This is a genomic window from Citrobacter cronae (assembly GCF_016893685.1).
In the GTDB taxonomy this organism is placed as follows: Bacteria; Pseudomonadota; Gammaproteobacteria; order Enterobacterales; family Enterobacteriaceae; genus Citrobacter; species Citrobacter werkmanii.
On the sequence record NZ_CP069763.1, the window covers coordinates 3,804,835 to 3,859,231 of the forward strand.

Here is a 54,397-nt window from a genome sequence, read left to right on the forward strand (position 1 = left end):
CCGCGCTTGCGGGGCTTTACGTCAGGAACGCTTACGCGGCATCATGCGCAGCAGCGTATTATCCTTCCAGAAGTAGTGATGCATCAGGGCGGCTGCGGCATGCAAACCAATAACAAAATAGCCCAGGTTTGCCAGCGTCACGTGCCAGGACTTCAGCATCTCCACAAGATCAACGTTGGCTTTTGCCGCATATGGCATGACAAGGCCAAATGCAAGCCACGGATTGCCCCGGTTGTACATCATCACCAGACCAATAATCGGCAACGCAATAAACAACAGATAGATGACCAGATGCCCCAGATGCGCCATTCCGGTCATCATCGGTTTCGGTTTTGGCACAATCGGCGGCGCCGGATATTTCAGCCTGACCAGCAGACGCGCCACCATCAGCGTTAAAATCGTGATGCCACAGGATACGTGCACCATGTTGAACAAGGGACGATAGCTACGCGGGAAAAATCCGCGAAACTCCATGGCGCTGTAGGCCACAATGACCAACAAAAAAACCAGCCAGTGAATACCAATTTGCAGGCCAGAATACTTATTCCCCATAACACTTCCTGAATAAAAACAATAATGCGTCAACATAACGGGCTTTTGTTAAAAATTCATTAGTTTTTGTTCATCCATTATCAGTCAGTTACGTTTAAGCGCAAAAACAGCTATTGCCCCGGATGCCTGACTGGACTATGCCTGGTAGGGAAAATATGTCGTACCGCCCCATCCTGACAGGAGAAAACCATGAGTAAAATTGGCATTAACGGTTTTGGTCGTATCGGTCGTCTGGTATTGCGTCGACTACTGGAGGTCAAAAGCAGCGTGGAGGTCGTCGCCATTAATGACCTGACCTCGCCCAAAATTCTCGCCTATCTGTTAAAACACGACTCAAATTACGGTCCATTTCCCTGGAGTATCGACTTTACCGAAGACGCGCTGATTGTCGACGGTAAAAGAATCGCTGTTTATGCAGAAAAAGAGGCCAAAAATATTCCGTGGAAAGCCACTGGCGCAGAGATCATCATCGAATGCACCGGTTTTTACACCTCAACAGAAAAAGCCAACGCCCACCTGGACGCAGGCGCCCAAAAAGTCCTGATATCCGCCCCTGCCGGGGATATGAAAACCATTGTTTTTAACGTGAACGACGACACGATGGATGCGAACGATCGAATTATCTCTGTCGCATCGTGCACCACTAACTGCCTGGCGCCGATGGCGAAAGCCCTGCATGACAACTTCGGTATTCAACTGGGCACTATGACAACCATCCATGCCTACACGGGGACACAATCGCTGGTAGATGGCCCTCGCGGAAAAGATCTGCGCGCCTCGCGGGCGGCGGCGGAGAACATCATTCCCCATACCACCGGTGCGGCGAAAGCGATTGGCCTGGTGATTCCGGCATTGAGCGGAAAATTAAAAGGCCACGCCCAGCGCGTACCGGTGAAAACCGGATCCGTCACGGAACTGGTGTCGGTATTGAGTAAAAAGGTCACCGCTGAAGAGGTTAATAACGCGCTGAAAAAAGCCACGCTGAATAATGAGTCATTTGGCTATACCGACGAGGAGATTGTCTCGTCAGATGTGATTGGCTCACATTTCGGTTCGGTATTTGATGCGACACAAACTGAGATTACCGAAGTGGGCGATCTGCAACTGGTAAAAACCGTCGCCTGGTACGATAACGAGTACGGTTTTGTGACCCAACTTATTCGCACGCTGGATAAATTTATCAAGCTCTGACGTTGTGGCGGAGGTCGAATGCACGGGATAGCCGACAAAGTGTAAAAATTACGCCGGGTGACGTACAAACTCACCCGGCTAAAAGCTTAGGACTGCAGATAAACTACCTGCGTTTGCAGATATTCATTCAGGCCGTGTTTACCGTCTGCCCCACCAATCCCGGACTTGCGCCACCCCGCGTGGAAACCCTGCATTGCCTCGAAGTTTTCACGATTAATATAGGTTTCGCCAAACTTCAGCCCCTTAATCGCCTTCATCGCGGTGTTCAGATTTTGCGTGTAAATTGATGAAGTCAGCCCGTAGTCGCTGTCGTTGGCCATCGTCAGCGCCTCTTCCAGCGTATTAAACGTCACCACCGGCAGCACCGGACCAAAGGTCTCCTCGTGCATAATCGCCATCTCCTGACGCACATCCAACAGTAATGTCGGCGGATAGTAATAGCCTTTGCCTTCTACCGCCTTACCGCCCAGCACTACTCTGGCCCCCTCCTGCACCGCTCGCGCAACTTTCTGCTCCACTCGTTCCAGCGCAGCGGCGTTAATCAACGGTCCCATCGCAATGTCATTGCGCTCAGCCGGATTGCCGAACTGTACGGCTTTCATCGCTTCACCCAGACGATTAACGAACTGGTCATAAATACCTTTCTGGACGTACACGCGTTCGGCGCAGTTGCATACCTGCCCGGTATTGATCACCCGTGAGTCAACAATTGCCTTCACGGCCAGCTCAAGGTCAGCATCATCCATCACGATAGCTGGGGCTTTGCCCCCCAGTTCCAGGCAGACTTTAGTGATGTTTTTGGCCGCTGCAGCCATAATTTTCTCGCCCGCTCCGACGCTACCGGTCATGCTGACCATTGCGACTTTCGGGTTTCCGGCCAGTTCCTGGCCGACCGTTTCACCACGTCCCAGGACCAGATTAAATACCCCGCGAGGCAAGCCAATATCATCAACAATTTTGGCAAAAGCGATGGCGTTGTTGGGCGTAAACTCACTCGGTTTAATGACAATGGTATTGCCCGTCAGCAGCGCGGGGGCCAGTTTGCGAGCAATCAGGAAGAACGGAAAATTCCACGGCAGAATGCCCGTTGTCACACCCAGAGCGCGCTTAAACAGCAGGATATTCTCGCCCGGGCGATCGCTTTGCAGGATCTCGCCTTCATAACGGCGTGCCCACTCGGCCATGTAATCGATATAATCGGCGGTAAATGCGACTTCAACGTCGGCCAGTTGCTGTATTTTCCCGCCTTCAGCCACTATCAATGCGCTGATTTCGCTGGCGCGTTGACGGATACCCGCAGATATTTTGCGTAGCCAGTTCGCCCGTTCAATGGCAGGCAGCGCTTCCCATTCAGGCTGAGCGCGCTCGGCGGCGTCTATCGCTTTACGCGCATCTTCGGCACGTCCATCCGGAATACGTGAGATAACCTCTTCCGTGGCCGGATTGACGACATCAATCCAGGCGTCATCGTGCCAGGTCACAAACTGCCCATCGATATACATAGGATGTTGTACGGGTACTGACATGCGCTTCTCCTGTGATTGATTTGTTTTTAACAAGTAAAACTATTGTTAATTAATATCAATCATGCATGACGAATTATCACTACAGTGACTGTTCTGTGAGCGGCTTCATAAAAGCGTCTGGCAACGCGCTGATGAAAGGAAAAAACGGGCGGGATTTATGCCCGTTTGCAGCAAAACGCTTACAAACGGGCAGCGGGGATCACAGAGAGCGGCTCTCCAGTAAGTCTGACAACGCGGTATCGCTTTTCAGTTGCTGCCAGGCCGCCTCAACGTTACCAGGAATATCCACATGCACGATAAAATCGCGGCCACAGGGACCATAGCCATTAACATCGTCCCGCAGACGCGGCAACTCTCCGGTAATGAGCGAAAGATAGCGATCCACTGACCATAGCCCTTCGGCCGTCGGCGCAAAGTCCACGCCGTCGCGCTGTTGGACCAACTCCGGGACGAATCCCGGGAAACCCAACCAGCGCGGCGCATGCGGCTCATCGCGGGTTACGCGCTGAAAGGTGGCCATCGTTCGGCGTTGCATGGTCGGATCCTGTACCACAATGACGGTATGCATGCTTGCTGTCGCCTGGCTCAGTAACGCACAGCTAAATCGGGCATTCTCACCGCAGTTTGTTGACTGGTCTTCCACCCAAATCTTCTCCCCCGGAATGTGCCAGAACTGGTGAGCGATATCGGCAAGGATCGCCGCTTCCGCACGTCCGGTGGTTCGAATGATATTGTAGCGAGGATGTCGGGCAATCGCGTCATACAGAAAGCGCGTGGAATGGCCGATGCCCCCACTAATCAATAAGGGAACCTGTTGGTCTTTCGCGATCCGGCAGGCGGCATCGATGGTCGGGATCACCGCGTTCCCCGCCAGAATTACGCAATCTGACTGAACCGTGATGTCCCCCGTAAAATCGCTCTGCGCCAGCCATTGCCCTACAGTATTGATCGCCGCCAGCGTGGTCGCGGAGAGCGTCGGAAACTGACTCATATTCATGACTCCTGGTGTTTATTCTTTACCGGGTACAGAGGCCGGATGGCGGTTACGCCTTGTCCGGCCGGTGGTTCAGCGCGGCGTTATCCCGTGATCTGATCCATCGCCTGCAGAATACGTTTATCTGAAATAGGGTACGGCGTACCAAGCTGCTGGGCAAAGTAGCTGACGCGCAGCTCTTCTATCATCCAGCGGATCTCTTTGACGTCGTCATCTTCACGGCGCGCAGGCGGTAGTTTATTGAACCATTGCTGCCAGGCCTGCTGCACACTATCCACTTTCAGCATCTGTGCACGGTCACGGTGCGGATCGATGGCCAGTTTTTCCAGACGCTTTTCAATAGCCTGCAAATAACGCAACGTATCGCCCAGGCGTTTGAAACCATTACCAGTGACAAATCCGCGGTACACCAGCCCGCTCATTTGCGCTTTGATATCTGAAAGCCCTAACGCCATGGTCATATCCACACGCCCTTTCAGACGCTTATTGATATTAAACACCGCGGTCAGGATCTGTTCGACCTGCTTCGCGATATCCACCACCGTATCGTTCAGTTCAGCCCGCACCTTCTCATGCAACGCCGCAAAGCCCTCTTCCGTCCACACGGGACCACCATGGGCGTCGATCAACCGATCCACACCGCAGGAGATACAGTCGTCAATCAACTCCAGCACTTTGCCATACGGGTTAAAATACAGCCCCAGCTTGGCTTTGTTGGGCAACTTCTCGTGTAAGTATTTAATCGGCGAAGGAATATTTAACAGCAACAGGCGGCGTAAACCGCACCACATAGCCTGTTGCTGCTCCAGCGGATTATCAAACAATTTGATGGCGACGCTGTCACGCTCATCGACCAGCGCTGGCCACGCTTTTACCTTATAGTTACCGCGTTTTTGCTCGTAACTTTCCGGAAGCTGTCCGAAGCTCCAGATATGCAATCCGCTCTGTTCGATACCGTCATCCGCCACCGCGGACAGCGTTTCCTGAACTTTACCCTTCAAGGCATCTTTCAGATCCTGTAGCGAGCGTCCTTCCTGTAGCTTCTTGTTCTTGTCATCCACCACCCGGAAGGTGATTTTTAGGTGATCGGGTACCTGATCCCAATGCCAGTCATCGCGGTCAACGGTAACGCCGGTCATCCGGCGCAGTTCACGTTCCAGCGCGTCCAGCAGCGGCAGTTCCAGCGGCGTCACGCGGCCTAAAAATGCCTCAGCATAGTTCGGAGCAGGAACAAAGTTACGTCGTACCGGTTTCGGCAACGACTTAATCAGGGCGATCACCAGCTCGCGGCGCAGGCCAGGAATCTGCCATTCAAAACCGCTCTCTTCGATCTGATTAAGCAGAGGGAGCGGAATATGCACGGTCACACCGTCCGCATCGGCTCCCGGTTCGAACTGGTAGCTCAAACGCAGTTTGAGATTGCCCTGGTGCCAGAAGTTCGGATAATCCAGCTTACTGATTTTTTCCGCGCCCTCTTTGATAAGCATGCTCTTTTCAAAATTGAGCAGGTCCGGGGTCTCGCGGGAAACTTTCTTCCACCAGCTATCGAAGTGGCGAGCAGAAACCACATCATGGCTAATACGCTGGTCGTAAAACTCAAACAGCGTCTCATCATCGACCAGAATGTCGCGACGGCGCGATTTATGTTCTAACTCTTCCACCTCCGCCCGCAGCTTCAGGTTGTCACGGAAGAAAGCATGGCGCGTTTGCCAGTCCCCCTCCACCAGCGCATGACGAATGAACAGTTCACGTGACAGCGCCGGATCGATCTGGCTGTAGTTCACCTTACGGGCAGCAACAATCGGTAAGCCGTAGACGGTGACCTTTTCTGTCGCCATGACCGCGCCCTGCGCGCGTTCCCAGTGCGGTTCGCTGTATGAACGTTTGATCAGATGCTGCGCAACTGGCTCCACCCACTCGGGATCGATACGCGCGGCAATACGCCCCCACAGGCGGCTGGTTTCCACCAGCTCCGCCACCATCGCCCACTTCGGCGGTTTTTTGAACAAACCGGAACCCGGGAAGATTGAGAAACGGGCGTTACGCGCACCGGTAAATTCCTGCTTATCGGCATCTTTCATCCCAATATGGGACAGTAAACCGGTCAACAATGCGACGTGGATCTCCCGATATTCAGCGGGTTCGCTGTTGACCGGAATGCCCAACTCTTTTACCACCTGGCGCAGTTGTGTGTAGATATCCTGCCATTCACGTACGCGCAGATAATTAAGAAAGTCGACTTTACACTGACGGCGGAACTGGTTTGACGACAACGCTTTTTGCTGCTCGCCGAGGTAATTCCATAAGTTCACAAACGCCAGGAAATCAGACTCTTTGTCATGGAAGCGGCGATGCTTCTCGTCGGAAGCTTGCTGCTTGTCCATTGGACGCTCGCGCGGATCCTGAATGGACAGCGCCGAGGTGATGATCATCGCCTCACGCACACAGCCATGTTTTTGCGCTTCCAGCACCATACGCGCCAGACGCGGATCCACCGGAAGTTGCGACAGCTGGCGGCCCAACGGCGTTAATTTGTAAGCGGTTGCCTGTTCATCGGTGGTTATCGCACCCAGCTCTTCGAGCAGGCGCACCCCGTCCTGAATATTACGTTTATCCGGCGCTTCAACAAACGGGAACGCCGCGATATCCCCCAGCCCCAGCGCGGTCATCTGCAAAATAACGGATGCCAGGTTGGTACGCAGGATCTCCGGATCGGTAAACTCCGGACGCGACAGGAAGTCGTCCTCAGAATACAGACGAATACAGATCCCTTCCGAAACGCGACCGCAGCGGCCTTTACGCTGGTTGGCAGAGGCCTGCGACACCGGTTCAATCGGCAAACGCTGGACTTTAGTGCGATAGCTGTAGCGGCTGATACGCGCGGTGCCAGGATCAATGACATACTTGATGCCCGGTACGGTCAGCGAGGTTTCCGCCACGTTGGTGGCCAGCACAATACGACGACCGCTGTGCGACTGGAACACACGGTTCTGCTCGCTATTGGAGAGACGCGCATACAGTGGCAGCACTTCGGTGTGACGCAAATCCAGCTTATTCAGGGCATCAGCGGTATCGCGGATTTCGCGCTCGCCGCTCATGAAGATCAGTATGTCGCCCTGACTTTCACGGCCTAACTCATCTACGGCATCAAAAATTGCCTGCAACTGGTCACGCTCGATGTCATCTGCGTCTTCAACAATCGGGCGATAGCGAACTTCCACCGGATAGGTGCGACCAGAGACTTCGATAATCGGCGCATTGTTGAAATGCTTAGAAAAGCGTTCCGGGTCAATGGTCGCCGAAGTGATGATAATTTTTAGATCCGGACGACGCGGCAGGAGTTCTTTCAGGTAGCCAAGCAGAAAATCAATATTCAGGCTGCGTTCATGCGCTTCATCGATGATGATGGTGTCGTACTGCATTAGCAGCCGATCCTGCTGGATTTCCGCCAGCAGGATACCGTCCGTCATCAGCTTAACCATGGTGTTGTCACTAACATGATCGCTAAAACGAACCTTATAGCCGATACAGCCGCCCGGCTCGGTTTGCAGCTCTTCCGCAATACGATTCGCCACGGTACGCGCCGCCAGACGACGCGGCTGAGTATGGCCGATCAGCCCTTTCACCCCGCGCCCTAGCTCCATACAGATTTTCGGCAACTGGGTGGTTTTACCTGAACCGGTCTCACCAGCCACAATCACCACCTGATGGTCGCGAATGGCTTCCAGAATATCCTGTTTTTTCTGGCTGACAGGCAGGTTTTCCGGATAGCTGATGACCGGACGCGCCGCTTCACGCAGCACAACTTTACCGGCTGCCTGGTCGATCTCTTTTGCCATTTCCTGGTAAATGGCCTGTTGTGCATCAGGATTTTTAACCTTCTTCACGCCGTGCAAACGGCGGGTAAAACGCTGTCTGTCACGCAGCATCAGCGAGTCCAGCTGTTGCTGCAACATGTTGAAGGTTAATTTTGGTTGTTCTGTCATAGCGTTAAAAGGCAGCCTTCTGCCGGGTTAAATCTCTTTTAGATGATAGATATAGAGTACCACATCGGGGCTTTTCATGTGTTGTTCAATAATTTCGAACATAGGATTCGATATATTGCGCTATCACTGCGACAGGATTGTGAATAAAGTGTCAACAAGCAACGGGGCACTACCCCTTCAAACACATAAAAGGAAACACCCATGAGCAAGGTATTAGTTCTTAAATCCAGTATTCTGGCAGGGTACTCTCAGTCTGGTCAGTTGTCTGATTATTTTGTTGAACAGTGGCGTGAAAAGCACTCTGCTGATGAAATCACCGTCCGCGACCTCGCTGCAAACCCGGTTCCGGTACTGGATGGCGAACTGGTGGGTGCGCTGCGCCCAAGCGATGCGCCACTGACGCCGCGTCAGCAAGAAGCGCTGGCGCTGTCTGACGAATTGATCGCTGAACTGAAAGCGCATGATGTGATTGTTATCGCCGCGCCGATGTATAACTTCAACATTCCGACGCAGTTGAAAAACTACTTTGACCTGATTGCCCGTGCCGGCGTGACCTTCCGCTACACCGAGAAAGGTCCGGAAGGTCTGGTGACCGGTAAACGCGCAGTGGTGCTGACCAGCCGTGGTGGTATTCATAAAGATACGCCGACTGACCTGATCACACCGTATCTGAACGTGTTCCTGGGCTTTATCGGTATCACCGACGTGAACGTGGTCTTTGCTGAAGGTATCGCTTACGGCCCGGAAGTGGCATCTAAAGCCCAGTCCGATGCGAAAGCCGCTATCGACAGCGTGGTTGCTGCCTGATAATTCCCCCTCTCACCATCCGGTGGGAGGGATTCTCGGTACTTACTTCTTTGCCCGCACATGTACCTGCTTGCCGTGAATGCGATTAATATCACGCCAGATGGTGGCATACTCCCTGCACTTCGCCAGATTTTCTTCCCAGCAATGAAGTAAAAATTGTTCCGGCTCCGCAACATCCCGGCTTAACAGCTTGAATACCCAACGATTCCAGACATACCATTTGAGAAGCCACATGATTTCACTCCACGACGCGACCGGTGTTGAACTATATCAACATCCGTTTGATGCCGTGTGGCAACTATTGCGATGTCGATGAATAATCCGGAAGGATCCTCCACTTGTAATACCATTCCCCCAGTGGCGTTCAGAAATGATTATTCTTTCCTCAACCACTTACCATTAATACCTTGCACGTACTCCCCCGGTTTAGCGCGAGCGACTAACTTTTGTCCGGCCATTTTTGCCACTTCCTCTGGCGGAATATTATTGCTCTCAGCCAGTTGCTGATAACTGGCGCTTCGCGCCTTATTAATCTCACTCACCAGCGCCTGCGTTTCAGCATCGGTTTGTAATGCCACCAGATAACCATTAAGTGTTTCCCCCACTCGCCCCTGAGTTCTGGCTTCATTCAGGGTCAACGCCCATGCATTGCTGGTGATAAAACTCAGCGCCACCAGGATCGCTGCAAGCTGTTTTTTCATCATTACCTCAGAACAGATCGCTGCGCGATTTCAATAAGCTCTCGACGTCTTTATCAACTTTGATATGAATCTCATGTTCGATTTTGACGTTCATATTAATCGTGATCGGCTCTTTTGGCGCAGCCACTTCGATTCTTGGGGTACAACCTACCACCAGAGATGAAGCCAGCAACCCCAGCATGGCGGCTATCGTTTTCATTGTTGTTCCTCACATTCCTTGCCTTCCAGGCAATGGGTTTCCGGCAGCGTTGCGTTTTGCTCAAGCCATGCCTGTAAATTGTCGCCAAAACGCAAACTGCGCCATAGCGTAAAGACGTTTTCTTCGTGGGTGTAATTCAAATTAACCGTCCCCACTTTGCCATCTACCCGGCTATTGCCAGTAACGGTTGCCTGCATCGTTAAGACACCCAGGTTATCCAGGTTTATTTTCGTCCAGGAATGGGTTATTTCCATATAGCGCAGCCAGTTAATTGCCGCGCCAGCTGCCATATTATCTTTAACGACGGCATCCGCCGTGTCTTTATCAATACGCAGCGTCATCGGACCTGGGTTGGTTAACCAGCCGTCTTTGATGATCCACTTTTCGTTATCCAACCATAATGGCAACGCGCCGCTGACCGGACCCGACATAGCGAACTGCTTGGGGTTAACCGCGCTAATAAGCTCGCTGGAGGAGATATTCTGCACCCGTAATAAGGCCGGGTCGTGCTGTGGCATCCGCAGTTGCCGCATGATGACTTTGCCTCCCAGCAGTTCGGCGCTGACATCGCTCAGCAGTAACGGATTGCCTTCACTCCAGGGGTACGCTCCCTGTAGATCGGCAGTAATATTTTTCGCCGTCACCTGATTCACGATTTCCGCAATACGCAGTGAAACAGGACCACGCGTACCCAACTGCCATGCGCCTTCGCTAAACCGAAACGGTAAGATAAAATCGACGCCATTAATTTGGTTATCAGGCATCCAGGCGCTACCGCCTTTTAATACCCCATGACCGCCCGCTTCAAAGCCCTGTTCCGGCGCGGCCGAGAATGCGACCTGCGCATAGAGATCACCTTTACGCAGTTTCATTTTCCAGTCAGGCGGGAGCAGCGGCTGGAACACAGTGAGTGATTGTTTTGGCCACCAGGCCTGTCCGCGCAAACGGATCCCGTCCCAACGGCCATTTAGCTGTACGGGGCCAATCGCACCCGCGTGAAGCTGGCCCTTGAACTGGAAAATCGTCGGGTCGCTGCCTTCCACGCTGAACTTTAGCGTTGAGGGAGGTAAGACGCTTCCGCCGGTGAAGACGGTTTTTCCTGCGTCCAGTGACAGTGCGCCGCTAAACGTCGGTTTGGTCGCGTCCCGTACCCATACGATCGGTTCGTCCATTACCAGGCGTGGGTTTTCCACCGTCATGGTGCCGTATTGCAAGTGGTCAAATCCGGTGGAGAGATCAAAGAGCTTCAGCGTGTTGTCATGCCACTCCCCCTTACCCGCCACGTCCCAGCGGGCATGCATCGGCGTAAAGCTGCCTTCGCCCCAGTAGCGCCATTGCCAACGACCAGCATCAGGAAGAAAATCATTTGCCAGACCATCCAGGTGCAGTTCAAAGCCCCCCATCTGGTTTTCATGCGCACGCAAAATAGCCTGTAGACGACCATCCACACCGCGTTGTGTTACCTTTACGCCCGCCAGCGGCCAACGAATCTCGTCAATATCCAGCGAATCAATTACCCGCCCCCGCGAACGCAACAGCGCCCCTGGTTCAAACGCCAGTTGCGGATCGTTCAGGCTACCGGTGAGTTTGGCGGGTAATTTCGCGTAGAAGATCAGATCGCCCTGTTTCGCTTCGCCGATCAGCTGTAACGGCATCTCGTTGTTATCGATACCCAGCTTACCCGGCCCCAGCGTTAAAACAGCGTTTCCTTTGCCTGCATCGCCTTGCGTCAGAACGTTCAGCCGCCCGCTCACCACCGCGTTTTCCAGCCCGGCCTGCCAGTTTTCAACTTTCATGCCCAGCCGTCCGCTTAACGGGAATCCCTGATAAGGCCAGTTCCAACGACCATCGCTGATGGTCAACTGCTGGCGGGTTATTTCCCACGGAAGATCGAGCAGCGGATCGGCACTATCGCGCGCCATGACGATCAGTTGTCCGCTGTTTTCTTGCCACTCCAGTTCGGCGTCCACAAGCGTAGGCTCCTGCGGCAAGTTCAGCGTCGCAACGGCATGACCGCTCACCGGTAACCCATCAGGAACCAGCGGCATGGTAAATTCACCGACCAGTTTTACCGGCGGTTGCCCTTCAAATGCAGCGACATCCAGCTCATTTACCGTGAGATTTTGCCCGTGCAGCCGCCCCTGGAATTTAACCTTTTCCCCCTGGTAGCGCAGTTGCTGAGTAGAGGGCGTTAGCGAAAGCGACAGTTTCCCCTGCCATTCCTGCCAGGGAGAGAGAATAAGTTTGTCAATGTTAATCCAAGTATTGGGCAGCATCGATTGCCATTCAGCCAGCGTTTTGGGTGCTACCGGAGACGCTTCTGTCTGCGGTAATTTGGCCAGGCAAGCGGAATCCAGCTCAATTGTCCCGACATTGAGCAACCAGCGGCTGGGATGGTACAGGTCCGCCTGAGTAATGCGCGCCAGCGGGCAATCATCGACCAGATAGCGGAGTTCAGGGATATGCAGCCCATGCCGTGTCAGCCGTGGACTCTCATCCAGCGCGATACGTGTCCCCACAGGTAACCAGACGCCCACCAGGGTCGGGACCCACAGCCCAAGCGTCATCACCAGCGTCAGCGGCACGAGAATCAATAATAAGAGGAGTGCCAGAACGGCTTTATATTTACCCTTCATGGGTAGTTAATATCCTGAATTAGCAAAATTTAAGCCGGTTTAGGCCTGTATTGTGGCATGTTTAACTGCATATTCCCACATTAAGGACAGATAACAGCGCTATGTGGCACGCTGTTACACGTGCCGTCAGGAATGATTCCAACACAGTAGCGCGTGGATTCGGACTCAATGATGGTTCAGTTGTCCATCGCTATGTTTAGGTCCTATCCGACCAGCCTCTATCAGTATTTCTTCTATAAGTTCTTCAAGACACTCCTTGCCATGATGATCACAGACAAGATGCACCTGGCGGGAAATTTCTTCAGGTTTCATTCCATCGCATAAAGCCGCCTTAAGCATTAAGGTGGCCCATCGTTTTGCTTCAGAGTGAGTTAGCATAACTCCTCCCGATATCTGCTACCTGTATAAGCGTAGCTGTCTGGATGTGAATCACCTGGCTTTTTACCCACACTACCTGCTCAGCGAATGGAAAATATCCAGTTGTTGAAATCGCGTAACCTGCCCACACTAACAAAAGATACGCTTTAAACATTCATTACTTCTATGACTATCAATAACTTTTTAGATTTTGTAAAATAATTTTAATTGGATTAATGTGACGTCAAAATCACTGGAGAAAGTCTTATGAAACTCGCCATCTATAGTACAAAACAGTACGACAAAAAGTATCTGCAGCAGGTTAACGAGGCTTTTGGTTTTGAACTTGAATTTTTTGACTTTCTGTTGACGGAGAAAACAGCTAAAACAGCCCATGGTTGCGAAGCTGTATGCATCTTCGTCAACGACGATGGCAGCCGACCGGTTCTGGAAGAACTCAAAAAGCTGGGTGTGAAATATATCGCCCTGCGCTGCGCCGGGTTCAATAACGTCGATCTCGACGCGGCAAAAGAGCTGGGTCTGCAGGTGGTACGCGTCCCGGCCTATTCGCCTGAAGCCGTCGCTGAGCATGCGATTGGCATGATGATGACCCTGAACCGCCGTATTCATCGCGCGTATCAACGTACCCGTGATGCCAACTTCTCTCTTGAAGGGCTGACCGGCTTTACCATGTATGGCAAAACGGCCGGGGTGATTGGTACCGGTAAAATCGGTATTGCTGCGCTGCGGATCCTCAAAGGTTTTGGTATGCGCCTGCTGGCGTTCGATCCCTACCCAAGCGCCGCTGCTCTGGAATTAGGCGTGGAATATGTCGATCTTAAAACGCTGTTTGCTGAGTCCGACGTTATCTCCCTGCACTGTCCGTTAACGCCGGAAAATTATCATCTGCTCAATCAGGAAGCCTTTGAGCAAATGAAAAACGGTGTGATGATTATTAACACCAGTCGCGGAGCGCTGATCGATTCACAGGCGGCTATCGATGCCCTGAAAAACCAGAAAATTGGTTCTCTGGGTATGGATGTGTATGAAAACGAACGCGATCTGTTCTTTGAAGATAAATCCAATGATGTGATTCAGGATGATGTGTTCCGTCGCCTGTCAGCCTGCCATAACGTGCTGTTTACCGGGCATCAGGCGTTTCTGACCGCCGAAGCGTTGACCAGCATTTCTGAAACGACACTGCAAAATCTGGAACAAATCTCCAAAGGCGAAACCTGTCCAAACGCCCTCTTTTAATCCCTGTGCTCCCCTGATTTAAGGGGGGCATTTTCAGACAATTGCCGATGATAAAACAGTCAGTATCATTATCATATTGAATGTATTCCGGTCACGAAATTAGAGAATGTTAATGAAGAAAGTTGTCACGTTGATTGCCCTCAGCACGCTGATGGCTGGCTGTGTGAGCAGTGGAAACATTTCCGTCAATCGCGACCAGTTACAGCATCACCGTTTCGTTTTGCAGAGCGTGAATGGTAAAGCCGTTACCGTCGCTAACAACCCACCCGAATTGAGTTTTGGCGAAAACATGACGGTATCGGGAAAGATGTGTAATCAATTCCACGGTCAGGGCAAGTTGTCCGACGGCGAGTTGAAGGTGAAAGATATGGCGATGACCCGCATGATGTGCGCCGATCCACAGCTTAACGCGCTCGACGGTATCGTCAGCGAAATGTTTAAGCAAGGCGCACAGGTAGATTTGACTGCTGACCAGTTGACACTGGCGACAGCAGAACAAACGCTGACGTATAAACTTGCGGATTTAATGTAATGAACGCGCAGGCTCAATAGCTCCCACAGCTTCCGGCGGCAAGCGACTGCTCACTACAGCGTTTGCCGTTGGGTAGCGCGCACATCCCGATGGCTGAGCCATCCAGTTGACGGGCAACGGAGAGCGAACCACCAATCATGGCGCAATTTGCTTCTCCAGAACTGGACATTGCTGCCTTCATGCCCGGTGCGACATGTGCTGCCGTTGCCTGCTGAACAGGTTCACTGCTACACGCCGATAATAATAACGCGGCACACCCTACCCAAAACGCTGCGCGCATCTTACTCCCCTCTGAAGATTAACCAAACGACACAGCCATAAATAATAGGCAGCAGAGACACCGCCGTCGAGAGGCAAACCACGCATTTATGCGCGCTGTTTACATTTTCTGGCAATTTTTTGGCTGCTCCTTTGATCAAACCATACATTCTCTTTATTCCAGGGACACAAAAGCGAAAATGAGCCTGAATGGCTTTTGCTAAAATAGAAGGATAACAACAGGATTCGCCGCGCTTACGCGAGTCCCTCTTTTTGCGCAATGTAAGGGTGTCAGTATGATCACAATTGACGGTAATGGTGCGGTTGCTTCGGTCGCATTTCGTACCAGCGAGGTTATCGCCATCTACCCGATTACGCCCAGTTCGACGATGGCGGAACAGGCGGATGCCTGGGCCGGAAACGGGCTTAAAAACGTGTGGGGAGATATCCCTCGCGTCGTAGAAATGCAGTCGGAAGGCGGTGCGATTGCGACCGTTCACGGCGCGTTGCAGACCGGTGCGCTCTCTACGTCGTTTACCTCATCACAGGGTTTGCTGTTGATGATCCCAACGCTGTACAAACTGGCCGGTCAGTTGACCCCGTTTGTACTGCACGTTGCAGCGCGAACTATTGCCACGCACGCGTTATCGATCTTTGGCGATCATTCCGACGTGATGGCTGTACGCCAAACCGGATGCGCGATGCTGTGCGCCAGTAGCGTTCAGGAAGCGCAGGATTTTGCGCTAATTTCGCAAATGGCCACCCTGAAAAGCCGGGTTCCGTTTATTCATTTCTTTGATGGATTCCGTACATCACATGAAATCAATAAAATTGTGCCGCTGGCTGATAACACCATCCTCGGGCTGATGCCTCAGGCGGAGATCGATGCTCACCGCGCTCGGGCACTAAATCCAGAGCATCCGGTTATCCGCGGTACATCAGCGAATCCGGACACCTACTTCCAGTCACGCGAAGCGACAAACCCATGGTACAACGCGGTTTACGATCACGTAGAACAGGCGATGAACGACTTCGCCGCAGCCACGGGCCGCCAGTACCAGCCATTTGAATATTACGGTCATCCGCAGGCAGAACGCGTCATTATTTTAATGGGCTCGGCGATTGGCACCAGTGAAGAAGTTGTCGAAGAGCTGATGGCGCACGGCGAGAAAGTGGGTGTGCTGAAAGTCCGTCTGTTCCGCCCCTTCTCCGCCAAACATTTACTGCGCGCGCTGCCGGAAAGCGCGCGCAGCATCGCCGTTCTGGATCGCACCAAAGAACCCGGCGCGCAGGCAGAACCATTATATCTGGATGTCATGACCGCGCTGGCGGAAGCGTTTAACTGTGGCGAACGAGAAACCTTACCGCGTGTGATTGGCGGACGCTATGGTCTTTCGTCCAAAGAGTTTGGCCCCGACTGCGTCATGGCGGTCTTTAATGAGTTGAATAGCACGAAACCTAAACCACGCTTCACGGTCGGTATCTATGATGATGTCACCAACCTGTCATTGCCGTTGCCGGAAAACACCCTGCCCGGCACCGCTAAGCTCGAAGCGCTGTTTTACGGCCTGGGTAGCGATGGCAGCGTGTCAGCCACCAAAAACAATATCAAGATTATCGGTAACTCTACGCCATGGTATGCGCAGGGTTATTTCGTGTATGACTCGAAAAAAGCAGGCGGCCTGACCGTCTCCCACCTGCGCGTCAGTGAGCACCCCATTCGTTCTGCGTATCTGGTTTCACAAGCCGATTTTGTCGGCTGCCACCAGTTGCAATTTATCGATAAGTACCAGATGGCCGAACGCCTGAAACCTGGCGGTATATTCCTGCTTAATACCCCATACAGTGTGGATGAAGTCTGGGCGCGTCTGCCGCAGGAAGTTCAGGCGGTGCTGAATCAGAAGAAAGCCCGTTTCTACGTGATTAATGCGGCTAAAATCGCCCGTGAGTGTGGCCTGGCAGCGCGTATAAACACCGTGATGCAAATGGCGTTCTTCCACCTGACGCAAATTTTACCAGGTGACAGTGCGCTGGCAGAGTTGCAGGGGGCGATTGCGAAAAGCTACAGCAGTAAAGGCCAGGATCTGGTCGAACGTAACTGGCAGGCGCTGGCTCTGGCGCGTGAATCCGTCGCCGAAGTGGCCCTGCAGCCTGTTGATCCGCATAGCGCCAACCGCCCACCGGTGGTTTCTGATGCCGCACCAGATTTCGTGAAAACCGTCACCGCAGCAATGCTCGCCGGTCTGGGCGATGCGCTGCCCGTTTCCGCGCTGCCGCCGGACGGTACCTGGCCAATGGGGACTACGCGTTGGGAAAAACGCAATATCGCCGAAGAGATCCCAATCTGGAAAGAAGAGCTGTGTACGCAATGTAACCACTGCGTTGCCGCCTGCCCGCACTCGGCTATCCGCGCCAAGGTGGTTTCCCCAGAAGCGATGGAAAACGCCCCTGCCAGCCTGCATTCTCTGGATGTGAAATCACGCGACATGCGCGGCCAGAAATATGTCCTGCAGGTTGCGCCTGAAGATTGCACCGGTTGTAATCTGTGCGTCGAAGTGTGCCCGGCGAAAGATCGCCAAAATCCTGAGATCAAAGCCATCAATATGATGTCGCGCCTTGAGCATGTCGAAGAAGAAAAAGTTAACTATGACTTCTTCCTCGATCTGCCGGAGATTGATCGCACCAAACTGGAACGTATTGATATTCGCACCTCGCAGTTGATTACACCGCTATTTGAATATTCCGGCGCCTGCTCAGGCTGTGGTGAAACGCCGTATATCAAACTGCTTACGCAGTTGTACGGTGACCGCATGTTGATTGCGAATGCCACCGGGTGTTCATCAATTTATGGCGGTAACCTGCCCTCAACGCCATACACCACCGATGCCAATGGGCGTGGGCCAGCATGGGCAAACTCGCTGTTTGAAGATAACGCCGAGTTTGGTCTGGGCTTCCGTCTGACGGTCGATCAACACCGGGCGCGCGTTATGCGTCTGCTGGAGCAATTTGCCGATAACATCCCGGCTGAACTCAATGACGCTTTGCACGCAGAAGCCACGCCGGAGGTCCGTCGTGAGCAAGTCGCGGCCCTGCGCGAGCATCTGAAAGATGTCGAAGGCGCACAGCAGTTGTTAACCGATGCCGACGCGCTGGTTGAGAAATCCATCTGGCTGATTGGCGGCGATGGCTGGGCCTACGATATTGGCTTCGGCGGGCTGGATCACGTTCTTAGCCTGACCGAGAACGTCAATATTTTGGTGCTGGATACCCAGTGTTACTCCAACACGGGTGGGCAAGCGTCAAAAGCCACGCCTCTTGGGGCTGTCACTAAATTTGGGGAGCACGGCAAACGTAAGGCTCGTAAAGATCTTGGCGTCAGTATGATGATGTACGGGCATGTTTATGTCGCGCAGATTTCCCTGGGCGCCCAGTTGAACCAGACGGTGAAAGCTATCCAGGAAGCGGAATCCTATCCGGGGCCGTCGCTGATTATCGCGTATAGCCCTTGTGAGGAACATGGTTATGACCTCGCGTTGAGCCACGATCAGATGCGTCAGCTCACGGCAACCGGGTTCTGGCCGCTGTATCGCTTTGATCCGCGTCGTGCTGACGAAGGTAAACTGCCGCTGGCGCTGGATTCTCGCCCGCCGTCAGATGCTTTGGCTGAAACTTTACTTAACGAGCAACGCTTCCGCCGCTTAAATGCCCAACAGCCTGAAGTCGCTGAACAGCTGTGGAAAGACGCAACAGCCGATCTGCAAAAACGCTACGATTTCCTGGCGCAACTGGCAGGTAAAGCGGAAAAGAGCGGAACCGAGTAATACGTTTAGATCACTATTAAAGTGGAACGAAAAAAAAGCCCGAACAGTTGTTCGGGCTTGTCAATTTATTCGCTGGCTAATTAATATTGGCTATCAATACGACAACGAAAAAATAAAACGTGACAATAAAGGCATATAACACGCGCAGAATAGCTCAACAAAATTCACTTGTATAATTTTTATTTTATATATATTAAATCCATACATTCATAATAATTATCACTGTTTCTGTAGAATTATTTATTTAAGGTTTTACTTAAGACGTAACAATTCATATTTATCTGTTTACGGAACTTCTCCTTTAGCATGCTTTTACTCCCTACATGGGTAGTCACAGGTTAATAAAAAAACTAAAGGATTATTTCAATGAACAGAAAAGTACTGGCTCTCGTAATTCCTGCCCTGCTGGCTGCAGGCGCGGCTCACGCTGCTGAAGTTTATAATAAAGACGGCAACAAATTAGATCTCTATGGCAAAGTAGACGGCCTGCATTACTTCTCTGACGACGCGAACAGCGATGGCGATCAGACTTATATGCGTATGGGCTTCAAAGGCGAAACCCAGGTTAACGATATGATCACCGGCTATGGCCAGTGGGAATATCAGGTTCAGGCTAACACTACCGAAAACGATAAAGGTAACTCCTGGACTCGTCTGGCGTTCGCGGGTATTAAAGTTGGTGACTACGGCTCATTCGACTACGGTCGTAACTACGGCGTACTGTACGATGTAGAAGCCTGGACCGATATGCTGCCAGAATTCGGTGGTGACTCCTACACCAAAGCGGATAACTTCATGACCGGTCGTGCTAACGGCGTAGCGACCTACCGTAACACCGACTTCTTTGGTCTGGTTGACGGTCTGAACGTTGCACTGCAGTATCAGGGCGCGAACGAACAGACAAGTGATGAGCAGGAAGGCACCAATAACGGTGGCGACCGTAATGTGAAGAATTCCAACGGTGACGGTTTCGGTATCTCCTCTACCTACGATCTGGGTATGGGCGTAACCTTCGGTGCTGCCTATACCTCTTCTGACCGTACCAACGAGCAGGTGAACCATTCTACCGCTGGTGGCGATAAAGCTGACGCGTGGACTGCTGGCCTGAAATACGATGCGAATAACATCTACCTGGCAACCATGTACTCCGAAACCCGTAATATGACCCCGTACGGCGGCTCTGACGGTAGTGATTACACTATTGCCAACAAAACTCAGAACTTTGAAGTTACTGCGCAATACCAGTTCGATTTCGGTCTGCGTCCGGAAGTGTCTTTCCTGATGTCTAAAGGTAGCGATCTGGCTACTGTAAATGGTAACGATGATAAAGATCTGGTTAAATATGCTTCTGTAGGTGCGACTTACTTCTTCAACAAAAACTTCTCCACCTACGTTGATTACAAAATCAACCTGCTGGACGAAGACGACAGCTTCTACACTCGCAATGACATCTCTACCGATGACACTGTAGCTCTGGGTATGGTTTACCAGTTCTAATTTTGTCAGCCCGCCGGCAACGGCGGGTTTTCTTTCTGTTATCGCAATTCTGTTTTATCCAGATCAAAACATTATATCTGTTGCTTCAAAACACATCCCTGATAGATGATATATTGCATAAAGACCTGTAGTAGAGGATACCTGCAATGAATCATCACCCTGTAAAATCATCCCGTATTGCATCCGTCGGTTATGACGAATCCTCCTGCACGCTTGAAATTCGCTTTCATCAATTGTCTACGCTGCAATACCAGCATGTGCCTGCCCGTATTTTTCGTGATTTCCTGAGCGTAGTCTCTAAAGGTCGATTTTATGATGGGGTAATAAAAGGAAAATTCCCTGAAATCAAAATAAAGTGATGCCAAAATGTGATCTTTGTCATTGTACATAAAGTGCCATTACGCGGTAAGCTTTAGATGGATACTTAAACAGGAGGTTTTATGAACAGAACGATTCTTGTACCCATCGATATTTCAGACTCAGAATTAACTCAACGCGTTATTGCCCATGTTGAAGCAGAAGCAAAAATTGACGATGCGCAGGTCCATTTTTTGACCGTTATTCCGTCACTGCCCTATTACGCTTCCCTGGGACTGGCCTACTCGGCAGAGTTGCCGGCCATGGACGATCTGAAAGCCGAAGCGAAATCTCAACTGGAAGAGATTATCAAGAAGTTCAATATCCCAACGGACAGAGTGCACGTTCATGTCGCGGAAGGTGCGCCGAAAGATAAAATTCTGGAGATGGCTAAAAAATTACCGGCTGATATGGTCGTTATCGCTTCTCACCGACCTGACATCACCACTTACCTGCTGGGTTCTAACGCCGCGGCCGTGGTGCGTCATGCTGAGTGTTCAGTTCTGGTTGTCCGCTAAGCTGTCTGGCCCGCACATCGTGGCGGGCTTTTTGTTTTCCCCTTCATACCCTTCGATTCCTGTCCTAAATGTGCTGACATTTTTCCCGCTTATCCGTACCATACACGCCACGGTTTTTATATCAGACTTCTTTTGCCGGACTATCCGGCGTGATGCATACTCTTCTGATGCCACACTATGAATTGAGCCTCTATTAAATGTCGCAAAATCAAGATATTAGCAAGAAAGAACAATACAACCTGAACAAATTGCAAAAACGTCTGCGTCGCAACGTGGGCGAAGCGATTGCCGACTTCAATATGATCGAAGACGGCGATCGCATTATGGTGTGCCTTTCCGGAGGGAAAGACAGCTACACCATGCTGGAGATCCTGCGTAATTTGCAGCAAAGCGCCCCGATCAGTTTTTCCTTAGTTGCGGTTAACCTCGATCAGAAACAACCCGGCTTCCCCGAGCATATTCTGCCGGAGTATCTACAACAGTTGGGTGTTGAGTATAAAATCGTCGAAGAAAACACCTACGGGATCGTCAAAGATAAAATTCCTGAAGGCAAAACGACCTGCTCGCTCTGCTCTCGCCTGCGTCGCGGCATTCTGTACCGCACGGCAACCGAGTTAGGCGCCACCAAGATTGCGCTCGGCCACCATCGTGATGACATCCTGCAAACGCTGTTTTTAAACATGTTCTACGGCGGGAAAATGAAAGGTATGCCGCCGAAGCTGATGAGCGATGACGGTAAGCACATCGTGATCCGTCCACTGGCCTACTGCCGTGAGAAAGATATTGAACGTTTCTCCGAAGCGAAAGGTTTCCCGATTATTCCGTGTAACCTGTGCGGCTCCCAGCCTAATCTGCAACGTCAGGTCATCGCTGATATGCTGCGCGACTGGGACAAACGCTATCCGGGCCGCATTGAAACCATGTTCAGCGCAATGCAGAACGTTGTGCCTTCTCATTTGAGTGATATCAATCTGTTCGATTTTAAAGGCATTAAACACGGTTCAGAGGTGGTGGACGGTGGTGATTTAGCGTTTGACCGCGAAGAGATCCCGCTGCAACCCGCGGGCTGGCAGCCAGAAGAGGATGATACCCAACTGGATGCGCTGCGCCTGAACGTGGTGGAAGTGAAGTAACTTATCATGCCGGATAAACGGAGCGCCATCAGGCGCTCCGACGCGCATTTATTTCAATAAACGAACGCGGCAGGTCTTGCCTTTAATCTTACCGTTTTGCAATTGTTTCCATGCCTTATGCGCCACAGTCTGGCGAACAGCGACGTAAACATGCGCCGGATGGACGGCGATTTTGCCGATATCAGCGCCAGCCAGACCAATATCACCGGTCAGAGCGCCCAGAACATCGCCGGGACGCATTTTAGCCTTTTTACCGCCATCAATGCATAACGTGGCCATCTCAGCGTCCAGCGGCAGAATTGAACCATTGCCCGGCGCAGGCAACCAGTTCAGTTTTAGCTGCAGCATTTCAGCCAGGATATTGGCACGTTGCGCTTCTTCCGGCGCGCAGAAGCTAATCGCCAGACCGCTGTTGCCAGCGCGAGCGGTACGGCCAATACGATGGACATGAACTTCCGGATCCCACGCCAGTTCGAAATTAACCACCAGTTCCAGCGACTTGATATCCAGGCCACGCGCGGCCACATCGGTAGCGACCAGTACACGTGCGCTACCGTTGGCAAAACGTACCAGCGTCTGATCGCGATCGCGCTGTTCAAGATCGCCATGCAATGAGAGTGCGCTTTGCCCCGCCGCATTCAGTGCATCGCATACGGCCTGACAATCTTTTTTGGTATTACAAAAAACCACACAGGATGCAGGCTGGTGCTGGCTGAGCAATTTTTGCAGCAACGGAATTTTGCCGTGGCTGGACGTTTCAAAAAACTGCTGTTCAATGGCTGGCAGCGCATCAACCGTATCAATTTCGATCGTTAGCGGATCTTTTTGTACCCGGCCGCTGATGGCGGCAATCGCCTCCGGCCAGGTCGCAGAAAAAAGCAAGGTCTGACGTGATGCAGGCGCAAAGCGGATCACCTCATCAATCGCGTCGCTAAAACCCATATCCAGCATACGGTCGGCTTCATCCATCACCAGCGTATTCAGGGCATCCAGAGAAACGGTGCCTTTTTGCAGGTGGTCAAGTAAACGCCCCGGCGTGGCGACAATAATATGTGGCGCATGTTGCAGGAAGTCACGCTGTGCGCCAAAGGGCTGGCCGCCGCACAGGGTTAAGATCTTGGTATTGGGCAGAAAGCGCGCTAAACGACGCAGTTCCCCTGCCACCTGGTCGGCAAGTTCACGCGTTGGGCACAACACGAGAGACTGCGTCTGAAACAGCGCGGCATCAATATGCTGCAACAACCCCAGACCAAAAGCAGCCGTTTTGCCACTGCCGGTTTTAGCCTGCACGCGAACATCCCTCCCCGCCAGGATTGCCGGTAACGCAGCAGCCTGAACAGGCGTCATTTCAAGGTAACCCAGCTCGTTGAGGTTCTCGAGTTGGGCGGCAGGTAAAACATTCAGGGTTGAAAAAGCGGTCACAATTTAATCTCGCGGTAAAAACTCACATTCAGCAGGCGCGTATCCTCGCAGATCTGCGCCCGCGATGCGACAATTTAATCGGCTCCTCATCCGGTGGCGGATCCGGCATCGGCTGCGGACGAGGTAGCGGATCGGGAACAGGAACCGGGTCGGTGGGTAGCGAATCAGCGTTTGGTACTTGCCACTGTAGCATTGCAATCAGACAGGTCATATAGCCCTCCAGTCATCAGGTTGACTCTTTTAGGGTAGACGCTGATTTCCTGCAGGCAAAAAAAAGCCGACTAATCTAAGTCGGCGTCGTACGAATCAATTGTGCTATGCAGTAATTCAAAAAAGGAAGTAAGACAATATGGAGCGCAACGCCCATCGCTTGACGTTGCATTCACCTGCGAGTGAGATATTGCCCCGAATAGGTAGATGGTTTATTGACTTCGCTCAAAAACCTGGCCGTTTTCATGCGCAAAAGCCACTAAAAAATGTTGTTGTTACAACCATTTACTACGATGCAACCATAAAGTAACACCACCAATCAGGACCACTAACAGAATACAGAAAAATGAGAAACCAAACTGCCAGCCGCCGCCGGGGATACCACCGAGGTTAACGCCAAACAGTCCGGTTAAAAATGTACTGGGTAGGAAAACCATCGCCATCAAGGACATTGTATAAGTTCGGCGCGCCAGAGACTCCTGCATAACCTGCGCAATTTCGTCCGCCATGATACCGGTCCGGGCGATACAGGCGTCTATCTCATCCAGCCCTCTTCCCAGCCTGTCGGCGATATCCTGCATCCGTCGCCGATGATCGTCGGTCATCCAGGCTAAACGCTCACTCGCCAGGCGCGCATAGACATCGCGCTGAGGTGCCATATAGCGGCGCATCACAATCAGTTGCTTGCGCAGTAATGCCAGGAACCCGCGCGGGGGGATTTGCTGATCGAGCAGGTTATCTTCCAGGTCTATAATCTTGTCGTGCAGTTGCTCGATAAACTCGCTGGCATGATCGGTTAACGCATCGCAGACATCCACCAGCCAGCTACCGCAGTCAGCCGGCCCTGTACCTTCCTGGAGATCGCTGACCACATCATCCAGTGCCAGTACTTTGCGCTGGCGCGTTGAGACAATCAGACGTTCATCCATATACAAGCGCATAGCGACCAGTTGGTCAGGTCGCTCGTCGGTGCTGCCATTAATACAACGCAGCGTGATCAACGTACCTTCCCCGACTCTGCTTACACGTGGGCGCGTACTTTCACCTGCCAGCGCATCACGCACATTATTAGGAAGCAGAGGCGTGGTCGCCAGCCATTGCGCACTTTCAGAATGGGTATAATTAAGATGCAGCCAGCAGGGATGCTGAGCGTCGATAACATCGTTATTTTCCAGCGTTTTCACCCCACCACGGCCATCCAGCAGCCAGGCAAACACGGCATCCGGCACATTAACATCCGTTCCCTTAATGGCTTCCACAGCGCCTCCACAAACATTCAGCTTTTTTCGATAGTCTAGCCGTCAGAATAGGTTAAGCAATATCTCATTGTCCCATTGCGCTGAAATGATTCATAAAAGTATCTGATAACAGAAAAAGCGCCGACGAATGCGACGCTTGTGGTGAGAGATCCTGTTATGCTCGCTGGCGTATTGCAGGCTCAAGATTTTTACTTAAGCGAAATTGATGGGTTCGGGACTGGAGATCAATCACCTGGTTTTTCAGGATGCCCGAGGAATCAGAAAGCTCATCCACCATGGCGGCATTACTTTGGGTTACGTTCTCCAGTTCGGCCAGAGCATGAGTGATCCTGATAATCCCTTTCTCCTGCTCCTGGGTAGTCGTTAATATCTCGCCCATCAACTGGTTTAATTGTCCGGCGCCCCCGACGATATCCTGCATATTTTTTTCTGCTTCGCGTACGATAGCCGCGCCTTGCTGAACATTTTGATGGGTTTGGGCAATCAGCTGTTTAATATTTTTAGCTGCATCTGCGCTGCGGTGCGCCAGCTTCCTTACTTCACCAGCCACCACGGAAAACCCTTTTCCATGCTCCCCGGCCCTCGCCGCTTCCACCGCTGCATTCAATGCCAGAATATTTGTCTGGAATGCGATACCATCTATCAGCGTAATAATTTCGGTCATCTGCTCCGCGCATTCGGTGATTGAACGCATATTTGCCGCCACCTGCACCATTAATTCGCCTCCCTGTCGGGCGCACTGCGTAGCAATTGTCGCCTGGGCGCTGGCTATTTGCGTGCTATCAGCATTATTTCGCGTATTCACCGCGATCTCATCCATGTTGGCAGCCGTCTGCATTAATGCTCCGGATTGCTGTTCTGTTTTCACTAAAAGCTCAGCGCTGCGTTCTGCAAGCTGTTCTGAGAGCGCCATCGCCGTTTGTGAGGATATCCTGATCTCATTCACAAGTGTTGAAATATTACTTGATAAGCTATTGATGCCTGGTATAAGTCTACCCGCGCAGTTATTACCAAATTCTGGAATGCTGATCGCCAGATTTCCGGACGTAACCTCTTCAATACTTCTTTTAACCGTATTAATCGGCATCACCAGATATTTGGTCATATACCACCACAGACATAATAGAGAAATAAAGCTTACCAAATTGCTGCCAATAATAACATCAATACCGGCTGCAAGTATTATCTCCACCACATTAAGAGCCACTGCTGTTATTACCAGAAATAAAACAATAAAAGTCCTGACGCTAATATTATTTAACATTTTAGCCCTGTTTACCAAGAAAATGAGGTGAATATTATTTTTTATAGCACCTGCCATGCAAATTGCCATTACCCTGATACGAAAGGCGAATATTCAATAAGAGTCAGCAGCCCTTTCACTTAAATCACAGAATGATGCTGATTATTTGCCTTAATCTGGTGGTTTGTTCTACCAAAAATGATTGCCAGGCTTGTTATCAGATTATTGTGATGGTGAGCACGCAGAGAATACAAAATGTACAGAATTATAATTAGCATGAATACTTATATAAGCATTACCGCATTAATATCAATATTTTCATGTTCTAACTAATACGCATTGTAAAAGCATGAGTACAGCAAGGTGGCGATCTCTGGCCGACGTTGATCTACCTTCTGGCGGGTATCTGGTGGCGCGACAGTGTGTATGGGGATCACCATTTTTGTTGATGATTCCAGAGCCATTCATTCAAATATATTGATGATTAAATCACGTCCAGCACTGACATTAAAAATTGAAAGTCTATTTGCCAAAGATTTTAGCGATAACAGTAAAAATACCAAAATAGTGTCTACTATTATTGGCATAGCCTGTAGCATGAATGGATAACAACATCAGACAAAAGCCAGTTGTACCCCCTTGTCTCACCGACAATGAATAACATTATGAGACGGTAATATAAAAACATTCGCCATTAAATGGGCAACACAGCAGATAAGATAACGGGATTATCGATGAGTATAACCGCGCTGCACTCACTGGACTTATTAACTCTTCCGGTGTGGATTGTTTCACCACATACCGAAGAACTTGTGTTCGCTAATACCGTTGCACGGGAGCTAATGCAGGATTCCTGTTTTGCTACACTGCGAAAAGGCATATTCTCGACATATGCCCAAAATGATTTAACCATGTATCTCAGTGACTTGAAAAATCATCACCCTATTGTGGAAATTCTCACGGTTTATCGCAACGGTGAAGAAATCGCGATGGCCAGCCGCCTGTCCATTAAGTCGCTCCCGGATATGGGGGACATCATTATTTTCGAAGGCATTGAAACACCGACCGCGCAGGGATTGAAAGCCAGTCGTTCTGCGAACTATCAGCGAAACAAGCAGGGATTTTACGCGCGCTTCTTCCAGACCAATGCGGCGCCGATGTTACTTATCGATCCGTCCCGCGATGGTTTGATCGTCGATGCGAATCTCAGCGCACTGAATTTTTATGGTTACAGCCATGATGTGATGTGCCAGAAACATACATGGGAAATCAACATGTTGGGCCGTCATATCCTACCGGTGATGCATGAAATCGCCCATCTGCCCGGCGGTCATAAGCCATTGCATTTTGTCCATAAGCTTGCAGATGGCTCCTTACGTCACGTGCAAACTTATGCCGGACCGATCGAAATCTACAGCAATAAGCTCATGCTGTGCATTATTCATGACATTACCGAACAAAAAAGGCTGGAGCAGGAACTCGAACAAGCGGCCCTGCGTGACGCCCTGACCGGATTACTGAACCGCCGACATTTTTATCAGGTAACCGAACCACAACAGACGCACGCAATGTCATTGACGCAGGACTACAGCCTGCTATTAATCGACACCGATCGCTTTAAAAGCATTAACGATCTCTTCGGTCATTTAAGAGGTGACGATGTGCTTTGCGCTCTGGCGCGAACGCTGGAGTCCTGCGCGAGAAAGGACGACCTGATTTTTCGCTGGGGAGGTGAAGAGTTTGTACTCCTTCTGCCGCGAACCTCACTGGAGGTTGCCCTTAATCTCGCAGAAGTAATACGCGCGGCGGTGGCCAAGGTGACGCTTCCTGGCCTTCCCCGCTTTACCGTCAGCATTGGCGTTGCGCGGCACGAAACGAATGAAAGCATCGATGAGCTATTCAAACGCGTTGACGACGCGCTGTACAAAGCCAAAAACGAAGGGCGGAACCGGGTGCTGGCCGCCTGATGTTTATGTCGGTCAGCGACTGCGCTTAGCGTGACGCTCCCAGTTCTCCTGTTTTGCCTGCGCGGTTTTACGTAATGCCACATAGCATGCTCCGCTGCCGCCGTGATGCGGCAGTGCGGCGCAGTAGGCTTGTACATCTTCAAATTCCGTCAGCCAACGCGCTACATAGCTGCGAACAATGTTGGCATGAGAATTATCGTCGCGCCCCTTGCCGTGTATCACCAACACGTTACGCAATCCTTCTTGCTGCGCCTGCAGAATAAAACTGAAGAGCATCTGACGACAGGTTTCAACGGGCTGACGGACGAGATTGAGACTCGCCTGCTGCGGATATTTACCGGTTCGTAGTTTGTCAGTCACACCGTGCTGCAAACCTTCGCGGCGAAACTCCAATGGTACGCTCAACGGGACAATATCGAGAAAACCCGTTGAGAGAAAATTATCCAATTGCAGCGTATCAATACGAGCCGGAGCGCGGAGATTGCGCGTGGGCTGCCAGTGCACCTCGGTGCGGTTTTTCAGCGGTTGAACATCCCCCATCGCGTCAAGAAACAACGATGCGTCATCAAGGTTCATGTTTCATCCTCCAGCGTATTGCGACGGCTCTTATCATAACCGTGCACTATTATACCGACAACGGTTTACGATTATTTCCAATAATTCACCAGGTTCACGCAGTGGAAGCGATCTACTTCCAACAAACGGATATCCATTTTAGAGGTATAGCTGCGACGATAACTGGCGTGATAATGTGTCATCTTGCCTGTAATGTTGCAATGAGAGAAACGGATGCTGAACTTACTGGAAGACACCATCGCCACGCCGCTGGGCCCGCTGTGGATCATTTGCGATGAGCAATTTCGTCTGCGCGCGGTCGAATGGGATCAACACAGCGATCGTATGGTGCAGTTGCTGGACATTCATTACCGCACTGAAGGTTATCAGCGTATCGCTGCCAAAAACCCCGGTGGATTAAGTGATAAGCTGGCTGAATATTTTGCCGGAAACCTTAGTATTATTGACACGCTGGAAACCGCCACCGCGGGTACCCCCTTCCAGCGTGAAGTCTGGCAAGCGTTACGTACCATTCCCTGTGGACAAGTCATGCATTATGGTCAACTGGCCGAACAACTGGGACGCCCTGGCGCTGCCAGAGCCGTCGGAGCGGCGAATGGGTCAAACCCGGTAAGTATTGTCGTGCCTTGTCATCGCGTCATTGGGCGTAACGGTACTATGACTGGATATGCCGGCGGTGTGCAGCGAAAAGAGTGGCTATTGCGTCATGAAGGCTATTTACTACTCTAGAATCCAGGCAATTAATGCCTTATTCATCACACTTCCACATAATACAGCCTTAAATAAAGTACGGTTAATCAGGTAGATACAAACATTCAACCCAGTTATGCCTGAATTATTCTCTATTGGGAGTAGCTCAGGCTTACGTGCTCACCAAAAAGATGTTAAAATTGACAAATATCAATTACGGCTTGAGCAGACCTATGATCCCGGAAAAGCGAATTATACGGCGCATTCAGTCTGGCGGTTGTGCTATCCATTGCCAGGATTGCAGCATCAGCCAGCTTTGCATCCCGTTCACACTTAACGAGCATGAGCTTGACCAGCTCGATAACATCATCGAGCGCAAAAAGCCTATCCAAAAGGGGCAGACGCTCTTTAAAGCAGGTGATGAACTTAAATCACTCTATGCTATCCGCTCCGGAACGATTAAAAGCTATACCATTACCGAGCAAGGCGATGAGCAAATCACCGGTTTCCATCTGGCAGGTGACCTGGTAGGTTTTGACGCGATTGGCAGCGGCCATCACCCGAGCTTTGCCCAGGCTCTGGAAACCTCAATGGTATGTGAGATTCCTTTCGAAACTCTGGATGACCTGTCCGGCAAAATGCCGAATCTGCGTCAACAGATGATGCGTCTGATGAGTGGCGAAATCAAAGGCGACCAGGACATGATCCTGCTGTTGTCGAAGAAAAACGCTGAAGAGCGCCTGGCGGCCTTTATTTACAATTTGTCCCGCCGCTTCGCCCAGCGTGGATTCTCGCCTCGTGAATTCCGTCTGACCATGACTCGTGGCGACATCGGTAACTACCTCGGTCTGACGGTTGAAACTATTAGCCGCCTGCTGGGGCGTTTCCAGAAAAGCGGTATGCTGGCGGTAAAAGGCAAATACATCACTATTGAGAATAGCGATGCGCTGGCAGTTCTTGCTGGCCACACGCGTAACGTTGCGTAATCGTTCTGCAAGTATCTCTGTTATCCTTCTGTCAAATCACTAAATTTTCCCGATTTATTGATCTGGCAGGAGGTTCTCCCCTGTTTCAATCCACATTATTGGGTTACTCTTTTAATTACAAACTGCGATGACAGTTGTAAGGAGACCCTGTATGGCTATGTATAAAAATATGCTGGTCGTCATCGACCCTAACCAGGACGATCAACCAGCATTACGGCGAGCTGTTTATTTGCATCAACGGATTGGTGGCAAAATTAAAGCCTTTTTGCCGATCTATGACTTTTCCTATGAGATGACTACCCTGCTGTCGCCCGATGAGCGTACAGCAATGCGTCAGGGTGTCATCAGCCAGCGAACAGCGTGGATTCGTGAACAAGCGAAATACTACATCGAAGCAGGGATCCCTATTGAGATCAAAGTGGTCTGGCACAACCGTCCCTTTGAAGCCATCATCCAGGAAGTCATTAGCGCCAGGCATGACCTGGTGCTAAAAATGGCGCACCAACACGACCGTCTGGAAGCCGTGATTTTCACTCCGACCGACTGGCATTTATTGCGTAAATGTCCAAGCCCGGTGTGGATGGTTAAAGACCAGCCGTGGCCTGAAGGCGGTAAAGCGCTGGTTGCGGTGAACCTCGCCAGTGAAGAGGCCTATCACAACGCGCTTAATGAAAAACTGGTCAAAGAAACGCTGCAACTGGCGGAACAGGTTAACCATACCGAAGTGCATCTGGTTGGCGCCTACCCTGTTACCCCCATAAACATTGCGATTGAGCTCCCTGAATTTGATCCCAGCGTATATAACGATGCAATCCGTGGACAGCATCTGCTGGCAATGAAGGCATTACGCCAGAAATTCAGTATCGATGAGAAAGTAACGCACGTTGAAAAAGGATTGCCTGAAGAGGTTATTCCTGATTTAGCCGAACACTTACAGGCGGGCATCGTGGTCCTGGGTACCGTCGGACGTACCGGTATCTCTGCTGCATTCCTCGGTAATACTGCTGAGCAGGTTATCGATCATCTACGCTGTGACCTGCTGGTTATCAAGCCGGATCAGTATCAGACGCCAGTTGAACTGGATGACGACGAAGACGACTAACCACACCATACAATGCCGGATGGATATTCATCCGGCATGACAAACACTTAGTGTTTCTCGTCGCCACCAAGGAAATAGATGCCCAGCGGGATGGCCAGCAGAATGGTAAACACCATGCTGTAGACACAAATCATTGCAGATTGAATGGCATACATTGAGGCGGTCCAGTCGGATAGCGGAATGTCATACTGTTCAATAACGCCGCCGATCGTCGCTCGCGTGACTACCGACGCTGCGATAATAAACACTCCAAGCAGGCACAACAAAAACTTTCGTCCCTTCGCTGTCTTCAGCTTAGCCATGATCATAGTACTGTCCTTTTGCAGATGAAAATCTTGTTACTTTGCGCTAACAATACCATGACATCAGCTTACTGTCTGCTACATAACGCCCCTTCATCAGTGACGCCTGCGTGATTGCGCTGAAAATAGCGCTGATTGCATTATTTCTCTCGCCCTTTGATTAATGATCTGAGCGCCAAAACTGCGTAAAATATCCGATGAGCGGGATGTCAGATGATATTTAGCAACCACGGAGCTGCCTGGAAGGATCATGATCGCTGAACTGTTTATGAATAATGCGTTTAATTTGACGGTAATTCTCAGTTGCTTTACCGCACTGGTGCTGATGAGCGTTTGGTTTCACCGTGGTGAAAGACGTTGCAAAGGGTTCATATTTCATGCGGCACAATTTTTCGTCTATGCCATTATCATTGGAACCTTCGGCAGTATTGCCAATAACGTGATCGAGAGTTACGACCTGAAATTTATCTCTCCCAGCGTAGTCGATTTTATCTGCACCTCGTTAATTGCGCTGATTCTGACAATCAAACTTTTTCTGGTGATTAATCAGTTTGAAAAGACGCAGATTAATAAAGGCAGAGATATTACCAGCGCGAGGATCCTGTCGCGGATCATTAAGATTACCATCGTGGTCGCCATCATTTTGCTGTATGGCGAACATTTCGGCATGAGCTTATCGGGTCTGCTAACCTTTGGCGGCATCGGTGGTATCGCTGTAGGTATGGCAGGTAAAGACATTCTGAGCAATTTTTTCTCCGGCATTATGCTCTATTTCGACAGACCGTTTAGCATCGGTGACTGGATCCGTTCCCCGGACCGTAATATTGAAGGCACAGTGACAGAAATTGGCTGGCGAATGACCAAAATAAACACCTTCGATCATCGCCCCTTGTACGTCCCAAACTCGATTTTCTCCTCAATCAGCGTAGAAAATCCAGGGCGTATGACCAACAGAAGAATCAAAACGGTGATCGGATTGCGATATGAAGATGCCGATAAAATTGGGGCAGTTGTCGAGGCGGTCAGACAAATGCTGCAAAATCATCCGGGGATAGACCAGAAACAAACTCTACTGGTCTATTTCAATGAATTTGCTGATTCATCGTTAAATATCATGGTGTACTGCTTCACGAAAACTACCGTATGGCAGGAATGGCTTGCGGTACAACAGGACGTTTATTTGAAAATTATTTCGATAGTCCAGACAAACGGCGCCGACTTCGCCTTCCCCAGCCAGACGCTGTATATGGATAATCCTGAAGTATCGCCATCGACACACTAGCAAACGTAAAGACGCGGAAATCCGCGTCTTTTTTAGCGTTATTTCAGCGAGGCAATATCAATCACAAAGCGGTATTTCACATCGCTTTTCAACATCCGCTGCCAGGCGCTATTAATATCCTGAATATTAATCACTTCGACATCGGCTGTAATACCGTGCTGGCCGCAAAAATCTAACATTTCCTGCGTTTCTGCAATCCCGCCGATAACCGAACCCGCGACGGATTTCCGCCCGAGAATCAGTGGAACCGTATTCAGGAAAGGATCCAATGCGCCCAGATAGCCAACCAGCACCAGCGTACCGCTTAGCGCCAACGTTGGGATATAGGGATTCAGGTCGTGGACATACGGGACAGTATCAATAATCAGATCAAACTGATTACCGGCGGCCTTCATCTGCTCAGGGTCAGTGGAAAGCACAACGTGACTGGCACCCAGACGTCTGGCATCTGCTTCTTTATCTGGCGAACGCGTGAACAGCGTAACTTCAGCCCCCAATGCGTTAGCGAGTTTGATGGCCATATGCCCGAGGCCGCCCAACCCAACAACCGCGACTTTACTGCCCTCTCCAACCTGCCAGTGACGCAGCGGCGACCATGTGGTGATCCCGGCACAAAGCAGCGGCGCCGCGCCGCGTAAATCTATCCCTTCCGGGACCTTCACAACAAACTTTTCGGTAACGACAATCTTGTCGGAATAGCCCCCGAAGGTAGGCAGGCCATCATGACGATCGATATCGTTATACGTGAGCGTGTTACCCTCTTCGCAATATTGCTCTAGCCCCTGTTCGCAGGCGCTACAGTGCTGGCATGAGTCAACCATGCAGCCAACCCCGGCGAGATCGCCTACGGCAAATTTGGTCACCGACTTCCCGACATGCACCACACGGCCAATGATTTCGTGTCCCGGCACCATCGGATACTTAGCCCCGCCCCAGTCATTATAGGCATTGTGGATATCTGAGTGACAAACACCGCTGTATAAGATATCAATCACCACGTCATCTTCGCGCGGATCGCGACGAACAAAGCTGTGTGGAACCAGATCTTCTTTCACCGCCAGAGCGGCATAACCCTTCACGTTCATGACCATTAAGATTTCCTCAGGGATTAGGTATTACCTTAAACGCGACATTCATCAACAACCGCGCGGGCATTAGTTGCTATCTCACTACCACAATGCTGTTCGAGTATTGCAATAAATTCAATGAGTTGGTCAGTGGTAATGCCGATATTCAGACAGATAGCAAAATGGCTCTTCAGTTGACTGTCCACACCGCCTAATACCGCTAACGCAGAAATCGTCGCCAGCTCCCGCATCTTCCAGTTGAGGACATCACGCTGAAAAATATCGCCAAATAAATGTGCCTTTAGCCAGACATCAATAGCAGGCGCAAAATCGAACAGCGGCCCACTGACCGGATGTCCGACGAGCTGGGTCTGGGTGCAACTCCCCGCCAGGAAACTGTCCCAGCCCTCCGTCGGCGGCGTGGCCGGATTTCCCTCTGGGTCGGTAATTCCTCTTTCTCTACGGTTTTTAACCACGGACATTAAACAAGCAAGTCCGTTCAGGCTGCGGGGGAAACCGCAGTAAGCATAGAGCTGTTGCAGAATTTCCTTCGCTTCATTGAGGGTGAGTCCCGCATCCAGCCCGGCATTTAATGCTGCATCCAGTTTTTCACTCTGACCTGTAGCGGTGAACGCGGCAATAGGTATGATTGCCTGCTGTCTGGCATCCAGTTGATGTTGCATGTTTGATTCTCCAAAATAACGCCAGCGTACTGCCGGTGGGTACTGAAACAGTAAAATTATAGAGACCCAACGCACCGATGATTAGAGGGTTAAATAAGAACGAACCTATGAACAATATTCATCAATAATCAGCCACCGATGCCATTTATCAGCAGGGAAATGTGTACAACTTTAGGCGACAATCTCAATGAAATTACCATCAGGATCTCGTATTACTGCTTCGTAATAGCCATCACCGGTAGTTCGTGGAGCAGAAATTAAAATCCCCTGTTCCTGCGCGCGTTTCGCGATGGCATCAACTTTTGCCGCGCAGCCGACAGAGAGTGCAAGGTGCACCCATCCGCAGGTGTTATTGTCTGGCTGCCATCTTGTCAGGCCCGGTTTGGTCATTATTTCAATCGCTATCTCATCACCAATACGAACAAAATAAGATTCAAATCCAGGGTTGGTTTTACTGCAGTATTTTTCGTTAATCTTGCCGTCAAAGAACGTGACCCAGAAACGCGCTTGCTGCTCGAGATCCTGTGTCCATAAAGCCATATGCGCAATCTTCATCGCGAACCTCTTCTCGTTATATTCCGAACAGTATGTTCTCAAGAATGTTGACATCGTTAATCATAATGCACGATCATGCGTGATACTGCTCGATATTTTTATTCAACTGGAGTGTTTATGCTCGATTATGCTGCTTTCCCGGAACAGCGCCAGGCGCTTATCTATCAGATCTTGCAGGAAAACGGCAGAGTCATTTGTTCCGAGCTCGCCAGTCGGTTAGGCGTTTCTGAACATACGATCCGCCGCGACCTGCATGAGCTGAGTAAAGATGGCGTGTGTAAAAAGGTTTATGGTGGCGCGGTCATTACCCTTCCTGAATCCGAAGACATCGCCGTACGCAAGAGCATTAATATGGCGAAAAAAAGCAGTATCGCGCAGAGGTGCGCCCGGTTGGTCAAATCCGGAAGCTGCATTTTTATCGACACGGGCAGCACAAATTTAGCGATGGCTGAAGCTCTGCCCGCCGAACTGGCATTAACCGTAGTGACCAACTCACCAGAGATTGCCGCCGTTTTGCTGGAAAAACCGCTGTTTGAGGTCATCATGTTGGGCGGCGCGGTGCAGAGCTCCTCGGGAGGATGTGTGGGGTCCACCGCTACCGCACAAGTGCAGAACATCTTATTCGATCAGGGTTTTATTGGCGGCTGCGCGATGTCGCCAGAATCCGGCTTAACCGGATTTGATTATGCGGATTGCGAGTTCAAAAAGGCGGTAATCAAACAGTGCAATGAAACTATCGTCGCACTGACGGCGGAAAAGATCCCGGCCGTCGCCCGTTATGTCGTCACCGAAAGCAGCAATATTGATGTGATTGTCGTGGAGGAAAATATCAGCAAAGAGTATGCCACGGCTTTCCAGGCGCATGACATTCGTATTTATACCGTATAGCAGCAGCGAATTTGTTGCGACGTTACTCAACGAAAGCTCACGACGCTAAACGTCGCCCCGGCCGTCAGCGTAGCGATCGCAGACAAACGATCCAGACGAATTTTTTGTTGGTTGTTATGGCATTCCACCAGCAGAAATTCTTCTTTATCTCTGGTGGTGCAGGTGGTCAACGCTCTGGCATCCATACACGTGCCATCGGTTAGCTCAATACGCAACCAATAATGGTACAGGCAGGCGACCTCCAGATAATCATGAAGATCGCAATCTATCGGATGGTATTTTCCCGTCGCATTCATAACGTCCCTTCCTTACAGCTCCGTATGTTCGGGAAATTGCTGATGCCACTTCCCGAACGCACCGGGTTATTTCAGCGCTTCAATGGGGGCGCCAAAATTGATATGCAGCACATTGCCGTCAATCACCAGCGCCGGAACGGACTTCACGCCAGCCAGTTCGGCTTCCGCAACCCGGCCAGGTTGTTCTCCCAGATGAATAACATCGATTGCAACATCAGAGGACAGATGCTGAAGCAGCGCCTGTTCTGCGGAAACGCAAACCGGGCAACCGGCATGATAAAAACGGGCTTTCGTCATGATGGATCTCCTTTTAAATTATAGTATCGACTCGATACTATAATTTATGCTACGCCACTTTTATGCTTTGTCAATATAGTTTTTAATCGATACTATATGTCGAGGAGGAAGTTGTTATGCACGATATGTCACTTTTCGATGTCCTGGACAGGCTTTCCAGCCTGACACGGATGTGGTTTCGCCAACATCCATTACTGGCGGATCTGCAGCCGGTACAACTCAGCGCGTTAATGTATCTGGCCCGTTGCAACCGTTATTCCAATACGCCGCTTGGCGTAACGGACTACCTCGGTCTCACCAAAGGCACCGTATCGCAATCGCTGAAGCTCCTGGAAAGCAAAGGACTGATTGTTCGCAAGCAGGATGCCCGCGATAAACGCAGCGTACATTTAAAGTTAACTGAATCAGCCGGTACGTTACTGGATGCCCTGCTCCCGCCGACGTTTTTAGTGGCAGGTGAAACGGCGATGGGTGAACGCGCGACGGTACTTAAAGAGCTACTATTTGAACTGTTACGTGGGATCCAGCGGACTAACAATGTGCCTGGCTTTGGTCTTTGCCATAGCTGTCGATTCCACCAAAAAACGGGTGGACAGGGATTTTGTAATCTGACGAAAGAGGTGTTAAGTGAAGAGGATTCGTTGCTGATTTGCCGGGAACACCAGCCCCCGGAAACCTAAAATGGCTGGCGGAAAATCACACCAGCCATTTTAACGCAGGCAAAAAAGTTGTCCGTTTTACGAGCTCGCGACGTTTTCAACACGGTCAGTCGTGGATTTTAACGCCAAGGCAGCCGCGAACGAATTCAGGATTAAAATGCTTCACCGCCTCACCCACATAGCCTAGATCCAGCGCGCTGATTTGCGCCATTTCACTATCCGTGAGTGAGAAATCCCAGATGGCAAAATTCTCTGCAATACGCTCCTGCCGGGTGGATTTAGGAATCACCGTCACGCCGCGCTGCACGTTCCAGCGCAGAACAACCTGAGCAACGGTTTTTTTGTGGGTATCCGCAATCCCCTGAAGCATTTCATCTTCATATGGTTTATGCCTCCCACCGCCTAACGGCGCCCAAGCTTCAGGCTGAACGTTGTAGCGCTTCATCGTTTCAATGGCTACAGGTTGCGCAAAGTAAGGATGCAATTCGACCTGGTTCACCATCGGCTGAATTCTGACGGTTTCACAGAAGTTAGCTAACACATGCGCATAGAAGTTGGAGACGCCAATGGCCTTCAGTTTACCGGCTTCATAAGCCTCTTCCAGAGCGCGCCAGGCGCTGAAATAATCGCCCATGGCCTGATGCAATAAATAAAGATCAAAATATTCCAGGCCCGATTTTTTCAGCGACGCCTCAATACCGGCTTTAGCCATATCGTAGTTGGCCATATCCTGGACCCACAGCTTAGAAGTGATAAATAACTCCTCGCGGGTACACAAACCTTCGGCGATGGCTTCACGAACGGCCCCACCCACGGCATCTTCATTGCTGTATACGGCTGCGGTATCGATGAGGCGGTAACCGGTGCGAATAGCGCTTAAAACCGACTGCTTACACTCTTCCTTATCGGTGACCTTAAAAACGCCAAAACCAACCATCGGCATTCTGCAGTTGTTACTTAGTACTGAGTATTCCACGGCCAAGCCCCTGTCATGTTAAAACACTATTTTAGGCCAGAAACCCCGCCGTGATTACCCAGTCATCTCTGATTTGGCCTATGCATGGCATTCATTAATACAGATGAGGTTGTTCTGTTAAAGATGAGGATAAGAAAGGATAAAGGCTGCGATATCAGCCTTTATGAACGCATCAGGACAGGACTGCTCTACGGAACCAACATGGCATATGAACCTAATTCATGGTTCCGGACATAGCCCCTTCTGGTCGACACTATAAACTCTGAGTAATGTTGTAGTCTGCATAACAGACTACAACATTCAGATGAGATCAAACTAATGATGCCACCTTAATGGTGGCACCTGATCTGTAATACGTAACCATTAGCCATCGTCTGTATCCGTTTAAAGGATCCAGATGATGGTTTACTGATTAAATCTTTCTTTAATGTGATTATCGCTTTTAACAAAAAAGTAGCACATCCCCATTACAACAAATATGAAACCGGAGCCGACGACCCAGTAACCGGGACCAAAGGCCTGGGGGTTCAGTATCATGTATATCAGGGATCCAATAGAGCAAAGCAAGACGCCTGTGCGTAAAACCCATTGGATAAGTTTTGTCTGTTCATCCTTCAGTAAATGCTGGGCAAACAACATAACAACCATAATAGCCGGAAATAATATCAAACTGACATCAAGATGCAGCATGCGGAATGCAAAACCATACTCCCCTAGTGGCACAGGGTTAGCTGAGTTATAAAGATCGGCTCGATACTCTTCCAGGAACCCCATACCTGCTACGGTAATCACTATGCTACACCATGTAAGGAAGATCCCCATAAGAGTGTACTTGCTGGATTTGTTTAGTTTGACGCCATTTTTCCCTTTTCCGAAAAGTATTGCGCCAATCAGAAGTAAACCGCCACATAAAATAAAGGTACCGATTGTAAAATCACCTAAATCAATACCAGCCACACTATGGCCTCTGGGTTCAAAGAATCCTTTTTCTGTAAATATATGAGGGATCTGTAAATGAGAACCACCGAAACCTGATACCACTAAAATAATAACAACAGCAACCAGCCCAAAAATAACCAGCCATTCACCAGTTGCTTTTATCTTTGCAGCATATCCGGATAAATATCTCCCGTATCTCCAGGTCACTGCCGACAGTATAAGACCAATGACAGCCACTACCATCATGTCAGAGTGAGAGCGTAGTAAATTGTCCTGCCATTCCGGTAGGGTATAACCAATCTTACCAGCATACCAACCTAATATTCCCAGCCAATCGCCAAAATCAAGAATGAACCCGGCTAAATCGCCAATCAGTGCGGCAATGACAGCTGTGCAGGATGCGGCTATAACCAGATAATATGTTCGTGATGACTTTAATTCTTTATTTTTTGACAGAATAAGTCCTGATAACATTGTTATCAGTATCACATCAAGCGATAAAAAAGAAAGAATTTGGTACCACAATGCAAGCTTGCTGTATTCCATAGAACGATTGATCGCACCACCACTTACACCAATTAAAATTGTGGCTATTGTGCAATAGAAAATAATTTTTTTGAATTTTCCGTCAAGACCATAAATCTGACTAACCAGTAGAGCAGTCAGACCAGCAAGACCTACAGACAAGCCATGAAAATACATTATTCTTGAGTAATCTACGGGAGTTACTCTGTCCACAAAAATAGAAAAAGGATTTGAAATAAAAACACTGCATACTGCATAAATGACCAGAATGATGAGTAGCCATTTGATTACCTGTGGCCAGCTATGTTTCCCCAGACCTGGTTCAGGTTCATAGTCCGTTGGTTTTATCATGTATGTTATCTCTGTTATGGCTTTTGCTGAGATTTTTGAATACGTGCCAGTGAGTCAAACTGACAGAGCAGTAAGACCAGTGGCTGCGTTTTCTTCTTCTTCAAATTGCCTTATTAGTCCAAATATCTTTGTATAAAGTACCTTGATCCTGGGGTTCAGCCAGTGTGATCGTCAGGATCTACCGGTCATGTTATTGGCATAATAAGGTCAACATATTGACCAAGATCTATAAATCTTTTGAAAGGTGAACCCAAAAAACGCAGATTATGTATGTATGACTCAGCAAGTCAGATACGTTAATGACAGAATAGGTATAACAATGAAAACCCATAAAATCATATGGTTATATTCATCATCACAGCTTTAAGGGAGGTACTGTTGTCTGAGGATAGTCAAAACAATGCAGGTCAGTGATTGAACAGCATCGCTATGCGATGCAAATGCCCGGGAGGCCGGTATCCTTCACCAGCCTTCAGTTTCCGGAGATGACAAAGCACGGGATCTGACAGACAGGTATATCGGGAACAAAGCCAGCCGTAGTTATCTCTGAGAAATAGATCTTGAGCGTATGTCCGGACGATTTTTATCCCTACACATCTCATTCTTACGAGTTACTCAGGATGCTTTCTCATTCACTGTCATGATAAATATCAGTGGGCTCTCACCCCGGTTTTCATAGAAATGAGGGACATCCGTTCTGGCCGTTGCAGAACAACCGGAATTAACCAGATACAGATGCTCTTGTACGCCAAGCGTGAGCGTCCCCGTTTGTACATAAAACAATTCAAGTGTTCCCGTAGAGTGACCGGGAGAAGCAAACTTTTCTCCTGGCTGCATTTCCCACATCCAGAGCTCTGTCATATCCGGCCCCCCGGAACCAGCAAGAAGCCTTGCTCTTCCTCCTTTGTCGCCTTTCCAGAGTTCAGGGATCTCACATTCAGCAATAAGATGGACGGTTGGTTTTGTCCCTACATCGACAAAATCAGCCACCGATACCCCCATTGCTGCAGCCAGACGGCATAACAGCGCAATACTGGGATTGGCCTTACATCCTTCAATCTCGACCAGCGCTCCCTTACTGACATTTGCCTGCCTGGACAGCTCATCAAGCGACATTTTTTTTTGTTTACGGTACTGCTTAATTCGCTGCGAAACAGCTTCATTGACGGTGCTGACATCCGCACCCGCATCGGTCATTAAGTTGACTTTTTTGGTCATTGGTCGATATCATAAAATAAATTGGTCATTACAGGATTATCCCGTGTTAACACATTCTCCGTCAATTGCCCCGGAAGTTTATCGTACTGCTCCCGGTTTTCGAGCGCTTAGTATTTACGTAAAAGCCGCGCCGGTACTGAATCCTGACGTTGGCAGGGCCGCCTTACTGGAAGCTTGTGAGGCGGTTCTGGCAGGCAGACCGGAATGGGCGGAGTCTCATCTGGCCGCATGGGCTGGCGTTTTTCAATCATTTGGCGCCAAACCAAAGCGCACGCCTTGTTCAGCTGATGCGCTACGTAAGCGCGTGCTTCGTGATGGCATGATGCCAGCACTGGATCCTGTTGTTGATCTTTATAACGCCGTCAGCCTCCGCTATGCCGTTCCGGTTGGTGGCGAGAATATTTCCGCTTACCAGGGTAATCCGCGTCTGACCATTGCTGAAGGTACCGAGCCCTTTGACACGATGAAAGAAGGCGCACCTGTTATCGAGTATCCCTCCCCCGGAGAGGTTATCTGGCGTGACAATGCTGGCGTCACCTGCCGTCGCTGGAACTGGAGGCAAGGGATAAGGACACGTTTAAGTGTTGAAGCGCAGCAAATGTGGTTTATTCTGGAAAGTCTGCCACAGATGCCGCTGGAAAAGCTTCATGAAGCAGGAAGAATGCTGACTGACGGTCTGGAAGAAATGATGCCGGGTCTGTGGTTTGAAAATACTCTCATCGAAGATCAGCACCAGTAATCTTATTCAGGACAAACACCTATGTTTACTGGCTTGTCTGCGTTTCCCTTAACTCCAGTCACCACCAGCGGCGTGGATGAAAAGGGCTTCAGTCATATTCTTTCTCGCCTAACAGAAGCCCGGGTTGATTCTATGGGTATCCTGGGGTCAACCGGAAGCTACGCTTATCTGACCCGGGAGCAACGCAAGCGCATCGCGACTCTGGCAACACAGCACGCCGGAGAGATCCCTGTCATGGTGTGTGTAGGTGCTGTCAGCACGGAAGCCATCCTGCATCTGTCAGACGATGCGCAAGCCGCGGGCGCAAATGCCCTGCTGCTCCCGGCTTTCAGCTACCAGCCGCTCCGTGACGAAGAAGTCTTTGCACTATTTGAGACCGTTACCCGACACGCGTCTGTGCCGGTGTGCATCTATGATAACCCGGGCACCACACATTTTACCTTTACGGATGAACTGCACGGTCGTCTATCCTCACTTGAGGGGGTTCGCTCGGTCAAGCTCCCTGGTGTCCCGGATAGCCCGACTGCAGCGAGAGAGCGGGTCGAGGCATTACGTCAACACCTGCGTCCTGGCGTAACCATCGGTATCAGTGGGGATGCTTATGCCGGGCTGGGATTAAATGCCGGCTGTGAAGTGTGGTACTCCGTTAGCGGTGGTTTGTTTCCGGTGATGGCGAAACAAATTACTGACGCAGCGGCGGCGAACGATCATGAACGCGTTACTGCCCTGACAACGCGCCTTGAGCCATTGTGGGCGCTGTTCCGTAAACATGGCGGAAGCATCCGCGTTATTGCTGCTGCCGCAGGCGTGCTTGGACTTACCGATACGGACTGCCTCCCTCGCCCCCTGCAGCCTTTGTCAGCAGGTGATATCGCGGATATTGCCCGTGTGATAACCACACTGGAGTTGAAATAACCGCCCTTGAGGACCGGCTGTCTGCCGGTCCTTCTGAAACCTGACCGGGCATTACTGCGACAGGCGGATTCTGACGATCTCGGCAAAATATTCCGCGCCGGTTAGTAAAATTTCATCGTTAAAGTCATAACAGGCATTGTGCAGCGGCGTATTGCCCTGCGGGTCTGACGCATCGCCGTTACCTAAAAAGACAAAGCAGCCTGGAATTTTCTGCAGGAAAGCGCCGAAGTCTTCCGAGATCATCATCTGCGCGACATTGCCATCGACGTTCTTCTCCCCCACAACGTTCTCTGCCGCGTTCACCGCCACGTCCACGCAATGTTGCCAATTCACCGTTGGCGCGAACTCGTGCGTATAAATAAACTCGCACTGCGCCCCATGCATCGCGCAAATGGCTTCGCTGATGGTTCGCATCCGTTCTTCCAGCAAGGTCTGCACCTCAGGGGAGTAGCTGCGGGTATCGCCCTTAATTTCAACATGGGTGGGAATGGCATTGCGGATGCCATCGGTGTGCAGTTCCGTACATGAAATAACCGCCGGCACGCTAGGATCGACGTTGCGCGAAACGATGGTTTGCAGCGCCAGAATAATCTCCGCCGCAATCACCAACGGATCTTTACTCATATGCGGACGTGCGGCATGTGCCCCCTGACCGGTAATGCGAATAATAAAGTTATCTTCACTGGCCATGATCCCCCCCACCCGCGTAGCGATGGTTCCAGCCTTCATGCCTGGCATATTGTGCAGACCATAAATCTCTTCAATGGCAAAACGCTCGATAACGCCGTCCGCCATCATCGCATTCGCACCGTAACCCGGCTCTTCAGCGGGCTGAAAAACAAAACAGACGGTGCCATTGAAGTTCTGACGCTGCAACAGCAACTGCGCAGCACCCAGCGCAATGCAGGTATGGCCGTCATGTCCACAACCGTGCATACGTTCAGCGGTGCCCGATCGATAAGACCGCTCGCCCTGTTCTGTCAACTGGATAGCGTCAATATCGGCGCGAATAGCGATAACGCCCTTTCCGTCACCGCATTTCAGCACACCCACCAGCCCGGTTTTACCAATGTTACGATGCACTTCGATCCCCATCGCCTCGAGTTTTTCGGCGATGAATTGCGCAGTTTTTACCTCTTCAAAGGCACTTTCCGGGTTGGCATGCAGATGACGACGCCATGCAATAAGCTGCTGCTTTAACTGTTCCTGATTCATATTATTCTCCTGTAAAACGCTATTCCGCGCGCTGGGCGCGTTGTAATACCACCTGCAGCAGCACGTTGGCACCGGCAATCAGGTCTTTGGCTTCGCTATGCTCTTTGACGTTGTGACTAATGCCATCAACGCAGGGGACGAAGATCATCCCGGCCGGGCAAACCGAGGCCATAAACTGCGCATCATGACCTGCACCGCTCGGCAGACGCCTACAACTCAGCGCCTGACGCTTTGCCTCGTCTTCTACGGCATTGACAATTTCATCGGCAAAAATAACCGGGTTAAAGCGCACCAGCGAACGACTGGTTATTTCAACGCCCTCTTCTTGTGCCGTTCTGGCGACAAACTCGGCAAGCTGTTGTTCCGCCAGTTTTAAGGTCTCATTATCGGTATTGCGCAAATCCACCGTCATCACGACATGGTTGGGAATCACGTTAATCAGGTTCGGTTTAAAGACCATATGTCCGACAGTAGACACCTGATCGCCACCAAGAGTAAGCGCCAGTTCACGGGCGTATACGGCGATCTTCGCCGCCGCCAGTCCGGCATCGTGGCGCATATTCATCGGCGTGGTGCCCGCATGGTTGGAGACACCGGTCAACGTAAATTCCTGCCACGAAATCCCCTGCACGCCGGTTACCACTCCGATATCAATTCTCTCTTTGTCGAGGATCGGTCCCTGTTCGATATGCAGTTCAACGTAGCTATCCACCGACAGGTCGCCCGGTCGACAAGCGCCTTTGTAACCAATCTCGCATAACGCCTCATCAAGAGTTACCCCATCAAGATCCTTCGCTGCCAACGCTGCATCAAGAGGATATTCACCAGCAAACACCACGCTGCCCATCATATCGGGCTGAAAACGTACGCCTTCTTCGTTGGTAAAGAAGGTGACCGCCAGCGGACGACGGGGACGAATGCCCGCCTCTAAAAGAGTGGCAATCACCTCCAGACCCGCCATCACGCCGTAATTGCCGTCGTACAAACCGCCAGTGCCGACGGTGTCTATATGCGAGCCCATCATGACCATCGGTAACGCCTCTTCACCGGCATAGACGCCAGTAACATTGCCAATAGCATCGATATAGATTGCCAGACCCAGCGCTTTCATTCTTGCAACGACAAAGTCCCTGCCCGCTTTATCCTCCGCGGTCGCCGCGAGGCGACAGACGCCCCCGCCCTCCAGCGCGCCACATTCGCCGAGCGCGAACAAAGAATCGATAAGCCGCTGGCCGTTAATCTGCAGATAATGACTCATAAAAACATCTCGCTATTCATCGTGGTTACTGGAACATGCCGTAAAAAATGGCAGATACGGTAATCAACCCAATCAGGGTGACAAAAATGTTGCTGGCTTTGCCGCGATACGGTGCCAGCACCGGTAATTTATGGATGGCATACATCGGTAACAGCAGTAGGATGGCCGCCCCAGTAGGGCCGCTGATGCACTCAATAATGCCGAGAATACTGGGGTTTTTATAGGCAGCGAACCAGCAGGTCAGAACCATAAAAACCAGGATAACAGCGTCAACCGCGCGAATACCTGGCTTTTTCCCCCGAGAGGCGGCAGCCTCAAGAATCAGGTCTCGCAGTGATTCATACGCGCCGATATAGTGGCCCAGAAATGATTTGGTAATGGCGACAAATGCGATAATCGGCGACAGCCAGGCAATAATTGGCGTGTCAAACTGGTTCGCAAGATACGAAAGTATTGAGAGGTTTTGCGCCTTCGCTTCCGCCAGTTGCTGTGGCGACAGACTTAACACGCAACTGAGGACGAAAAACAGCACGACCACTATCATCAACAGGATGCCATAGCGCTGAATCTGTGCGCATTTGCGCTCGGCAAGTTCCAGGCCGTAGCGCTGTTTCTGGCGCACAACCATCGGCGAAATAATCGGATAGTGGTTAAACGACATCACCAATACCGGAAACGTCATCCACAGAGTCAAGAAAATGCTGCGCCCATCCCCCATCGCGCTAATGCTTACGGTGTGAAAAATCGCGCCGTTCCAGTGCGGAATCAGAAACAGCGACATAAATATCAGCGAGATAATAAAGGGATAAACCAGGGTGCTCATCACTCGCATGATCAGCCGCTGCCCCAGGCGGACAATAAGCATCAGCCCGAGAATCAACACGATAGCCACCAGCGCCCGTGGCGGCTCCGCCAAGCCGAGCTGGTGGCGGATAAAACTCTGCGCAGTATTGGTGATCGCCACTGCATACATAATCAAAATGGTATAGACGGCGAAAAAATAGATAACGGTAAACACCTTCCCCGCCAGCGCGCCGAAATGTTCGCCGATAACATCGGTAATGGTGCTTTCCGGCGTATTCGAAGAGTAAATGAAGCGCGCCAGTCCGCGATGCGCCAGATAGGTAATCGGAAAAGCAAGAACGAAAACAATCAATAGCGGCCAAAAGCCGCCGATCCCGGCATTTATTGGTAGAAACAGCACCCCAGCGCCAATCGCCGTTCCGAACAGGCCAAGCACCCAAACGGTATCTTCGCCATGCCATTTTGTGGAATTACAATATCCTCTTTCTTCTGTAACAGCAGTTTCAGTATTCATCGGTCATGTTCTCTCAGCATTACGCGAAATCGCATATGTTTTATTTATTGTCAGAACGCATGTCATACCAAGGGCATGTAGGGTAGGTAAGATGGCCCTCTTATTATTGCCGTTGGCGGTTAGCCATTGCGGCCAAACCAGACGATGTCTTCATAGACATCCGGGGAAGTGTCCCCTTCGGTACTGATTAACAGGACGTGCGCATCGGCATTGAGCCGCAGCGATTCGGCGAGATGGCGAAACTCCGGCTGGGTCATCAGCGCATACAGCACCCCCGCGCCGATAGCGCCGGATTCGCCGGAGATAAAGGGTTCATCAGTGCCGGGGCGCGGCGCAGCCAGCAAACGCATACCGTTGGCGGCAAGATGATCGTCAGCGGAGATAAAGCAGCGGGCATGGTCGCGCAGCATCGGCCAACTGGTGATGTTTGGCTCGCCGCAGGCAAGTCCGGCCATCAGGGTCGCCATATCGCCGCCGACGCTGTGCGGCTGACCATCATTAATGGTCGCCGAGCGGTATAGACAATTTGCTTTATGCGGTTCGACAATGACGATTGTCGGCGCTTGCTGCTGCATTTTTTCGACGAAATAGCCCATGATGCTGCCCGCGAAGGAGCCAACCCCAGCCTGCAAAAAGAGATGTGTCGGCAGCGGCGCCCCGCTTTGCATCAGTTGATCCCAGGCTTCAACGGCGAGCGTCATATAACCTTGCATGATCCAGGTTGGAATCTGTTCGTAACCTTGCCAGGCAGTATCCTGCAACAGCACCCATCCCCGCTCTTTAGCGGTTTTATCAGCCAGCCTCACGGTATCGTCGTAGTTAAGATCGGTGATGGTGCATTCAGCGCCATGTCGACGAATATTTTGCGCCCGCACCAGCGATGAACCTTTCGGCATGTAGACCACCGCCCGTAACCCAAGCTGCTCCGCCGCCCACGCCACGCCGCGCCCGTGATTGCCGTCGGTGGCCGTCACAAACACAATATCTTTAATGCGGGCTTTAATTTCCGGCGAATTAAGATCGGCGAAGCTCAGGGTATTAATGTCACGCCCGAGTCGTTCGGCGAGATATTTCCCCATAGCATAAGATCCACCCAGCCCTTTAAACGCATTAAGACCAAATCGCTGCGCCTCATCTTTAATATGCAGCGACCCCAGCCCCAGACGCTGGCTTAAATAGCCCAGCTTGCGTAGCGGCGTTACCCGGTAGTCAGGAAATTTCTGGTGAAAAGCCAGCACGTCTGCGCCGACACGGTCATTGAGCAGGCTGAGATCGACGCCCTGACCATAAACTTTTTGGCGAGAATTGAATTGGTATTTCATTATGTCCGTCATAAATACACCTTTTTTATTCATACCGTCATGCCGCGATGAATTAATTCCCCCACTAAACAACAGGCGTAGAGCTCCACGCGGCCAAATTAAGCGCAGGCCGAATAACGGAATGAACGGGTTGTGAAATAATGTGGGTTGTGTCGTTATCGGCTAAAAAACACGATTTATCGTCTTCCCACTGATTGAGATGGTACACTGCCCCCAACGGTAAAATGGCGCAAAATTGCCCTAAGAGGCGCAATTTTCAATCTGATTTACCTATCTGGCGCAACAAAGTTGCATTAGTGAGGCGTATCACACTTTTATAAGGCCGTTGAAACGATGAAACTGGACACTTGGGATAAAAAAATACTCACACTGTTGCAGCGCAATAATCGCCTGTCGCAGCGAGAGATCGCCGATCTCGTCAGCCTTTCCCCCTCGGCAGTCAATCGGCGGATCGCTGCACTGGAAGAAGCCGGTATTATTAGAGGCAGCGTCAGCCTGATCGACGCCACTAAAGTTGGTCGCCCTATCACTATCATGGCGCAGGTCACCATTGAAAATGAGCGTCTCGATCTGCTGGAAGAAGACAAGCAGCGGTTCGTGAGTTGTCCGCAGGTGCAACAGGTTTATTACGTTACCGGCGATTTTGATTTCCTGCTGGTAATGAACGTCCGCGATATGGCGGAGTACGAGGCCCTGACCCGCGATCTCTTTTTCGCATCAGGGAATATCAAATCCTTCCGCACCCTCGTTTCGATGCAAAATGCCAAGCAGGAAATGACAGTGGTTATCGAGTAAAACGCCCGGCGGATGATGGCGGCAGGTCAGAAATTGGCCCATGTCTAATTTATTTCCGAAATCCGCCTTCCATATGCGAATTCTACTTGTCTGCCAGAAGATGACAGATAACATGACTATCCCCCCGAGTAACGGGGAAAACGATTTTTTATTGGGCTACAAACAGAGAGACTACAGAAAGGACACCGAATCCGCTGGCGTAACCAGAACATACAGGCCATCACGGTCTGCAATCTTGCAGTTTTTCTCTCTGGCTTTCAGATGCTAAAGAGAAACTAGCGCGGTAAACTGCGCCAGCTCTGGGTTTATCCGTGGTTACCTTGCGTTAACATGAGGCCAGTACTGATTAGTGCCTCACAATATACATTGTGCGGCTGTATGCGACATCTTCAGGGTTAGTAATCGGGTACCCTTTCAGCCACGGTTTAATTAACCGCCCGTTGGTATACTGATAAATTGGTGCAATAGGTGCCTGTTCCATCAGAATTTTCTCTGCCGTATTATAATCCGCATTCCGCGCCTTCTCGGTATTTTCCAACGTAGCCTGAGTTAATACTTTATCGTATGCCGGATTATTAAAGCGGGAGATATTGCCCGTATGGGTCGATGTTAATAACGACAGGAACGTAGAAGGCTCATTGTAGTCCCCCACCCAGGAAGCGCGGATCACATCAAAATTGCCGGTATTACGGCTGTCGATATAGGTTTTCCACTCCTGATTCTGCAGTTTTACGTCGACACCGAGGTTTTTCTTCCACATAGAAGCCACTGCGATAGCAATCTTTTGGTGGTTTTCAGAGGTATTGTACAGCAGCGTCAGTTTAAGCGGTTTCTGTGGACCATAGCCAGCTGCACGCAGCAGGGTTTTCGCCTGAGCATTCAACTCTTCCTGACTCATTTGCTCAAACGGCGAAGGTTCAGGTACAAATCCTGCCGTAACATCCGGCGTGAAATGCCAGGCGGGCTTCTCGCCGGTACCTAATACTTTCTCCGCCATCAAACGACGATCGATCGTCATACTCAGCGCCAGGCGCACGCGGGAATCGGCAGTCGGTCCCTTCTGGGTATTAAAGGCATAATAGTAAGTGCCAAGCTGAGGCGGGGTATAAACCTGGCCCGGAATATCCTTCAACAGTTTCTGATACATGTTTTTCGGGAAGGATTCCGTGATATCAATATCACCCGCAAGGTAGCGCTTAGTGGCTGCCGATTCCTGATTAATGGGCAGGAAGGTGACTTTTTGCAGAACCGTTTTGCCGTTGTCCCAGTAATGCGTATTCGGTACAACGACCAGTTTTTCATTTACGACGCGATCTTTGAGCACGTAGGCGCCGTTACCAATCAGATTACCCGGTTTGGTCCACTCTTTGCCGCTCTCAACATTGGCTTTTTGTACCGGATAAAATGCAAAACTTGCCGTCAGATTGGCAAACCAGGGGAGCGGTTTATCCAGTTGAACTTTTAATGTACGCGCATCGACCGCGCTAACGCCAAGCTTATCAGGCGCTGCTTTGCCATCGATGATCGCCTGAGCATTGCTAATACCCGCCAGCGCAGCAAACCACGCAAACGGTGATAGTGTTTTGGGATCAACCAGACGCTGCCAGCTGTAGACAAAATCCTGCGCCGTTACCGGTGTACCATCGGACCATTGCGCATTGTCACGTAGCGTAAACGTCCAGATGCGGTTATCGTTACTTTTCCACTGGGTGGCGACGCCAGGAACAATTTCTCCCTTCTCATTCTGATTGACCAGCCCTTCAAATAAATCACGAATGACCTGAATTTCAGGAAGTCCGACGGCCTTTGCCGGATCAAGCGACGCCGGTTCATCTTTTATATGCCGCACCAGTTCTTGTTTCTCTGCCAGTACCGTTCCGCTGGGAACATCAGCAGCCCATGATAAGGAAATGCTACTAACCAACAGCGCACAACAGGTTACTGAAACAGAATGCTGCATAAAATACCCTCAATTCCGGCTACTAAGTGAATGTGTAATTATTTGTATCGCCAGCAGGAAATGCAATTAACTTCCGACAAGAAAGTGATATTACACCTGAAAAGATAAGTGTGTGAAAACGATTTGATTATCCATACATTTTGCACAACACTGCGAGTAACTATTCGAGCATTTAGAGATGACTATGACCGCTACCCGTCCCCGTGCCGAGCGCGGCGCATTTCCGCCAGGAACCGAACATTACGGACGTTCATCGTTAGGCGCACCGCTAATCTGGTTTCCTGCGCTGGCAGCCGATCATGAAAGCGGCCTGATACTGGCAGGTACGCACGGCGACGAAAACTCATCTGTCGTCACCCTTTCCTGCGCATTGCGTACGCTTAACCCTTCCCTGCGTCGTCACCATGTGGTGCTGGCGGTGAACCCCGACGGTTGCCAGCTTGGGCTGCGCGCAAATGCGAACGGCGTAGATCTTAACCGTAATTTTCCTGCCGCAAACTGGAAAGCGGGTGAAACGGTATATCGCTGGAACAGTAGCGCCGAAGAACGCGACGTGGTTTTGCTGACCGGCGAGCATCCGGGGTCAGAACCAGAAACCCAGGCGCTGTGTCATCTTATTCACCGGATTCATCCCGCCTGGGTGGTTTCTTTTCACGATCCGCTGGCCTGTATTGAAGATCCCAGACGCAGCGAGTTAGGCGCATGGCTGGCGCAGTCATTTGAATTGCCGCTTGTCACCAGCGTAGGTTACGAAACGCCTGGCTCTTTTGGTAGCTGGTGCGCCGACCTGAACTTGCACTGTATCACCGCCGAATTTCCGCCCATTTCATCCGATGAAGCGAGCGAGAAATACCTGCTGGCCATGTCCAATCTCCTGCGTTGGCACCCTAGAGATGAAGCTGTCCGGTCGTAAAATGCAGGGATGGCTCCGCGTCGCTGGCAAGCCAGGTAGGTCCATCGAGATCGGCAAAACTGACCTGCGGCGTGAGGGGTAACGCCGCGCTAATCGCCCGGGATGTACACAGCATGCAGCCCAGCATCAGCGCAAATCCCTGCTCGCGCGCATCGACGGCCAGCGCCAGCGCTTCGGTCAGGCCCCCTGTTTTATCCAGTTTGATATTGACCATTTCATAGCGCCCGTGCAGCGCTTTCAGGCTGCTGCGGGTGTGGCAACTTTCATCTGCGCAGATCGGTAGCGGATGCACAAAATTCTCCAGCGCGGCATCATCCTGCGCCGGGAGCGGTTGTTCCAGCATCGCAACCCCTAAATCAGCCAGAAGCTGACAGCGCGCGGCCAGGCCCTCTGCCCGCCAGGATTCGTTAGCGTCGACGATGATCGTGGCCTCAGGAACAGCCGCACGAATGGCAACCATCCGTTCGCTGATTAAACGGGCATCCAGTTTGACTTTCAGCAGTCTCGCCCCATTCTCCCACAGTGCCGCCGCGCTCGCCGCCATCTGTTCGGGCGTTCCAATCACCACCGTTTGCGCTGTCGTCACCACCTCAGCCAGTTCGCAACCCACCAGCTCAGCCAGAGACAACTGCTGTTGTCGCGCATTCAGATCCCACAACGCACAGTCCACCGCGTTACGCGCCGCTCCCGCTGGCAGCAGCTTTTGCAGTTCTTCACGCGTCAGTCCATTTTCCAGTTGTGGCGCAATGCTCATAATTTGCGCCAGCACTGAGGCATCGCTTTCACCGTAGCGCGGATAAGGCGTACACTCTCCGACGCCTGTGACACCATTTTCTTCCACTTCGACCACCACCACATGCGCTTCGGTTCTGCTCCCACGGGCAATAACAAAGGGAGTGTGCAGCGGCCAGGCTTCCTCATATACCTTTACTGTTCTCATTCGTTTTCCTTAGTGCAGTCCCTGAAGCGGATATCCGCAAATAGCGTTTGCCGTGTTAACTGCTGATGGCATAAACTAGCCTCGACGTTAACTATATGTAAACAGGAAGATAACCATGTCACAAACCGTTCATTTCCAGGGCAACCCGGTTGCAGTCGCTGGCTCCATTCCTCAGGCAGGAAGCAAAGCTCAGGCTTTTACCCTTGTGGCTAAAGATCTGTCTGACGTTACGCTGGGCCAGTTCGCCGGCAAGCGCAAAGTGCTGAATATTTTCCCAAGCATCGATACCGGCGTTTGCGCGGCATCGGTACGTAAGTTTAACCAACTGGCGACAGAAATCGACAATACCGTCGTACTGTGCGTTTCGGCCGACCTGCCCTTTGCACATTCTCGTTTTTGCGGTGCGGAAGGTCTGAGCAACGTTATCACGCTGTCCACCCTGCGCAATGCAGAATTCCTGAAAAACTACGGTGTTGAAATCACTGAAGGCCCATTAAAAGGGCTGGCCGCGCGCGCCGTGGTGGTTATCGACGAGAATGACAACGTTATTTTCAGCCAACTGGTCAATGAAATTACCAACGAGCCGGATTACACTGCCGCTCTGGACGTGCTGAAAGCGTAATAAACACTTAGCCTTCTATACAACACATTCTCAACCTCGCTACGGCGGGGTTTTTTATTGTGCACAGCCCCTCCAGCCAGGCTGGGGGTTTTCCATAGACAACAAGTAAGCCGTAACATTGCTGTTACGGCTTTGAAGGTGAGGACTTTTTTAACTTACCTGGACGCTTTTAACATCTCATCCGTTAAGGTAATCGAATCCAGCACGGTAAATATTTTTGCACTTTCACTACTGCCGTCGGCGGTAGCCGCATAAACTTTATCACCCGCTTTCAGTTTATTCACAGAGATAGTCTCAGAAGGCGACCAGTAACCCCGCTGCGAATTCAACACCGTGGAACAACCTTTACCGGACTTCTTGACCCCCCCATGGAACCATGAGCCACAAAAATTGGTGGTCGTTTTTCCTTTCGCGTCGGTTGAATCGTAATAAAAGTTAACGTACTGATATGTAATCATCATCGACGTACTTGCATTAATCGTATACGTCAACGAACCATTTTTAACCGACGTCTCTGACGATGCAATTTGCGAAGGGCTGCCCGTACTCACATCTTCAAGTGTGTACTGATAAGTTAACACAACA

Annotated in this window: 52 protein-coding genes; 21 read left to right on the forward strand and 31 right to left on the reverse strand. The window is 50.8% G+C overall.

Annotated features, from left to right (window positions below):
- Positions 1–21: 21 nt before the first annotated feature.
- Entirely contained in the window at positions 22–552 is a 531-nt protein-coding gene (gene cybB / locus JSN25_RS16460) for a cytochrome b561 (protein ID WP_069324952.1), read from the reverse strand.
- A gap of 189 nt (positions 553–741) precedes the next feature.
- Here cybB and gap point away from each other — a divergent pair, with 189 nt between their 5' ends.
- Positions 742–1,743, forward strand: coding sequence for a type I glyceraldehyde-3-phosphate dehydrogenase (gap, locus tag JSN25_RS16465; RefSeq protein ID WP_204525147.1), 1,002 nt, complete (start codon positions 742–744; stop codon positions 1,741–1,743).
- A gap of 86 nt (positions 1,744–1,829) precedes the next feature.
- Here gap and aldA read toward each other — a convergent pair whose 3' ends face one another.
- The 3 genes from aldA to hrpA form a co-directional block, all read right to left on the reverse strand.
- Positions 1,830–3,269 (reverse strand): aldehyde dehydrogenase, encoded by a 1,440-nt coding sequence (gene aldA / locus JSN25_RS16470; RefSeq protein ID WP_160956233.1) that lies wholly within the window; start codon positions 3,267–3,269, stop codon positions 1,830–1,832.
- 199 nt (positions 3,270–3,468) lie between these two features.
- Positions 3,469–4,266: a YdcF family protein gene (locus JSN25_RS16475; protein ID WP_199967461.1), complete on the reverse strand. Its 798-nt coding sequence runs from the start codon at positions 4,264–4,266 to the stop codon at positions 3,469–3,471.
- 80 nt (positions 4,267–4,346) lie between these two features.
- Entirely contained in the window at positions 4,347–8,249 is a 3,903-nt protein-coding gene (gene hrpA / locus JSN25_RS16480) for an ATP-dependent RNA helicase HrpA (protein ID WP_204525148.1), read from the reverse strand.
- A 201-nt stretch (positions 8,250–8,450) separates the two neighbouring features.
- Between hrpA and azoR the strand changes: the two genes are divergently transcribed.
- A complete protein-coding gene (azoR, locus tag JSN25_RS16485) occupies positions 8,451–9,056 on the forward strand; it encodes an FMN-dependent NADH-azoreductase (protein ID WP_006684422.1) in 606 nt (201 codons plus the stop codon).
- A 42-nt stretch (positions 9,057–9,098) separates the two neighbouring features.
- Here the strand turns inward: azoR and JSN25_RS16490 are convergent, their stop codons facing one another.
- From JSN25_RS16490 to JSN25_RS16510, 5 genes are all read right to left on the reverse strand, one after another.
- Positions 9,099–9,290: a hypothetical protein gene (locus tag JSN25_RS16490; protein WP_042308220.1), complete on the reverse strand. Its 192-nt coding sequence runs from the start codon at positions 9,288–9,290 to the stop codon at positions 9,099–9,101.
- Positions 9,291–9,430: 140 nt separating this feature from the next.
- Complete coding sequence (locus JSN25_RS16495) at positions 9,431–9,757, reverse strand: YdbL family probable chaperone protein (protein WP_038640808.1); 327 nt, start codon at positions 9,755–9,757, stop codon at positions 9,431–9,433.
- Between the two features lie 7 nt (positions 9,758–9,764).
- Positions 9,765–9,956: a YnbE family lipoprotein gene (locus tag JSN25_RS16500; protein WP_038640810.1), complete on the reverse strand. Its 192-nt coding sequence runs from the start codon at positions 9,954–9,956 to the stop codon at positions 9,765–9,767.
- Positions 9,953–12,592, reverse strand: coding sequence for a YdbH family protein (locus JSN25_RS16505; RefSeq protein ID WP_204525149.1), 2,640 nt, complete (start codon positions 12,590–12,592; stop codon positions 9,953–9,955). Before JSN25_RS16505 ends, JSN25_RS16500 begins: the two co-directional genes overlap by 4 nt.
- Before the next feature lie 165 nt (positions 12,593–12,757).
- Positions 12,758–12,970: a hypothetical protein gene (locus JSN25_RS16510; protein WP_074458538.1), complete on the reverse strand. Its 213-nt coding sequence runs from the start codon at positions 12,968–12,970 to the stop codon at positions 12,758–12,760.
- A gap of 246 nt (positions 12,971–13,216) precedes the next feature.
- Here JSN25_RS16510 and JSN25_RS16515 point away from each other — a divergent pair, with 246 nt between their 5' ends.
- A complete protein-coding gene (locus JSN25_RS16515; RefSeq protein WP_038640813.1) occupies positions 13,217–14,206 on the forward strand; it encodes a 2-hydroxyacid dehydrogenase in 990 nt (329 codons plus the stop codon).
- Positions 14,207–14,318: 112 nt separating this feature from the next.
- On the forward strand, positions 14,319–14,738 hold the full coding sequence (gene hslJ, locus JSN25_RS16520) for a heat shock protein HslJ (RefSeq protein WP_085048266.1): 420 nt from the start codon (positions 14,319–14,321) through the stop codon (positions 14,736–14,738).
- Between the two features lie 13 nt (positions 14,739–14,751).
- On the opposite strand, the gene JSN25_RS16525 is transcribed toward hslJ, so the two are convergent.
- On the reverse strand, positions 14,752–15,018 hold the full coding sequence (locus tag JSN25_RS16525; RefSeq protein WP_003833199.1) for a putative hemolysin: 267 nt from the start codon (positions 15,016–15,018) through the stop codon (positions 14,752–14,754).
- A gap of 274 nt (positions 15,019–15,292) precedes the next feature.
- Here JSN25_RS16525 and nifJ point away from each other — a divergent pair, with 274 nt between their 5' ends.
- The 5 genes from nifJ (at position 15,293) to ttcA (ending at position 22,322) form a co-directional block, all read left to right on the forward strand.
- On the forward strand, positions 15,293–18,817 hold the full coding sequence (nifJ, locus tag JSN25_RS16530) for a pyruvate:ferredoxin (flavodoxin) oxidoreductase (protein WP_087856161.1): 3,525 nt from the start codon (positions 15,293–15,295) through the stop codon (positions 18,815–18,817).
- Positions 18,818–19,183: 366 nt separating this feature from the next.
- Positions 19,184–20,314, forward strand: a complete 1,131-nt coding sequence (gene ompC / locus JSN25_RS16535) for a porin OmpC (RefSeq protein WP_038640818.1) — start codon at positions 19,184–19,186, stop codon at positions 20,312–20,314.
- 146 nt (positions 20,315–20,460) lie between these two features.
- Positions 20,461–20,673 carry a KTSC domain-containing protein gene (locus tag JSN25_RS16540; protein ID WP_069324961.1) on the forward strand — a complete coding sequence of 71 codons (213 nt, stop codon included), beginning with the start codon at positions 20,461–20,463 and terminating at the stop codon, positions 20,671–20,673.
- 81 nt (positions 20,674–20,754) lie between these two features.
- Positions 20,755–21,189: a universal stress protein UspF gene (gene uspF, locus JSN25_RS16545; protein WP_085048138.1), complete on the forward strand. Its 435-nt coding sequence runs from the start codon at positions 20,755–20,757 to the stop codon at positions 21,187–21,189.
- A 197-nt stretch (positions 21,190–21,386) separates the two neighbouring features.
- Positions 21,387–22,322 (forward strand): tRNA 2-thiocytidine(32) synthetase TtcA, encoded by a 936-nt coding sequence (gene ttcA / locus JSN25_RS16550; protein WP_038640822.1) that lies wholly within the window; start codon positions 21,387–21,389, stop codon positions 22,320–22,322.
- A 48-nt stretch (positions 22,323–22,370) separates the two neighbouring features.
- Here ttcA and dbpA read toward each other — a convergent pair whose 3' ends face one another.
- The 4 genes from dbpA to JSN25_RS16570 all read right to left on the reverse strand — a co-directional run bounded on the left by dbpA (position 22,371) and on the right by JSN25_RS16570 (position 26,477).
- Complete coding sequence (gene dbpA / locus JSN25_RS16555; RefSeq protein ID WP_204525150.1) at positions 22,371–23,744, reverse strand: ATP-dependent RNA helicase DbpA; 1,374 nt, start codon at positions 23,742–23,744, stop codon at positions 22,371–22,373.
- Positions 23,745–23,772: 28 nt separating this feature from the next.
- Positions 23,773–23,955: a proline-rich small protein YnaL gene (ynaL, locus tag JSN25_RS16560; RefSeq protein WP_071888136.1), complete on the reverse strand. Its 183-nt coding sequence runs from the start codon at positions 23,953–23,955 to the stop codon at positions 23,773–23,775.
- Between the two features lie 274 nt (positions 23,956–24,229).
- A complete protein-coding gene (gene zntB, locus JSN25_RS16565) occupies positions 24,230–25,213 on the reverse strand; it encodes a zinc transporter ZntB (RefSeq protein ID WP_038640826.1) in 984 nt (327 codons plus the stop codon).
- A gap of 154 nt (positions 25,214–25,367) precedes the next feature.
- On the reverse strand, positions 25,368–26,477 hold the full coding sequence (locus JSN25_RS16570) for a methyl-accepting chemotaxis protein (RefSeq protein WP_204525735.1): 1,110 nt from the start codon (positions 26,475–26,477) through the stop codon (positions 25,368–25,370).
- A 713-nt stretch (positions 26,478–27,190) separates the two neighbouring features.
- Between JSN25_RS16570 and JSN25_RS16575 the strand changes: the two genes are divergently transcribed.
- Positions 27,191–28,423, forward strand: a complete 1,233-nt coding sequence (locus JSN25_RS16575; RefSeq protein ID WP_204525151.1) for a sensor domain-containing diguanylate cyclase — start codon at positions 27,191–27,193, stop codon at positions 28,421–28,423.
- A 12-nt stretch (positions 28,424–28,435) separates the two neighbouring features.
- Here the strand turns inward: JSN25_RS16575 and smrA are convergent, their stop codons facing one another.
- Positions 28,436–28,999, reverse strand: coding sequence for a DNA endonuclease SmrA (smrA, locus tag JSN25_RS16580; protein WP_137347875.1), 564 nt, complete (start codon positions 28,997–28,999; stop codon positions 28,436–28,438).
- 213 nt (positions 29,000–29,212) lie between these two features.
- On the opposite strand from smrA, the gene ogt reads away from it, so the two are divergent.
- The 3 genes from ogt (at position 29,213) to uspE (ending at position 31,777) form a co-directional block, all read left to right on the forward strand.
- Entirely contained in the window at positions 29,213–29,728 is a 516-nt protein-coding gene (gene ogt, locus JSN25_RS16585; protein ID WP_137347874.1) for a methylated-DNA--[protein]-cysteine S-methyltransferase, read from the forward strand.
- Between the two features lie 194 nt (positions 29,729–29,922).
- Complete coding sequence (gene fnr, locus JSN25_RS16590; RefSeq protein ID WP_003020397.1) at positions 29,923–30,675, forward strand: fumarate/nitrate reduction transcriptional regulator Fnr; 753 nt, start codon at positions 29,923–29,925, stop codon at positions 30,673–30,675.
- A 151-nt stretch (positions 30,676–30,826) separates the two neighbouring features.
- On the forward strand, positions 30,827–31,777 hold the full coding sequence (gene uspE, locus JSN25_RS16595) for a universal stress protein UspE (RefSeq protein ID WP_038640838.1): 951 nt from the start codon (positions 30,827–30,829) through the stop codon (positions 31,775–31,777).
- 47 nt (positions 31,778–31,824) lie between these two features.
- Here uspE and JSN25_RS16600 read toward each other — a convergent pair whose 3' ends face one another.
- Positions 31,825–32,085: a DUF2534 family protein gene (locus JSN25_RS16600; RefSeq protein ID WP_038640840.1), complete on the reverse strand. Its 261-nt coding sequence runs from the start codon at positions 32,083–32,085 to the stop codon at positions 31,825–31,827.
- Between the two features lie 244 nt (positions 32,086–32,329).
- On the opposite strand from JSN25_RS16600, the gene JSN25_RS16605 reads away from it, so the two are divergent.
- Positions 32,330–33,361 (forward strand): mechanosensitive ion channel family protein, encoded by a 1,032-nt coding sequence (locus JSN25_RS16605; protein WP_087856154.1) that lies wholly within the window; start codon positions 32,330–32,332, stop codon positions 33,359–33,361.
- A 38-nt stretch (positions 33,362–33,399) separates the two neighbouring features.
- Here the strand turns inward: JSN25_RS16605 and JSN25_RS16610 are convergent, their stop codons facing one another.
- The 3 genes from JSN25_RS16610 to JSN25_RS16620 all read right to left on the reverse strand — a co-directional run bounded on the left by JSN25_RS16610 (position 33,400) and on the right by JSN25_RS16620 (position 35,666).
- Positions 33,400–34,452: an NAD(P)-dependent alcohol dehydrogenase gene (locus tag JSN25_RS16610; RefSeq protein WP_085048132.1), complete on the reverse strand. Its 1,053-nt coding sequence runs from the start codon at positions 34,450–34,452 to the stop codon at positions 33,400–33,402.
- A gap of 29 nt (positions 34,453–34,481) precedes the next feature.
- A complete protein-coding gene (locus tag JSN25_RS16615; RefSeq protein WP_267911822.1) occupies positions 34,482–35,162 on the reverse strand; it encodes a carboxymuconolactone decarboxylase family protein in 681 nt (226 codons plus the stop codon).
- A gap of 120 nt (positions 35,163–35,282) precedes the next feature.
- Positions 35,283–35,666, reverse strand: a complete 384-nt coding sequence (locus JSN25_RS16620; protein WP_085048130.1) for a VOC family protein — start codon at positions 35,664–35,666, stop codon at positions 35,283–35,285.
- A gap of 117 nt (positions 35,667–35,783) precedes the next feature.
- Here JSN25_RS16620 and JSN25_RS16625 point away from each other — a divergent pair, with 117 nt between their 5' ends.
- Positions 35,784–36,554 carry a DeoR/GlpR family DNA-binding transcription regulator gene (locus JSN25_RS16625; protein ID WP_204525153.1) on the forward strand — a complete coding sequence of 257 codons (771 nt, stop codon included), beginning with the start codon at positions 35,784–35,786 and terminating at the stop codon, positions 36,552–36,554.
- Positions 36,555–36,580: 26 nt separating this feature from the next.
- Here JSN25_RS16625 and JSN25_RS16630 read toward each other — a convergent pair whose 3' ends face one another.
- Together JSN25_RS16630 and JSN25_RS16635 are read right to left on the reverse strand one after the other, a co-directional pair.
- Positions 36,581–36,850, reverse strand: a complete 270-nt coding sequence (locus tag JSN25_RS16630) for a Rho-binding antiterminator (RefSeq protein ID WP_137347870.1) — start codon at positions 36,848–36,850, stop codon at positions 36,581–36,583.
- Positions 36,851–36,916: 66 nt separating this feature from the next.
- Complete coding sequence (locus tag JSN25_RS16635; RefSeq protein WP_087856150.1) at positions 36,917–37,147, reverse strand: glutaredoxin family protein; 231 nt, start codon at positions 37,145–37,147, stop codon at positions 36,917–36,919.
- 116 nt (positions 37,148–37,263) lie between these two features.
- Here JSN25_RS16635 and JSN25_RS16640 point away from each other — a divergent pair, with 116 nt between their 5' ends.
- The gene (locus JSN25_RS16640) at positions 37,264–37,827 is read left to right on the forward strand and encodes a MarR family winged helix-turn-helix transcriptional regulator (protein WP_199967413.1); all 564 of its coding nucleotides are present in this window, start codon (positions 37,264–37,266) and stop codon (positions 37,825–37,827) included.
- 85 nt (positions 37,828–37,912) lie between these two features.
- Here JSN25_RS16640 and JSN25_RS16645 read toward each other — a convergent pair whose 3' ends face one another.
- From JSN25_RS16645 to JSN25_RS16655, 3 genes are all read right to left on the reverse strand, one after another.
- Entirely contained in the window at positions 37,913–38,782 is an 870-nt protein-coding gene (locus JSN25_RS16645; RefSeq protein WP_085048126.1) for an aldo/keto reductase, read from the reverse strand.
- Positions 38,783–39,187: 405 nt separating this feature from the next.
- Positions 39,188–40,597, reverse strand: a complete 1,410-nt coding sequence (locus tag JSN25_RS16650; RefSeq protein ID WP_085048125.1) for a hypothetical protein — start codon at positions 40,595–40,597, stop codon at positions 39,188–39,190.
- 615 nt (positions 40,598–41,212) lie between these two features.
- A complete protein-coding gene (locus JSN25_RS16655) occupies positions 41,213–41,815 on the reverse strand; it encodes a helix-turn-helix domain-containing protein (RefSeq protein WP_160955946.1) in 603 nt (200 codons plus the stop codon).
- A 43-nt stretch (positions 41,816–41,858) separates the two neighbouring features.
- Between JSN25_RS16655 and JSN25_RS16660 the strand changes: the two genes are divergently transcribed.
- Together JSN25_RS16660 and JSN25_RS16665 are read left to right on the forward strand one after the other, a co-directional pair.
- Positions 41,859–42,554, forward strand: coding sequence for a B3/B4 domain-containing protein (locus JSN25_RS16660; RefSeq protein WP_204525154.1), 696 nt, complete (start codon positions 41,859–41,861; stop codon positions 42,552–42,554).
- Positions 42,555–42,575: 21 nt separating this feature from the next.
- Positions 42,576–43,469, forward strand: coding sequence for a dihydrodipicolinate synthase family protein (locus JSN25_RS16665; protein WP_204525155.1), 894 nt, complete (start codon positions 42,576–42,578; stop codon positions 43,467–43,469).
- A gap of 51 nt (positions 43,470–43,520) precedes the next feature.
- Here JSN25_RS16665 and JSN25_RS16670 read toward each other — a convergent pair whose 3' ends face one another.
- The 4 genes from JSN25_RS16670 to dpaL all read right to left on the reverse strand — a co-directional run bounded on the left by JSN25_RS16670 (position 43,521) and on the right by dpaL (position 48,582).
- Positions 43,521–44,684, reverse strand: coding sequence for a M20 aminoacylase family protein (locus tag JSN25_RS16670; RefSeq protein WP_137347865.1), 1,164 nt, complete (start codon positions 44,682–44,684; stop codon positions 43,521–43,523).
- A 19-nt stretch (positions 44,685–44,703) separates the two neighbouring features.
- Positions 44,704–45,942, reverse strand: coding sequence for a Zn-dependent hydrolase (locus tag JSN25_RS16675; RefSeq protein ID WP_204525156.1), 1,239 nt, complete (start codon positions 45,940–45,942; stop codon positions 44,704–44,706).
- A 25-nt stretch (positions 45,943–45,967) separates the two neighbouring features.
- Positions 45,968–47,260 (reverse strand): aromatic amino acid transport family protein, encoded by a 1,293-nt coding sequence (locus JSN25_RS16680; RefSeq protein WP_137347863.1) that lies wholly within the window; start codon positions 47,258–47,260, stop codon positions 45,968–45,970.
- A gap of 119 nt (positions 47,261–47,379) precedes the next feature.
- Complete coding sequence (dpaL, locus tag JSN25_RS16685) at positions 47,380–48,582, reverse strand: diaminopropionate ammonia-lyase (protein WP_087856185.1); 1,203 nt, start codon at positions 48,580–48,582, stop codon at positions 47,380–47,382.
- A gap of 333 nt (positions 48,583–48,915) precedes the next feature.
- Between dpaL and JSN25_RS16690 the strand changes: the two genes are divergently transcribed.
- Positions 48,916–49,377, forward strand: a complete 462-nt coding sequence (locus JSN25_RS16690) for an Lrp/AsnC family transcriptional regulator (protein WP_038640872.1) — start codon at positions 48,916–48,918, stop codon at positions 49,375–49,377.
- 346 nt (positions 49,378–49,723) lie between these two features.
- Here JSN25_RS16690 and mppA read toward each other — a convergent pair whose 3' ends face one another.
- Positions 49,724–51,337: a murein tripeptide ABC transporter substrate-binding protein MppA gene (gene mppA / locus JSN25_RS16695; protein WP_087856142.1), complete on the reverse strand. Its 1,614-nt coding sequence runs from the start codon at positions 51,335–51,337 to the stop codon at positions 49,724–49,726.
- A 184-nt stretch (positions 51,338–51,521) separates the two neighbouring features.
- Between mppA and mpaA the strand changes: the two genes are divergently transcribed.
- Positions 51,522–52,250: a murein tripeptide amidase MpaA gene (mpaA, locus tag JSN25_RS16700; RefSeq protein ID WP_087856184.1), complete on the forward strand. Its 729-nt coding sequence runs from the start codon at positions 51,522–51,524 to the stop codon at positions 52,248–52,250.
- Here mpaA and ycjG read toward each other — a convergent pair.
- Positions 52,225–53,190, reverse strand: a complete 966-nt coding sequence (gene ycjG / locus JSN25_RS16705) for an L-Ala-D/L-Glu epimerase (protein WP_087856141.1) — start codon at positions 53,188–53,190, stop codon at positions 52,225–52,227. The genes mpaA and ycjG overlap by 26 nt on opposite strands.
- A gap of 115 nt (positions 53,191–53,305) precedes the next feature.
- Between ycjG and tpx the strand changes: the two genes are divergently transcribed.
- Positions 53,306–53,812 carry a thiol peroxidase gene (tpx, locus tag JSN25_RS16710; RefSeq protein ID WP_085048121.1) on the forward strand — a complete coding sequence of 169 codons (507 nt, stop codon included), beginning with the start codon at positions 53,306–53,308 and terminating at the stop codon, positions 53,810–53,812.
- Positions 53,813–53,967: 155 nt separating this feature from the next.
- Here the strand turns inward: tpx and JSN25_RS16715 are convergent.
- Positions 53,968–54,397: hypothetical protein (locus JSN25_RS16715; RefSeq protein ID WP_204525157.1), on the reverse strand; the 430-nt coding region annotated here is incomplete at its 5' end.

What these genes read in the sequence shown, in the direction of transcription:
- cybB (WP_069324952.1), bottom strand. Translation starts at nt 552, where the DNA reads ATGGGGAATAAGTATTCTGGCCTGCAAATTGGTATTCACTGGCTGGTT.
- uspE (WP_038640838.1), top strand. Translation starts at nt 30,827, where the DNA reads ATGGCTATGTATAAAAATATGCTGGTCGTCATCGACCCTAACCAGGAC.
- JSN25_RS16635 (WP_087856150.1), bottom strand. Translation starts at nt 37,147, where the DNA reads ATGACGAAAGCCCGTTTTTATCATGCCGGTTGCCCGGTTTGCGTTTCC.
- JSN25_RS16690 (WP_038640872.1), top strand. Translation starts at nt 48,916, where the DNA reads ATGAAACTGGACACTTGGGATAAAAAAATACTCACACTGTTGCAGCGC.
- JSN25_RS16495 (WP_038640808.1), bottom strand. Translation starts at nt 9,757, where the DNA reads ATGAAAAAACAGCTTGCAGCGATCCTGGTGGCGCTGAGTTTTATCACC.
- gap (WP_204525147.1), top strand. Translation starts at nt 742, where the DNA reads ATGAGTAAAATTGGCATTAACGGTTTTGGTCGTATCGGTCGTCTGGTA.
- JSN25_RS16525 (WP_003833199.1), bottom strand. Translation starts at nt 15,018, where the DNA reads ATGCGCGCAGCGTTTTGGGTAGGGTGTGCCGCGTTATTATTATCGGCG.
- JSN25_RS16630 (WP_137347870.1), bottom strand. Translation starts at nt 36,850, where the DNA reads ATGAATGCGACGGGAAAATACCATCCGATAGATTGCGATCTTCATGAT.
- ompC (WP_038640818.1), top strand. Translation starts at nt 19,184, where the DNA reads ATGAACAGAAAAGTACTGGCTCTCGTAATTCCTGCCCTGCTGGCTGCA.
- JSN25_RS16475 (WP_199967461.1), bottom strand. Translation starts at nt 4,266, where the DNA reads ATGAATATGAGTCAGTTTCCGACGCTCTCCGCGACCACGCTGGCGGCG.
- JSN25_RS16540 (WP_069324961.1), top strand. Translation starts at nt 20,461, where the DNA reads ATGAATCATCACCCTGTAAAATCATCCCGTATTGCATCCGTCGGTTAT.
- JSN25_RS16665 (WP_204525155.1), top strand. Translation starts at nt 42,576, where the DNA reads ATGTTTACTGGCTTGTCTGCGTTTCCCTTAACTCCAGTCACCACCAGC.
- JSN25_RS16600 (WP_038640840.1), bottom strand. Translation starts at nt 32,085, where the DNA reads ATGATCATGGCTAAGCTGAAGACAGCGAAGGGACGAAAGTTTTTGTTG.
- JSN25_RS16625 (WP_204525153.1), top strand. Translation starts at nt 35,784, where the DNA reads ATGCTCGATTATGCTGCTTTCCCGGAACAGCGCCAGGCGCTTATCTAT.
- JSN25_RS16670 (WP_137347865.1), bottom strand. Translation starts at nt 44,684, where the DNA reads ATGAATCAGGAACAGTTAAAGCAGCAGCTTATTGCATGGCGTCGTCAT.
- nifJ (WP_087856161.1), top strand. Translation starts at nt 15,293, where the DNA reads ATGATCACAATTGACGGTAATGGTGCGGTTGCTTCGGTCGCATTTCGT.
- JSN25_RS16640 (WP_199967413.1), top strand. Translation starts at nt 37,264, where the DNA reads ATGCACGATATGTCACTTTTCGATGTCCTGGACAGGCTTTCCAGCCTG.
- JSN25_RS16650 (WP_085048125.1), bottom strand. Translation starts at nt 40,597, where the DNA reads ATGATAAAACCAACGGACTATGAACCTGAACCAGGTCTGGGGAAACAT.
- ycjG (WP_087856141.1), bottom strand. Translation starts at nt 53,190, where the DNA reads ATGAGAACAGTAAAGGTATATGAGGAAGCCTGGCCGCTGCACACTCCC.
- JSN25_RS16610 (WP_085048132.1), bottom strand. Translation starts at nt 34,452, where the DNA reads ATGGTCATGAACGTGAAGGGTTATGCCGCTCTGGCGGTGAAAGAAGAT.
- JSN25_RS16510 (WP_074458538.1), bottom strand. Translation starts at nt 12,970, where the DNA reads ATGCTAACTCACTCTGAAGCAAAACGATGGGCCACCTTAATGCTTAAG.
- fnr (WP_003020397.1), top strand. Translation starts at nt 29,923, where the DNA reads ATGATCCCGGAAAAGCGAATTATACGGCGCATTCAGTCTGGCGGTTGT.
- JSN25_RS16490 (WP_042308220.1), bottom strand. Translation starts at nt 9,290, where the DNA reads ATGTGGCTTCTCAAATGGTATGTCTGGAATCGTTGGGTATTCAAGCTG.
- JSN25_RS16505 (WP_204525149.1), bottom strand. Translation starts at nt 12,592, where the DNA reads ATGAAGGGTAAATATAAAGCCGTTCTGGCACTCCTCTTATTATTGATT.
- ttcA (WP_038640822.1), top strand. Translation starts at nt 21,387, where the DNA reads ATGTCGCAAAATCAAGATATTAGCAAGAAAGAACAATACAACCTGAAC.
- hrpA (WP_204525148.1), bottom strand. Translation starts at nt 8,249, where the DNA reads ATGACAGAACAACCAAAATTAACCTTCAACATGTTGCAGCAACAGCTG.
- uspF (WP_085048138.1), top strand. Translation starts at nt 20,755, where the DNA reads ATGAACAGAACGATTCTTGTACCCATCGATATTTCAGACTCAGAATTA.
- ogt (WP_137347874.1), top strand. Translation starts at nt 29,213, where the DNA reads ATGCTGAACTTACTGGAAGACACCATCGCCACGCCGCTGGGCCCGCTG.
- tpx (WP_085048121.1), top strand. Translation starts at nt 53,306, where the DNA reads ATGTCACAAACCGTTCATTTCCAGGGCAACCCGGTTGCAGTCGCTGGC.
- JSN25_RS16500 (WP_038640810.1), bottom strand. Translation starts at nt 9,956, where the DNA reads ATGAAAACGATAGCCGCCATGCTGGGGTTGCTGGCTTCATCTCTGGTG.
- JSN25_RS16675 (WP_204525156.1), bottom strand. Translation starts at nt 45,942, where the DNA reads ATGAGTCATTATCTGCAGATTAACGGCCAGCGGCTTATCGATTCTTTG.
- dpaL (WP_087856185.1), bottom strand. Translation starts at nt 48,582, where the DNA reads ATGAAATACCAATTCAATTCTCGCCAAAAAGTTTATGGTCAGGGCGTC.
- azoR (WP_006684422.1), top strand. Translation starts at nt 8,451, where the DNA reads ATGAGCAAGGTATTAGTTCTTAAATCCAGTATTCTGGCAGGGTACTCT.
- JSN25_RS16655 (WP_160955946.1), bottom strand. Translation starts at nt 41,815, where the DNA reads ATGACCAAAAAAGTCAACTTAATGACCGATGCGGGTGCGGATGTCAGC.
- JSN25_RS16575 (WP_204525151.1), top strand. Translation starts at nt 27,191, where the DNA reads ATGAGTATAACCGCGCTGCACTCACTGGACTTATTAACTCTTCCGGTG.
- JSN25_RS16620 (WP_085048130.1), bottom strand. Translation starts at nt 35,666, where the DNA reads ATGAAGATTGCGCATATGGCTTTATGGACACAGGATCTCGAGCAGCAA.
- mppA (WP_087856142.1), bottom strand. Translation starts at nt 51,337, where the DNA reads ATGCAGCATTCTGTTTCAGTAACCTGTTGTGCGCTGTTGGTTAGTAGC.
- hslJ (WP_085048266.1), top strand. Translation starts at nt 14,319, where the DNA reads ATGAAGAAAGTTGTCACGTTGATTGCCCTCAGCACGCTGATGGCTGGC.
- smrA (WP_137347875.1), bottom strand. Translation starts at nt 28,999, where the DNA reads ATGAACCTTGATGACGCATCGTTGTTTCTTGACGCGATGGGGGATGTT.
- JSN25_RS16680 (WP_137347863.1), bottom strand. Translation starts at nt 47,260, where the DNA reads ATGAATACTGAAACTGCTGTTACAGAAGAAAGAGGATATTGTAATTCC.
- JSN25_RS16605 (WP_087856154.1), top strand. Translation starts at nt 32,330, where the DNA reads ATGATCGCTGAACTGTTTATGAATAATGCGTTTAATTTGACGGTAATT.
- JSN25_RS16515 (WP_038640813.1), top strand. Translation starts at nt 13,217, where the DNA reads ATGAAACTCGCCATCTATAGTACAAAACAGTACGACAAAAAGTATCTG.
- ynaL (WP_071888136.1), bottom strand. Translation starts at nt 23,955, where the DNA reads ATGACCTGTCTGATTGCAATGCTACAGTGGCAAGTACCAAACGCTGAT.
- aldA (WP_160956233.1), bottom strand. Translation starts at nt 3,269, where the DNA reads ATGTCAGTACCCGTACAACATCCTATGTATATCGATGGGCAGTTTGTG.
- JSN25_RS16570 (WP_204525735.1), bottom strand. Translation starts at nt 26,477, where the DNA reads ATGTTAAATAATATTAGCGTCAGGACTTTTATTGTTTTATTTCTGGTA.
- mpaA (WP_087856184.1), top strand. Translation starts at nt 51,522, where the DNA reads ATGACCGCTACCCGTCCCCGTGCCGAGCGCGGCGCATTTCCGCCAGGA.